The organism is Microcystis aeruginosa NIES-843 (assembly GCF_000010625.1).
Lineage (GTDB): Bacteria > Cyanobacteriota > Cyanobacteriia > Cyanobacteriales > Microcystaceae > Microcystis > Microcystis aeruginosa.
In genome coordinates this window covers 916,991-974,661 of record NC_010296.1, presented here as the reverse complement: position 1 = coordinate 974,661, position 57,671 = coordinate 916,991, and the positions used below count along the sequence as shown (strand labels likewise).

Genomic DNA, 57,671 nt, shown 5'->3' with positions numbered 1-57,671 from the left:
TGGCATTGCTCTTGCCTGTTTTCAATTTTTAGATTATTGGCCATTCCACAATTATAATGGACATGGATATGATTGGAAGGGTTCTGTTAAAGTAACAAACGCTCCCTTTGCTGTCATCAAACGTCCTCCTATTAGTCGTCGTCAACTTCACCTGATGGTTTTTTCTAAAGGTGGTAAACGACGTAAATATGGTGGCTCTACCACAGGACATGGGTTCCGTAAAGGAGATTTAGTTTCTTCTCCCAAAGGAATTGGTTATGTCAGTGGAGATACCGAAAAACAGCTATCTGTAAGCGATACCAATGGTCAACGATTGGGACAGATAGCTGTTAGCAAGATTCAGTTAATCCGTCGTTCTAACGGTTTAATTGTTTCTCACTAACTTATATAAAGCCGCCCTCCGCTATCGCTAAAGGGCGGGGTTTCAGACCCATTTTTTCGATGAACAGCTTTACTTCTTTGTCCCTGAAATTAACGGGATTGGTTTTCATTATTTCCTTCCTTTTGGATGGGTTTATCCTGCCGCTGCCCTATCGATTCAGTCAATCCCAATGGCAGGTAGGGTTCGTCACCACCTTTGTCGATCGAGGAATTGTTCCTCTCCTGGGTATCGTTCTCGTTTTAATCGCTTACTGGATTGACGCTAACAATAGAGATGTCATTCCTAGAAAATCCCGCTTTGAATTGCGTTGGCCGATTTTTATTCTTTCCACACTGTTAGGCTTAGTTTTTCTGTTGATGATTCCTGTTCATATCAATAATATCAACCAGATTAAAAACAACGCTTTGACTCAAATTGAACAGGGTGTTGACCAAGGAGAGGGACAAATTCAGGCTTTCTTAGCCCAGTTAAATACTCTATCGCAAAATCCCCAACTATTAGAACAGCAGATATCTCAGAGAACTCAAGTGATTGAAACTGGTCGTTTCCAAGGACAACCGATCAACACGGAACAGTTACAGACCCTCCGCCAACAAAGAGAACAATTAACTAATTTACGGGATTTATCCAAAAAACCGAAGGAGTTTAAACAGCGATTAGATGAGATCAAAAATCAGCTACAAACTCAGCTGCAAGATCGACGAAAACAGGCAGAAAGCCAAGCTAACTTAGAGGCTTTGAAACAGTGGTTAAGAATTGGTATTCAAAGTATGTTGCTATCGATTTGCTATAGTTTGATCGGTTGGTTAGGCATTCGAGAACTAGGTAGTATGAAAAAACGCACTGCCTAAGCAGGGGATTTATCTTAATGATGAAGTATAAAGTTTTCGTTTTCGGGAGTCAGAATTCTCCGAGTCAGGAGACGAGCGCACACAAGAGCATACTTCATCCTTAGGATTAAATCTGTAACTACTTAAATATTCAGCCACAGGGCATCATTTGCTGATGCCCTTTTATTTATTAAACCTCTTGCATAATTAATTTTTGGTGGTTCAAAAACGTCCTATAAGCTGTTCGTAATTTAAATTGCTTGTTGAGACGAGGCAAGAGGCACTCTTGCAAAGGGCAACACCCCCCAACCCCCACGTCGGGTAGGGCTGTTTCATTCTCCCATCAGAATATCAAAAGTAAAAGCGATCACTGTCTTTGTAAAATGAGGAGTGACCGGCAACTTTTCAAATATATGTTGAGCTTAATAGAAAAACTGAAACAAGTCAAGGACTTTCGGAAAGATAAAGGAAAAAGACACCCTTTATGGATAGTATTAGTAGTAATAATACGGGGAACAATGCTAGGATACTCAGGTTATAGAGAGCTAGGAGAGTTTGCTAAAAATAATCGGCACAGGCTCAGTCAAGAATTTAACATAATTCCAGAAAGAGTCCCATCCTATTCAACAATTAGAAGGGTAATGATGGGAGTTGAATGGCAGATTTTGTTAAAAATGTTTAAGGAATGGGCATTACAAGAATATGGACAAAGAAGTGATATAAATTGGCTAGACATAGATGGAAAAAGTCTCAAAAACACTCTAAAGAATCCTAACAATGAACAAGAAAATTTTATTATGTTTGTCTCATTGTTTAGTCAAGAAAGTGGCTTGGTATTACACTTAAAAAGAATTGAAAACAAAAAAGGGTCTGAAATCGACGAAGGTCAAGCTATAATTGAGGATTGCACTCTTCAAAATAAAGTTTTTACTGGGGATGCTTTACACTGTCAGAAAAAAACAATCAGCTTAATAGCCAAGAGTAAAAATGACTATGTTATCACCGTTAAAGGAAATCAGAAAAATCTTTATAAGCGAATACAAGACCTGAGTAATTCCTCAAAGCCAGAAAGTTGTTTTCTTGAACAAGACAATAGTCATGGACGAAAAATATCCAGAAAAATAGAAGTTTTTAAAGTGAGGAAAAATGAAAGACAAGGGTTTGAAAATCTGCGCCGAATTATTAAAGTAGAAAGAAGGGGTAGTCGCGGGGATAAAACTTATGAAGAAACAGCTTACTATATCAGTAGCCTAACCGAATCCGCCCAAGTATTTGCTAAAATTATTCGAGGACATTGGAAAATAGAAAATCAGTTACATTGGGTAAAAGATGTAATTTTTGAGGAAGATAAAAGCGAGATAAGTGATTTTCAAGCGGCCAGCAATTGGTCAATTCTCACAACTATAGGATTGAATCTTTTCAGAGGTTTGGGTTTTCTCTCAATAACAGAGGGACAGAGGTGGTTAGCTGAACGTTGGGAAAAACTGATAGTTTTATCGACGTAAGAAGCAGAAAAATTAGCTAAATTAACAGGATGTACTCTCAGACAATTTGAAGAGAGATAGGCTTTTAGTGGCTTGGGAACAAGCTTTATCAATTTATTCATAATCAATATTGGCAGAGGATTAAAGATTAGTTATTGTCACTAACTCTTTTGATTAGAAAAAGATAAACTTGAGAATTTTCATTCAAATTTATTGACTCAAAATCCGCTGTACTTAATTTAAATGAATCAACCCTACCACGTCGGGGTAGGGCAAGGGGGGGAGATTCGGCTAATCTAAGAATAAGCGGTTTAAATACGTCTTAGCTTAATACTAAATCCTGTTTAAAAGGTATAGGAGAGCAGGGGAGAAGGGAGCGGGGAGCGGGGAGCGGGGGAGATGGGAGCGGGGAGAATAAATAAAAATAATCTCCTGAATTCTGACTACTGACTCCTGAATGCTGACTGCTGACTCCTAACCCCACCAACAAACTTTTTGCCGCAAACCCTAATTAGAGATTGTTCAGTACAAAGGCTCTAAAATGGCCATTGGACTGAAGACTTGTTTTTTCGGTCTTGTGGCTTTATCATGGGTACTGTGTGGTGTGTGTGATGTGAAGGAGTAAGATGACTGCTAATAGCCAACTTATCTCCGTCAAGGCTCTACAAGCTTTGATGAAGCGAGGGTTCAAACCTTCGGTCTCTGGTAGACGGCATCAAAAATCTTGGTTAATAGCTTTAGACGGCGATACCTCAAAACGATTATTCGATATCGTTTTCTCCCTATCGGTTCTAATTTTCTTTTCGCCGCTTTATTTAATCTTAGCCTTATTGATCGCGATTAGTTCCCCCGGTCCGGTCTTCTATGTGCAGAAGCGCGTCGGTCAAAACTTCCAGCATTTCAACTGTATTAAATTCCGTACTATGGTAATGGATGCGGATAAGGTATTAGAGAGACTGATGGAAGACTCTCCCCAACTGCGGGCGGAATTCGAGGATAATTTCAAGCTTAAGGACGATCCCCGTATAACTTGGATTGGCAAGTTTCTCCGCTTAACCAGTTTAGACGAGTTTCCCCAATTCTGGAACGTCCTGCGAGGAGATATGAGCGTCGTCGGTCCGCGGCCTTTAGTTCCCGAAGAATTGCAGAAATATGGCAATCGCATCGACAAAGTTTTAACTATTCGCCCCGGTTTGACTGGTTTATGGCAAGTTTCGGGACGTAATGACATACCCTATCCCCTGCGGGTGCAGATGGATGTGTATTACGTTAATTCGCGTAACTGGTTAACCGATATCTGGGTAATCTTCAGAACTATCGGTGTTGTGGTTTTTCCCAAAAATAACGGTGCTTACTAAAGCGGTGAATAGTAATTAAAAATTACTCACTGCTGTTTCAATGTAATTAATCGCTAGACTGGAGGAGAGAAGGGCAGAACTTGCTTTTTTCTCCTCTTTTTTTGAGAAATATTATGACAGTAATTAGGGGTTGCTGAATAAATCTAAAAACCTTGTTGGATAAGACTTTTGGACTTTTTTCCCCTCAAAAAGTACCAGATATGGGAGTGATCAGGGGTAAATTCAGGGACTTTTTCCCTGAAAATTAGGTAATTGACCCCCTCAAAATCGGTAAAACCCCACACCCCACACCCCACACCCTACACCCTGCCCCTAGGAAAAACTTTTTCAGCAGACCCTAACCTAATTTGGTATTGACGGACAGCTACCCAAAAGGAAAACTTCCTACAGGTTTGACAAATAGAATTAAATGCTTGATAATCTCGGTTTTTAGGCAAAGGGAGACAGATCTACCCTTATCCCTAGAGACATAAAAGTGCGATGTCAAGAAAGAATGGCAATCATACCAAACCGGGGACTTTGCGATAGATAGAAGCGATCGATCCCCGGAATCCTACAGTGGTGAATTCTACCGCATCCCCGGCTTCATAGATCTGTTCTTTCCAGATTCCCGAATCCTCGCGACGGTGACATTCAATTTTCATCTGGTTTTGATGGATAAGAATGTATTCTTTTAAGGTGGGACAGGTTTGATAATCGCTAAATTTATCACCCCTATCAAAGGATTCCGTAGATTTCGATAATACTTCAATAATCAGAACGGGATAGAGAATAAAATCATCGGTATTGTTAATCTCTCTCTCGTCACAAACCACCGCAATATCGGGATAATAATAACAATTTGCCTCCTCTAACCGGACTTTGATATCGGAAGTGAGAACAAGACAGGGACTATCATCGAGATGATTGCCTAAAACCTTGGCTAAATTGGCCGATAAAACGATATGCGGCTTTTTTGCCCCTACCATCGCATAAATCTGTCCTTTTCGGTACTCGTGCTTGATCGGACTGACTCTTTCCCCTTCTAGATACACTTCTGGAGAGACATAAAAAAAATTAGGATTCGTCACCATGGTCCTCATGCTCCCTATTCTCGAATAACTGAATTATAGCCTTTCGGAATCATTGCTCTTGGACTCAATCTCGCTAGACTGATAGATCAATGATTGTCACTTGTAATACTTATACTACAATTATGTGACAGAATAGAGATAACGACTCTCAAAGGGACGTTATTTAGGAATGAATCCCGAAAACGATTGATATCCATAGGTTTGCCAGAATGTCCAACGCTAAAAGTTACAAAGATACCGTTAATTTGCCCCAAACTGACTTTGATATGCGAGCAAATGCCAGTAAACGTGAGCCAGAAATCCAGAAATTCTGGCAAGATGAGCAAATATATGAGAAATTAGCGCAAAATAACCCCAAAGAATTATTTATTCTCCACGATGGACCACCCTACGCTAACGGGTCTCTGCATATCGGTCATGCTTTAAATAAAATTCTCAAAGACATTATCAATAAATATAAACTGCTGCAAGGCTACAAAGTGCGCTATGTGCCAGGTTGGGATTGTCACGGGTTGCCGATCGAACTGAAGGTTTTACAAAGTCTCAAAAGCTCGGAAAAAGAGGGTCTAACCCCTGTGAAATTACGTCAGAAAGCCCACGATTTTGCCCTTCAAACGCAAAAAGAACAGTGTGAAGGTTTCAAAAGGTATGGAGTCTGGGGAGACTGGGAAAATCCCTATTTAACCCTACAACCGGAATACGAGGCCGCTCAAATTGCCGTATTCGGAAAAATGGCCCTGAAAGGTTATATTTATCGGGGACTAAAACCGGTTCACTGGAGTCCTAGTTCTCAAACCGCTTTAGCTGAGGCAGAATTAGAATATCCCGAAGGTCACACTTCCCGCAGTGTCTATGTTGCTTTTCCGATTACGTCAGTTTCAACCCCGGTTTTAAGGCCATTTTTGCCTAATTTATCCGTCGCTATCTGGACGACTACTCCCTGGACTTTACCCGGGAATTTGGCCGTCGCATTGAACCCAGAATTAAACTATTCAGTGGTGGAAACTAGCGAGTCTAATTATCTAATTGTAGCGACGGATTTAGTCGAAAAATTGGCCGACACTTTTAACAGGACTTTGACGATTAAAGCAACGGTTAAAGGTCTGGAATTAGAACATACTAAATATCGTCATCCTTTGTTTGACAGAGAAAGTGCTATTCTCATCGGTGGGGATTATGTCACCACTGATTCTGGTACCGGATTAGTTCATACGGCCCCTGGCCATGGTCAGGAGGATTATATCGTCGGTCAACGTTACGGTTTACCGATACTTTCTCCCGTGGATGATAAGGGAAATTTCACCGCAGAAGCGGGACAATTTGCGGGTTTAAATGTCTTGAAAGATGCTAATGAAGCAATCATTTTAGCACTGACAGAAAAGGGTGCGTTACTTAAAGAAGAAGCATATCAGCATAAATATCCCTACGATTGGAGAACCAAAAAACCGACAATTTTCCGCGCAACGGAACAATGGTTTGCTTCCGTGGAAGGATTCCGGGAATTAGCTTTAGAAGCAATTGATTCGGTGCGTTGGATTCCTGCAACGGGTAAGAATCGTATCACTTCTATGGTTAGTGAAAGAAGCGATTGGTGTATCTCTCGTCAGCGCAGTTGGGGGGTTCCTATTCCTGTTTTTTATGACGAAGAAACGAATGAACCTCTGTTAACGGAGGAGACGATTAATCACGTTCAAGCTATCTTTGGGGTCAAGGGTTCTAATGCTTGGTGGGAGTTATCCGTAGAGGAATTGTTACCTCCCAGTTATCGCAATAATGGTCGCAGTTATCGCAAGGGAATGGATACTATGGATGTGTGGTTTGATTCTGGTTCTAGTTGGAATGCGGTGGCTAATGCTCGACCAGAATTAAGTTATCCTGCGGATATGTATCTAGAAGGATCGGATCAGCATCGGGGATGGTTTCAATCGAGTTTATTAACCAGTGTCGCTGCTAATGGTATTGCTCCCTATAAAACGGTGTTAACTCACGGTTTTGTTTTGGATGAACAGGGACGAAAAATGAGTAAATCTCTGGGGAATGTCATCGATCCCAATGTGATCATTAATGGTGGTAAAGACCAGAAAAAAGAACCCGCTTATGGGGTAGATGTGATTCGGTTATGGGTGTCCTCGGTGGACTATACCAATGATGTGAATATTGGTCAAAATATTCTCAAACAGTTGGTAGATATCCGTAATAAAATCCGTAATACTGCCAGGTTTTTACTGGGGAGTTTAAATGATTTTGATCCCGTTAAAGATGCGGTAGCTTATGAAGATCTACCGGAGATCGATCGCTATATGTTACATCGTATCTCGGAGGTGTTTACGGAAGTAACGGCAGCTTTTGAAAGTTTCCAATTTTTCCGCTTTTTCCAGACGGTACAGAATTTTTGTGTTGTCGATTTATCTAACTTTTATATCGACATCGCTAAGGATCGTTTATATATTTCTGATCCTAATTCTTTCCGTCGTCGCAGTTGTCAAACAGTCTATGCTATTGCCTTAGAAAATCTCGCTAAAGCGATCGCTCCTGTCCTGTCTCATCTAGCGGAAGATATCTGGCAATTTCTCCCCTACAAAACTCCTTATTTATCAGTATTTGAGTCAGGATGGCTAAACATCGATCCTGCTTGGAATAATCGCGAATTGGCCGATAAATGGGCGAAATTCCGGCAGCTACGCACCGAAGTTAATAAGGTGATGGAAACTGCCAGAAATGATAAAGCGATCGGTGCTTCTTTAGAGGCAAAAGTTTTACTTTATGTTCCCGATGAAAGCTTACAACAGGAGTTAGAATTATTCAACAATTGTGATAGTTTAACGGGGAATAAAGTTGATGAATTGCGTTATCTATTTCTCTCTTCCCAAGTGGAATTAGTTAGTGATATTAGCGCGATTCAAACCGCAGAATATAAAGGAGAATCGGACTTTGTTTCGGTGGGAATTGTCAAAGCAGAGGGCGAAAAATGCGATCGCTGTTGGAATTATTCCACTCAAGTGGGAAAATTTGCCGATGATCCCACTATTTGCGAGCGCTGTAATGCCGCTTTAAAAGGAGAGTTCTAAGCTAAATTAAAAGGGTGCTTTATTGTCTAATAAAGTACCCTTGTTTAATCCTCAGCTAAAAACTTATTCACAGGTATTGACTCTAGCGAATAGATAATTAGGGATGGAAGATTACCAATCAGCTTTTTTACAACGTCATCAAGATACAGAAATACTTTGTAAATCTAATAGGAAAATAGCTGCTATGCACTTTGGAGGTATTACGATCGAATGTTTGCTGAAATCTATGATCTTAGCTTCGGTATCCAGTCAAGAATGGAAAACTAAGTCCAATAACCCCGGACATACCATAACTAATCCGGGTCACAGTTTGACAGCTGCTCTAAAAAGTAATAATCGTCTCTATTCGAGAGTTCAAAATTATCCAGACGTGATAAAATGGATTAATATAGTAGAAAAACCGGTAGAAAATCCTAGTCAAAATTTTATAGATATGCGTTATTCCAGCAGTGAACCGAATGACGATAAATACAAAGAGTGGTTATCAGCTTATACAGGTCTGAAACAATGGCTTCAGAAACAAGCTACTCAACTTTAAGGAGATACTTATGTCAGAAACTTGGTTAAGATCACTGAAACAAAAATTAACAGATATATATGTTCAAAAAGAAGCACAAGAATGGGTTGATCTCAATGTATCTACTGCTGGACTTTTGAATATAACTATCGTCAGTGATAAGTTTGAAAATTTATCAACAACTCAGCGAAGAGAAGCAGTTACAAATGACATAGAACAACAGCATAAATTTTTAGGTTTTATATCTTTATATACTATTCAGGAGGCAGCCTCTCTCGATCTAAAAGCTCCACAACTTCTGGACGCAAAATCAATTCACACTTGGCAAGATTTAGCCTTGTGGTCAGCTAATCCACAAAATCAATCACCGTCTTCTCCCGAACTTTGTCTTCCTAGAACCGTAACTTTTTATTCTTTTAAAGGGGGAGTAGGTAGGACAACTGCTTTAATTCATGTTGCTTGGATTTTAGCGATGCGAGGTCGTAAAGTAGTAGCTGTTGACTTGGATTTAGAAGCACCGGGGTTAAGCACAGCTTTTCCCTTAAATCCCTTACCGGAATACGGAATTGTGGACTATTTTTATGAAAAATCCTATTTACCAGAAGGTGTAGAAGCAAAGATTAATATCACTAAAATATTTGGAGAAGTTAATATTCCCGATGCAACGGGAAGACTATTTATTGTTCCTGCGGGTTATTTGAGTCTTGATTACATTGCTAAAGTTGATGATCTGCGAGCAACAACAATTCTCGATAATGGGGAAACACTCTGGTCAACTTTTAGTCGAGAGATTCAAAATCAGTTAAAACCTGATCTTATCTTAGTAGATTCGTGTACTGGAATCAATGAATGGGGAGCTTTATCTTTACTACAGGCAGCCAACGAAGCAATTATTTTTTTATTTCCTAACGAACAAAATCAAAAAGGAATCGAGCTTCTTTTGCAATCTTTGACTTCTTTCGGCCGACTTTCGCTTAATTTTGTTTTTTCACCTGTTCCCGATTTAAGTGATACAGGAATAACTAAAGTTACTCATGCTTGGCAAATTTTACAAAAGGATATTGACAAAAATATAGATATAGATGAAACTACCGATCATGATTTAGATATAGATTCAGAAGACTATCTAATCATACCTTATATTCCCTCGATCGCTCTAGCAGACCGCTATCCTGTCACTGGATTACTGGATTATTATGCTCGCATTGCTAACTTAATCGATGAAGATACCAATTTTCAGTAGATAGCATCCGAGGGAACCTTGATTCCTTCTTAATTCTCGCTTTGGTCGTGCTTTGATGACATCCCAGCTGCCATTTGCCATTGAGATAAATTTCCCTCTTGACCAAGTTGATAGAGCAAGTTTCTTTGTTCTATGTTAAGATGTTGGTGGCTTCGTTTTTGGGTCTGATTTGTTGTTGTATTGATCAGACAGTACCTGATGATCCTTTGTCTGTCAACTCTTAAGGAGTCGTGCGTTTCATTTTTGAATTGGCAATATTAGGAGGGATAAAAATTATGGTTAATTATCTCAGTCAAGAAGAGAAATTACTAGCAGCCGAAGAAGAAAAGTATCTAGAGGAAGAAGATGATGTGGATTTTCCTCCTGCGGATATTATTGCTTACAATGAGCAGCGATCCTGCTCTGATCTAGTTAGAATGTATAAAAAAAAACAATTGGTTATCGATCCAGATTTTCAAAGAGATGTGGTGTGGAGTGAGGCACAACAAACTCGTTTTATTGATAGTTTAATGAAACAGTTACCGATTCCTAGTATGTGTATTAGTCTTGACTATAAGACAGATAAACGCTATATCATCGATGGATTACAACGAATTAGTACCATCGTCAAATTTTTAACTACTGAAGATTGGAGGCTATCAAAATTACCCGATGTAGATTCGTCTATTTCTGGAAGAACAGTTGAGGAAATAAAAACTCAGCATGAAGAATTATATGAACGCGTAGAAAATATGACTATTCCCATCACCATGATTCGCTATGACTCCAGCAAAAAAGCTCATAATAATTATATTTTTACCATTTTCCATCGCTTAAATACTGGTGGAGTAAAACTTAACAATCAGGAGATCAGAAATTGTATCTATAATGGCAAGTTTAATAGTTTTTTAAAAGAATGCGCTCAATATGAAAACTGGCTTTTGCTGATGGATCGAGAGCAGCAAAAAGCATCTCGATTTGGAGATGAAGAATTAGTGCTTCGTTTCTTTGCTTTTTATGATGAATACCAGAACTACAAGGGGAAATTGACCAGATTTTTAAATGATTATATGTATAAACATAGATTTGCTCACGCAGATTTTATTCAAGATAAAGATGAATTATTTAAGCAAACCGTTGACTTGATTTATGATAAAATCTTCAAAGAGGAACCTCTCAAAACCAGTAAAGTTATTGCTGAGGGAATTCTTTTAGGAGTTGCCAAGAATTTAGATACTTTAGTCAATCTCTCCAATGGTGAATTACAAGACAAGTATTCTAGATTAATAAAATCTGAACCATTTTTAACTGAAAATTTATCTAGTGGTATGTATCGAAAAGATAAGGCTTTAGAGAGAATTAATACATCTATCAAAATTTTTTCATCTACTGGTAATGATTACTAAAGATTATTTACTCAAGACGTTAAACTGGCTTGATCAACTCCATGATGACCCTACAGCTGATAATCAAAAAACTTCTTCTTATTCCAAACTAGCTCTTATAGAATTATGTGGCTGGATCGAGGAAACTATGGATGATATAGTTTTAAGATGTGCTAAACGATGCTTAAAGTCCGAAGCTAACAAAAAATTCATCGATAAGACTATTAGTGGTACTCATAGTTTTGAATATGAACCTTTTAGAAAAATGTTGATGATGGTTATTGGTTTAGCAACATTAGAAAAAATCGAAAAAAAGTTAGAAAAAACTGGTAAAATTAGTGCTTTAAAAGGTTATCTTGGTAATCTAAAAGATAGTCGCAATCGAGCGGCTCATACTCATACTAAAGGTACTTTGAGAACTTATGACGCTCCTTCTAAAACTAAACGTGATTTTGATAAAATATATGGTTTGTTAAAAGAGTTAGATGCAGAATTGCAACGTCATATGAATAATCAGGTCATCCGTACTGATAAAGCTCCAGCCCCTGTGGGTCCCTATAATCAAGCGATCGCCGCTCCTGGTCCTTTTCTCTTTGTTGCGGGACAAATTCCCCTAGATCCCGTCACGGGTGAAATCGTCTCCAGGGAAATTAGCACCCAAACCGAACAAGTTATGGCCAATCTAGAGGGCATTTTAACCGCTGCTGGGGCTAATTGGTCAAATGTGGTGAAAACCACCGTCTTTCTCTCGGATTTAGCCAATTTCGGGGCGATGAATCAAGTTTATGCCCGTTATTTCCCCCCGGAAACTGCCCCGGCCCGGGCCTGTGTGGAGGTGGCCCGTCTTCCCAAAGATGTGCTAGTGGAAATAGAATGTATTGCCGCTTTAGCCTAAAAATTAAGGTGGGCAATGCCCACCCTAACCTAATCTTTCTCTAGACTACTAAAGCTTCTAGAATCGTCTTATTGTAGATAATTCGCCCTACAGTAGTACGCACATACTGAGAAATTATCTCACCATCTTTCTCGCGGGTTTTGCGCTCCCGATAATATTTCCAGATGCTGCCATCGGGGAGAGTTTCCGTTTCCAGGACTTCCTCATCGGGTTTATTGGTTTTCACCTTTTCTCCGACCGGTAAACGCAACCACACAGAAGCGTGCAGATCCACCAATCCCTGATCAAAAGCGCGAATAGCGTCATCCATGCTGGCGAAATAACGGCCCCCACCCTTTTGGGCCTTGGGATTTTCGGCCGTGAGATAATAACAACCCAAAACCATATCCTGAGAAGGGGCAACAATCGGGCGACCGGTCGCCGGTGAGAGAATATTATGACAGGCCAACATCAATAAGCGCGCTTCCGATTGTGCCTCCAGGGAGAGGGGAATATGTACGGCCATTTGGTCCCCGTCAAAGTCAGCATTAAAAGCGGGACAGACGAGGGGATGTAACTGAATCGCCCGGCCCTCCACTAAGATCGGTTCAAACGCTTGAATGCCCAAACGGTGCAGGGTAGGGGCGCGGTTTAACATCACCGGGTGTCCCGTGATCACTTCATCCAAGACGTGCCAAACATTGGCATCCCCCCGTTGGATCATTTTCTTGGCTGCCTTGATATTATTGACGATGCCTAATTTAATTAAACGATGGATAACGAAGGGTTGGAACAATTCGATCGCCATTTCCCTGGGTAAACCGCATTGATAGATCTTCAATTTCGGACCGACAACGATAACCGAACGTCCCGAATAGTCAACCCGTTTACCGAGGAGATTTTGACGGAAACGCCCCTGTTTACCCTCGATAATATCCGATAAAGACTTCAGGGCGCGATTATTGGCCCCCACCACCGTGCGACCGCGACGACCGTTATCAATTAAAGCATCGACGGCCTCCTGTAACATCCGTTTTTCGTTGCGGACGATAATTTCCGGGGCGAGAATTTCTTGCAGACGGGATAAACGGTTATTGCGGTTAATCACCCGACGGTAGAGATCGTTCAGGTCAGAGGTGGCAAAACGGCCGCCGTCCAACTGCACCATGGGGCGTAAATCGGGTGGAATCACGGGAATTACGCTTAAAACCATCCATTCTGCCTGAGAACCCGTGGCGATAAAGTTATCGATTACCCGGAGACGTTTAATTAATTTTGCCCGTTTTTGCCCTTTACTTTCGACAATTTCCGTCCGCAGTCTTTCCGCTTCTTCTTCCAGGTTAATTTCCTGTAAGAGTCTTTGGATAGCCTCGGCCCCGATACCCACTTCAATACCGACTAATTCCGAATCCTCCGCGTAGATTTCTTCTTCGATCTCTAACCATTGATCTTCGCTGAGGAGTTGTTTATAACTAAGATTGCCGGCATTACCCGGATCGAGAACCACATAGGCATTAAAATAGACGATCTGCTCCACGTCCCGCAGGGGCATATCGAGCAGGATACTGAGATAACTGGGAATACCTTTAAGATACCAAACGTGGGTGACGGGGGCGGCTAATTTGATAAAACCCATGCGATGACGACGTACCCGCGACTCGGTGACTTCCACCCCGCAACGTTCACAGACAATTCCCCGGTGACGGACGCGCTTGTATTTACCGCACCAACATTCCCAGTCTTTGGAGGGGCCAAAAATTTTCTCGCAGAATAACCCATCCATTTCCGGTTTAAGAGTCCGATAGTTGATCGTTTCTGGTTTGGTTACTTCTCCGACGACTTGACCGTTAGGTAGGGTTCTTTCTCCCCATTGCCGAATTCTCTCGGGGGACGCTAAACCGATTTTGACGTAATCAAATCTTTGATCTGTTGGAGTCTTCATTCTGAATTTTTTACTATGGGTAATGATCTGGGTTGACAACTATTGGGCAGAAACGACAGTTAACTCAGTCACTTTTTCTTCGGGTCAAACTGGCCCGACCGAGTCCGGGACATTACATTATACAATTTTTCTAGTTCGATCGACCATTAAGTGATATTTTCCCAGATGGTGATGCTGCCGTCGGCCGCCGCCGCCGCTAGGTGGCAATAATCGGGGCTGAGAACTAAACTGGAAATTGGCGACGATCGCCCATTGGTGGCGCTGAGAGTTGCGATCGCCTGTTGATAATTGGCTAACCAGATTTTAACCTCTCCGTCGGTTCCCCCCGTCAATAACCATTGACCCTCCCCTCCGAATACCAAGCTTGTCACCTGACCATTATGGGCATTGATCACCCGAATTGGCGCAAAATGACCGCTTTTCTCTCGATCGTATTGCCAGATTTTCACCGTACCATCCACACAACCGGCGGCAATAATCTGACCATCGGCAGCGATCGCAAGACTCTGCACCGAAGAAATGTTACCTGATAAGACGGCGATTTTTTCTCCCGATCCCAATTGCCAGAGGGTGACAGTGCCATCACCTCCAGCTGCGGCGATAAAATCTTGATTAGGAGCCACTGCTAGGGCATAAATTGCCCCCAGACTGTCATAGGAACTAAATTCTTCGGTTTCCTGCTCTAAATTCCACTGTTTTAGGGTTTGATCGTAACTACCACTAACCAAAAAATGCCAACGGGGGGCAAAATCCAGGCCGTGAATCGAACCGAGATGACCGAGGAAAATTTGATTTAATTCCAGATTACTGGCATCGCTGGCTAAAGTCCATAATTTAACGGTTTGATCGAATCCTCCCGTTGCTAGATGATAATCGCCGTTTCCGGTGACTGCTAGGGCTAAAATGCCCTGATCATGAGCTTCCACCGTATTAATCAGGGTTCCTCTCGCAAAATCCCAGATTTTTAGGGTACGATCCCAACTAACGCTAATTAAAAACCGTTGATCCTCGGTAATTGCGATCGCCGTGATCATTTCCCGATGGGCGGTCAGACGGCGATAATAGTGCCAATGGGGTATATCGACGGGGGGGGAAGTGGGAGTTAAATTAAGGGCGGGTAGGGTGATTTGTGGCTCATTTTCCGCTTTTGTGGCGGGAATATCCGCCGATTCTTCGTTAATCGGCAAAATCTCTCTGTGTAAGCGACCGTAGGATTTTTCCAGATGTTCGATGCGTTCCAGCAGCGCGTTACGGTTGATGTATTGAATAATTTGATTGTAGGACTGTTCGAGGGCGAGAATATTCTCCTCTAATTCTGCGATGGCACTGGCGTTATCCCTGGCCACTGCGGGACTCAGGGACTGTATTTGGGCCGATAAAGCTTCTTTTTCTTCTTCCCACTGATCCTGTAAATGACCAGTCATCTCAGTTAAGCGTTGACGTTGCAGGGTTCTTTCTCGGAGACGATTGAGAATATTCAACCCGAAAGTCACTACCAGGAGGAACAAAGGCAAAAACCCCGCACCCATGGCGATAAGGGTAAGCAGGGTTAATCCTAGGGCGATATATTCCGCTAATTCTAGCCAATGGGGGCGATGGTCGGTCATTTTGCAGTTACCGGTAAAGGGATTTTGATCATCTCCTGATTTCAGACTCATGGTAACGCTAATTGCTGCCTTGGGATTGACTAAAATTAATTTTTAAGCAGGAGTTAAGACTTTTTTCTTAGTTTCTATCGGTGCGGTTAAAGCGGATTCTAAATCGGCCTTCCCTAGTCTTGCTTCCAAAATTTTCAGCACTTCCCGTCCAAAATCATCGGGATTTTGTTGCCATGCTTGCAGACAAACTTCGCCAAAAAATGACCCCAAAGGTTCAGGATTCCAGAGCAGTTTTTTGGCTGTCCAGGGCATTAAACTCATGGGATCGTAGTCGGGTTTAATAATTTCTTTTTTGAGGGCGTATTCTTCTAGATGGGTGTGGGGTTGTAGTCCGATAAAAAAGATGGCTGGTTCCACTTTATCGACTCCAAAAATGTTTTCTAATTCCCGATGATAGGCGATGGTTTGACGAATAGTTTCCAGGGTTTCATCAATAACATTAAAGGAATAATTTACCGAAACCAGATCATTAAAACCGGCCGCTTTTAAGTCCCGACAATTTTGCAGAACTGTCCGCAAATTATAGCCCATGCGCATTTTACGGACTAATTCCTGAGAACCACTGGTGATACCAATTTCAAAGTAGTTCATGCCTGTTTTTACCATTAAATCGCACAGTTTCGGAGTGAGATTATCGGCACGAATATAGGCAGCCCAACGTATATCTTTCATCCCAGAAGCGAGAATTTTTTCTAATAGTTCTTCCACGTCGTTGATAAATTTTCTGGTGGGGATAAATTGGGCATCGGTAAACCAGAAATTGCGAATGCCGCGGTCGTATAATTGGCGCATTTCCTTAACTACTTCATCCGCGGGATTAATGCGTACTTGTTTGCCCTCAACGACGGTATAGATGCAGTAGCAGCAGTTATGGGGACAGCCGCGCTTGGTTTGTACCCCGATATAAAAGTCGTTTTCTTGGAAATAGTAGGAAAATTCCGGCCAAATACTGGCGATGTAGTCGTAGTTACAAGCGGATTTTTCTAAAGGGGTGGGGGATTCGTGGATTAAACGCGGCCGGGGTGTGGTTTCTCCGACGACATAACAACGTTCATCGCTAAAGTTCCGGCCGGAGAGGAATTTTTCTAGCAGGGTTTCCCCTTCTCCCACTGATACAATTGTTCCTGTGGGCAGTTTGGTTTTTAGTTGTTCGTAGAAAACACTGACGGCACCACCCCCGACGATAACTCGCGCTTCGGGATGGTATTTTCTGGCCTGCTGCAACCCGCGGCGAATTAGTCCCTGATTGCGCCATAATTCGCCGTAGTAGGCTGTCGTCACCTTTAAACCTCCTAAAGCACCTCGCAGCTTGATTAGGGGGTTTTTAGCGTAGTAAAATTCAAAGGCGTTTTGCAGGGGATTGCCACCGCGACCACCGACGGGAGCATATATTTGAATATCCCGCCAGGAGAATACTAGCAGGGTCGGCCGAAATTCGTCAACACAGCGATCGAGTGCCTGGTTAAAGTCTAAGGGGGGGACTGTACCAAGGTCAAAAATCCTTTGTTCGATGTCGGGGAAGAGTTTATGAACGTGGTCGGAAAGGTAAACGACACCGATGGGGAAAATGGGGTTACAGGGGAGTCTAACGTAGAGGATGCGTTGCGCTTGCGGTTGAGTCATGAGATTTCTGAATGGGACGGGGACGCATTCTGAGTAATCTTAATATAACTTAACTTTGTCCGGCTTGTCTGGCAGTTATCAGTTATCAGTTATCAGTTATCAGATGTGAGTTTTCAGTTCACTGTTTACTGTTTACTGAAAAGCTTCCCACTTCCCACACCCCACACCCCACACCCCACTTCCCACTTCCCCACTTCCCCACACCCCACTTGCGTCTAAGGTTAAACTTTAATTCCTAGTACCTGTGTATGGGTTCCCCGCGCTTGGGTGACACCGATGGTTCTTTCGGAAGCTTCAATCATCGGCCGACGCAAACTAACAACAATAAACTGCGCTTGTTGGGCTTGTTTTTGAATCATTTTGGCCAATTTCTCTACATTGGCCCCATCTAAAAACATATCCACTTCATCAAACGCATAAAAGGGAGAAGGACGATATCTTTGTAGGGAAAAAATAAAGCTTAAAGCGGTTAAAGATTTTTCACCTCCAGACATGGAACTTAATCGCTGTACTGGTTTTCCTTTGGGATGTGCCACCAGATTTAAGCCACCATTAAAGGGGTCATTTTCGTCTTCTAGTTGTAAGTAACCATCACCATCGGACAGGGTGGCAAATATATTCTTAAAGTTTTCGTTAACAGCAGTAAATGCTTCCTGAAAAGCATTAAATCTGAGGGTGGTAAAGTTTTCTATCCGTAAAAGTAGTTCGGTTCTTTCACCTTCTAGAGTTTGCAGTTTTTCTGATAGTTCATCTAATCTCTCTTTAGTTTTTTGGTGTTCTTCTAAAGCTAACATATTGACAGGTTCTAAAGCTGCTAATTTCTTTTGTAACTGCCGAATATCGCTTTGAATTTTCTCGAAATCTCGATCGCTTTCGGGAATTTCTGGCAAGGGATTAGGTAAGTCGCTTTCTAGTTGACTAATTTCTGTCTGTAAAGTGGTTAGTAATGCTTGTCTTTCCTCTTGATTGTTGACTAACTTTTCCGATTGCCAGATAGCCTGTTGTTGCTGGTTTTGTTGTTGTCGCAAAACTGTCTCTAATTGGTCTCTTTTTTGCTTGGTTTCCCCTAGTTGTCGGGATAATTGCTGTAAAGCTTGATTGATTTCTAAAATATGCTGATCAAGTTTTTCTATCTCCAGATTACCGATATTTCTCTGATTAACTGCATCGGTGATTATTTTCTCAATCTCAATAATTCTATCCGCAGACTCTTGACTTTTTTCCTCTAGTCTGATTTGTTGACTTTGCAGGTCTTTTAACTGTTCGCGGACTGTAGCGAGGTGATTTTCTTGGGTTTTTAACTGCAATTCTTGACTGCGAATTATTCCCTGTACCTGTTGCCATTCGCTATGGGTATGATTGGCCTCTAAAGCAGTTAATTTTTCCTGTTCTTGCTGTAAGGATAACTCTAACTCAGGAATTTCTCCGGTTAATATTTCTAACCGTTGACGAGAAATAGTCATTTCCTCTTGCTGGCCCGATAATTGACGGGTTAAATCCTCTTTTTCTGTGGTTAAACGTTCTAAATCCTTGCTTAATTGTTGTAGAGATAATTGATTTTCCCGATGACTTTGACGGGTTTCGGTTAACTGTTGGGTTAACTGACTGATAAGATTATTAACTTGAGTAATTTTTTCTTCGTTGCGGGTAAGAATGCGATCGATTTCTGCTAATCTTTCCCGTAGAGATTCCGCTTCACTAGACTCCTTCGGAGAAATTTTACCAAAACGCAGCCCCGATCGCGTCGGTTGGCTGCCTCCGGTCATAGCGCCAGTCATCTCTAATAACTCGCCATCCAAAGTAACGATGCGATATTGATTGATATAATAACGGGCAGAATCTATATCCTCGAAAACCACGGTACTGCCAAAAATATAGTTAAAAACCTCCCGATACTGGGATTGAAACTTAACTAAATTCACCGCTAAATCCAGATAACCCCGCGCGTGACGCAGGGAGGAAATATCCTGGGGACGGGGAGGACGAATTTTATTCAGGGGTAAAAAAGTGGCGCGACCGATGCGACGCTGTTTTAGCAAGGCAATTCCGGCGGCCGCAACGCTATCATCTTGGACGACTACATGACCTAAACGACCTCCGGCGGCGATTTCCAGAGCAATTTGATAACGTTCCTCTACTTCCCCCAATTGTGCCACTAATCCGCAGATTCCGGGCAAATCTGACTGTAATAATATTTGAGTAGCATAGGTTCCCTGGGCCTCCTGTTGCGCTTGCTTGGTCGCTTCCAGTTTATCTAATTCCCTCTGTTTGTCCCGTTGTTCCTTGAGCAGACGTTTTTGGGTGTCCTGACTGATGACGCGATTTTGTTCGGCAATGGTGAGTTTTTGGGCTAAATTTTGGATATCGGGATCCGATTGATTAATTTTTTGTAATATTTCTTGACTTTCTTCCGTTTTTGTGCTAATAACTTGCTCTAATTCTTGCAGACGTTGACCAGCTTCTACTATATTAGTTTGCAATCGATCGCATCTTTCGGTCAATTGGGCCCGTTGGCTACGGTAGGGGTTTAATTGTTCCTGAAGACGGGTAATATTGCGGGAAAGGTCACTTTGTTCTTTTACCCAAGCTTCTGACGCTTCTGCGAGACTACTTGCTTGCAGACGATGGTTTTCTAGGGTTTCCCTTGCGGTTTGGGTTGTCAGTAGGAGATTGGGTAAAATTTCAGTTTCTAAACGGCTTTTTTGGGCAGTAATCTGATTTAATTCGAGATTATAGCGATTAATTTCCTCTAAAAGTCTTGTTTTCTGTGCCTGAGATTCTTTTTCGAGGTTTTCTAACTCTTTTTGCCGTTGTTGCTGTTGTTGTCGTTTGGCCTGTTGACTCGCTAATCGGGAAGTTAGGGACAGGTGTTCATCTTCCCCAAAAGCTTTGACCTGTTGATTGAGTTTCTCTAATTCTTGACTATTTTGGGCGATTTGTTCGGATAAATTGGCGATAGTCTCAGTTAAAACCTGTTTTTCCTTTTCCCCAGCTTGAATTTGTTCTTTTACTTGCTGGCAGCGCTGCTGGAGATTTTGCCAATGCAGGACAATTTCCCATTGTTGTTTTTCTTGGACTTGGGCCTTGAGTTTTTGGTATTTTTCGGCTTTAATGCGATCGAGTGCTAATTTCTCCAGAGATTTTTGCAATTCTGTGGCAATAATTTGGCAGCGTTCTTCCCTTTCTTTAACCGAATCGATATTCTCCTTAGTTTTCTCAATTTTGCGGTCAAATTCGGCTACTCCTGCCAATTCGTCGATAATTTCCCGTCTTTCCTTAGCATTCATGCTGATAATTCGGGTTACGTCTCCCTGTAACACCACGTTGTACCCTTCGGGATAGATGCGTAAACGGTTTAATTGGTCGTGAAGTTCGCTAACCGTACAGGTTTCCCCATTGATATAGTAGGTAGAAGTATAGCTGCCACCCTTAGCCACTTTTAAGCGTCGGGAAACCGTCCAATCCCTATCGGTTGCGTCAGGAATATCGGCAATATCAAAAGTCACCGAGACACTCGCTTCGGTACTATGACGTTGACTGTTATAGCTGTGATTGACTAAATCCGGTAATCTTTCGGCCCGCATTCCCTTGGAAGTAGCTAATCCCAAGCAAAATAGCAATGCGTCGAGGATATTCGACTTTCCCGAACCATTTGGACCAGAAACCACCGTAAACCCCGGTAAAAAGGGGATGGGAGTCGTTCCCCCGAAGGATTTGAAGTGTGAGAGTTCGACCTTTTTGATGTAAACCATGGCGATAAGCAAAAAGTAGGAAAGCTGTCAGCTGTCAGCTTTAATCTATAAGGGATAACTTCGGTTTATCCTTGAAAATATCCTCAGACTTGACCGGAGATGACAACACCCTTATAGAAAAATATAGCTGATAGCCCCCTTAGATAGCTTGAATCCATTCTTTGACTTGGTACTCTGTCCAGATACCATTTTGCCAGTAGGGGTCCGCTTCGATTAATTCTCGCACTTCTGACTCGCTGGCTGCCTGATAAATTCCGAAAACTTGGCTTAAATCTGCCGTTGGTCCGATAGTAATGAGAATTCCCCGTTCTTTCTGTTGATTTAATCCCTCTAGATGCGCTTGACGATAGGGTGCGCGTTTTTCCAGCACGTTTTCACAATAACTACCCCAGATAACAAATTTCGGCATATTTGACCTGTACTCTCTTGATCTGTTGCTATTTTACGATCGAATCGTCAATCAGGCTAAATCGATATAGAAAAGTGGGGGGGTACACAGAATCTACATTTTACTATAGCGGTGAGTCCCGATTGAAACGCTGAAACGCCTATCTATTATCTATCGATGGATTTACTATACCTCATTAGACTGAAAAACGCTATATATAGATTAGCTAATCCAGATAGGTTTTCTATTGTATTTAAGTAGGTAGGTGGAATTAAATATAAGATGAACATAGGTTGGGTTGAAGCATGAAACCCAACGCCTAACCATTACCATTTGTCCTCCAAGATTAAGTTAGTATAACAAATACAGTCTTCACTCAAAGTTAATCCGTTCTCGTTCGACAACTAAAGGCCTTTTTAAAATTCTCATGTGCATTAAGCCAATGTATTCCCCAATAATGCCGATAAAAAATAGTTGCACCGAAGCGATTAAAAATAGTCCGACCATGATTGGTACGGTTCCCAAAGGAAAATAATCCCAGAACAACAATTTGGCGATTAAATAACCTAACGCCACTAGCAAACTCAAGAGGGACAAAGCAAAGCCTAACATGGTGGCCAGTCTGAGGGGAACTTGGGAGTGACTGGTAATACCCAGCATCGCCTCGCTATAGTATCGATAGAAATTGTAACTACTAATACCCCGTTTTCGCCGTTGTTGTTGATACTCAAAAGAGAAACTTTCAAAACCCAACTCTTCAATGAGTCCCCTAAAATAGGGATAGGGATCGTTAATCTCTCGTAGAACATTAATGACTTTCTGATCGTATAAACCGAAACCTGTAAAGTTTCTAGTAACTTTTATATCCGAAAGATTGTCCATTAAATAATAAAAAATTTGTCTAGCAAAATAGAAAAAAGATCCTTCTTTCATCGGCGTTTTAAACGCCTTAACAACTTTATAGCCTTCTTCCCACTTCTTGACAAATTCTAGGATTAATTCGGGAGGATCTTGCAGATCTGCTACCATAAAAATAACCGCATCTCCGTAACACTGAAGAATACCATAGTAACCAGAACGAACGGGACCGAAATTTCTAGCATTAACGATGACTTTTATCCCGGGGTCTTTTTGAGCAATTTTTTTTAATTCATCTACAGTTTTATCTTGGGAAGCGTTATCGATAAAAAGATGTTCATACTCATAGTTAGGTAACTGATTAAAGACTTCTTTAACTCGCAGGTAAAGGTCTTCAACATTCCCTTCTTCATTATAACAAGGAGTCATAATCGTAATTTTTTTCATTGTGAGCCTTCTCTAAAAACAAATAGTTTCATTAAAACAAAAGAGATGACAGCCATGGGAAGAACCAAGATGGCTCCAGCAATAAGCATTTTGGTTTTCTGTTCGATATTTATATTCATCCCATCGACAAATCTCAGAGCCTCAACGTTCAAGAGAAAAGTCGCCACATAAACTAAGACAAAACGAAAAATCAATTTGTTGTTTTTGCTACCAAAAACCAGTCTTCCCGTGGTTTGAAAGTTAAATAAGACTCCGATAATAGTAGCCAGCAAGACAGCGTACTTGTAATTTAGTCCTATCAGTATAAGACTACCGTATAAAAAATAACCAAATAAGGTATTCAGTACGCCAACTAACAAAAATCTGGCAAATTTGCTTTTTTGGAACAGATACATTTTTCTACAATCGTGACATAAAATTTCTAACTTTTTCCTTGACTGAGGTAACATCTAGCCGATGTTCTTGCATCAAATATTGATAAGTTCCGCAAAATTGAGAAAATCTATCTTCAATACCAATGCGACAAATCCAACTGGGATGATAGGTGCTGGCAATTTCAGAAATAGCAGCACCCAAACCCCCATAGATAGAATGTTCTTCTATCACCACAATAGCTTGATATTGCTGACAAATTTCTCTCACTTGTTGGACATCAAGAGGCTTAATAAAAGGAACACTCCACACCCCACTATTATCCCATTCTTGAGCCACTTCTAGAGCCGTTTTAACCATCGAACCTGTTGCCAAAAATCCAAGGTTGCCGGTGCCTGGTTTAACGGGGTAAAGTTTACCCGGCTCAAGGTTAGGTAAAGTCTCATGAATTACCCCTAAATCTGCCTTACCCATGCGTAAATAAACTGGTCTATCACTGTTAAAAGCCCAATTCAGGCATTGAGTCATTTCGGAGGCATCTGCCGGGGAGAGAATCGAGATATTAGGTAAAGCCCTTAAAGCGGCAATATCTTCGGTAGACTGATGACTAGAACCCAGACTACTATAGACCACTCCAGCACCATCTCCAATCAATAAAACCTTTAATTGTTCATAACAAATATCTAACTTAATTTGTTCTAGAACTCTTATCGGCAGAAAAGAACTTAAACCATAAACTACTGGAAAAAACCCCGATTTAGCGAGTCCTGCCGCCACACCTACCATATTTTGTTCTGCTACCCCCGCATTGATATATTGTTTAGGGCAAGCCTGACGAAAATCATCGAATAAAGCATAACCATGGTCCCCGGTTAATAACAGAACTCGCTCATCCCCTAAAGCAAATTTGACTAAAGCATCTGAAAAAGCGTTTCTCATAAACTTAATTTATCCTTGTAAACTTGAGGTTCTAATTCGGCTTTAGCTTGTGCATAAATTTCTCGATTTAAGCGGCTATAATGCCAAACATTATTATCTTCCATGAAAGAAACACCTTTCCCTTTAACCGTGTGAGCGATAACAGCTTTAGGACAAGAAGAAGACAGTTCTAATAATTCTTGAAAGACCTGATATAATGCCTTTTCATCATGACCATCTACTTCTCGACAGTCAAAACCAAAAGCCCGGAACTTATCAGCAATTTGACCTAAATTCATCACTTCTTGAGTAGTACCCATCGCTTGATAACCATTAGCATCTACAATGACTAACAAGTTAGATAGTTGAAAATGAGAGGCAAAAAGTAGGGCTTCCCAAATCGACCCCTCATTAATTTCTCCATCCCCCACAAGGGCAAAACAACGCTGTCCGGTTCCTTTAATTTTACTAGCTAACGCTATGCCAACACCCACAGATAAACCATGCCCTAAAGACCCTGAACTTACTTCTAAACCAGGCACATGAGCATCAGATAACCCTTTAAGAATTGTACCATCCCCAAAGTAATTATCAATATCCTTATCCGTTAGCCAGCCTAACTCATACATACAAGCATATTGAGCCATTACTCCATGACCTTTACTGAGAATTAAATAATCTCTGCCGGGGGACTCCGGTTGACCATTCCCTAGATTTAGGTAAGAACGATAGAGAACTGCGAGAATCTCGATAATAGAAAAGGCACAGCCAATATGCACGGTCGAACCAGCAAAGGCCATCCTCAGAACAGTTTGACGGAGTTGATTCGCCGCAAATTTCATGAGTTAAACTCCTCAATGATTATCAGTTTGTGTTAGTCTTTGTTGATACCATGCAAGGGTTTTTTTAATCCCTGTAGATAAATCAACGGTTGCCTTGAGTCCTAATTCTTTTAATGCTCTGTCAGTAGCGGGTACATATCTGGCAATCCGTTGACCTACAACTGGTTCTTGAGCAACAGTGATAGAATTAGGGTGTCCAGCAATTTCCGCCACTGCTAAGGCGGTATCTTTGATGTTGATTTCCACATTTGAACCCACATTATAAGGACGACAAGACTCACCCTTAAATAATATAGTCCATAACCAAATCATCAAATCCGAAGCATATAAATAGGAACGATAGGGGGTTCCATCTCCTTTAATATGAATCGTTTTTCCCTCTAAACTGTCCTTGATAAAGTTGCCAATGGCAAAAGATCCATCTAAAGGTAAATAGGGACCGACAAAGGCAAAACACCTGGCGATTTTTACCTCTATATTATACTCCTGAGCATACAAGACACTCAAGAGTTCTGCGAGTCGTTTTCCCTCTCCATAAACGGAGTTAGGAGAACTCACATCCGGCGCCCCTTGATAACTTTCCGGAATATGACTTATATCTGAGGGTTGTTGACCATAAATTGCTCCTGAGCTAGTTAGTAATAATTTTTTTGTGCCACAATTTTTAGCAAAATCTAGCACTCGCCGAGTCCCTTGTACTGTAGTATCTAGGACAAAAAGACGATCCTCTTGATGTACTAGAGAACTTGCATCCGTTGCCGCATGAATAATATAAGAAAACTCCCCTTTAGGAAACTGAAATGACCTAACATCACCGCTAGGGAATTGAATAGCGGGATGATTGGCTAAATGAGGAGCTTTTTGCCTGAAACTATCAGGATTTCTGGTTAAAACCACTGCCGATGCTTTTAAGTCTAGCTGATCATTAGCCCAAATAAAACTTTCTAATAACCAACAGCCAAAAAAGCCTGTACCTCCGGTAATAAATATCCGTTGTCCCCGCAATTCCTCCCACAGGGTTTTAGTATGGGCAAGAATGTGATTTAAGTCATTTGTTAGGTTAGGTTGCATCTTCAGCCCCGAATCATTACCAAGATTCCTTCCATGATTTTATCAGCATTTGACAAGTCTCCTACAAGGTTTCTGGTTCAACGCCTATTTCTCTTAATTTTTCAGCTAATTTGTGCCGTAACATTCGCTCCTGTTCGAGTTGATATTCAGTTTGTGCGACTCGTTCACTCCCCCATAATAACAGATTGCCCGACTTATCCCACCAGCGCAACCAATAGGCTGTTACTTCCGCTTTTTTTCCCTGCCAGACTCCCAAAAATAAGTTAATCTCTGCTATCCAATAACGATTGTTTTCATCAGGTTTTTGTTGTTCATATCTTCCTTGATTCAATCGATAAATTTCTAATTCTCCGGTTTTTGGCTGAAATATTCCATAGATAGGTACTTGTAAGATTTGCTCGTAAAAATACCATTTTCCATAGGGATAGTGAGGATTGATGGAATATTCACCCCCTTCGGTTTCCGAGATAAACTCTAGGACGATGGTAGGAATTTCTCCTTCAAGATGGGGAGTATAACTGCGCCGAATTTTTCCGCCAGGAATCGGTTTTACCGAGGGAATATAAACCCAATCAGGTGCTTTGACAACTGTTTGAGTTTTAACGGTAGCACACAAGCCAAAATTAGAGGCAATTAGCATCGATTCCAGAATTAGTCCTGCTAATTCTAACGATTCTCGTAAAGCGGCTGCTAATAGGGGTTGCAAGTTGTTGTCCACAGGTTCGTCAGGTAGAATAAAATCATCTGGCAGTTTTTCCCAGGTAATAGTTGGTAAGGGGTTTGACTGAAGTAGTTGCATGGCTGTCATAAGTAATTTCACTAATTCAAATATCTAAAATGGGCTATAGATTTTCAGGATTAACTCCCAACTCTTTTAACTTTTGCACCAAACGTTGGCGAGCAATTTGTTCTTGCTCAAGTTCTAACTCAGCTTGTTCGGCCCGTTGACGCTCCTGCTCGGCTCGTTGCCTTTCTTGCTCTACTAACTCACTCCCCCATAATAACAGATTGCCCGACTTATCCCACCAACGTAACCAATAGGCTGTTACTTCCGCTTTTTTTCCCTGCCAGACTCCCAAAAATAAGTTAATCTCTGCTATCCAATAACGATTGTTTTCATTAGGTTTTTGTTGTTCATATCTTCCTTGATTCAATCGATAAATTTCTAATTCTCCGGTTTTTGGCTGAAATATTCCATAGATAGGTACTTGTAAGATTTGCTCGTAAAAATACCATTTTCCATAGGGATAGTGAGGATTGATGGAATATTCACCCCCTTCGGTTTCCGAGATAAACTCTAGGACGATGGTAGGAATTTCTCCTTCAAGATGGGGAGTATAACTGCGCCGAATTTTTCCGCCAGGAATCGGTTTTACCGAGGGAATATAAACCCAATCAGGTGCTTTGACAACAGTTTGAGTTTTAACGGTAGCACATAAGCCAAAATTAGAAGCAATTAGCATCGATTCTAGAATTAGTCCTGCTAATTCTAGGGATTCCCGTAAAGCGGCTGCTAATAGGGGTTGCAGGTTATTGTCCACAGGTTCGTCAGGTAGAATAAAATCATCGGGCAGTTTTTCCCAGGTGATTATCGTTGATTTTGTTGGTAAATCAATAGCAGATGGTGTCATTGTCGTCAACAGTCCTTCCTAATATTTAATAAGCTCTCATAAACTGCCCGCAACTAAGTAGGTGCATTAAATTAATTATAAAATAGACCTGTAGGTGGACAATGCCTGCAATTAGTTCATACACTATCATCAACTTCAACTCCTAGCGCTCTTAATTTTGCTGCCAAGCGTTCGGCTCGTTGCTTTTCCTGTTCGGCTCGTTGACGCTCTTGCTCGGCTCGTTGCTTTTCCTGCTCTACTAACTCACTCCCCCATAATAGCAAATTTCCCGACTTATCCCACCAGCGCAACCAATTAGTAGTAAATTCAGCTTTGGTTCCTTGCCAGATACCGATAAACAAGTTAAGTTCTTTTATCCAGTAACGATTATTCTCATCTGGCAACTGCTGCTCATACTTTCCTGCCACTAAACAATAAATTTCTAATTCTCCGGTTTTTGGCTGAAATATTCCATAGACAGGTACTTGTAAGATTTGCTCGTAAAAATACCATTTTCCATAGGGATAGTGAGGATTGATGGAATACTCACCCCCTTCGGTTTCCGAGATAAACTCTAGGACGATGGTAGGAATTTCTCCTTCAAGATGGGGAGTATAACTGCGCCGAATTTTTCCGCTAGGAATCGGTTTTACCGAGGGAATATAAACCCAATCAGGTGCTTTGACAACTGTTTGAGTTTTAACGGTAGCACACAAGCCAAAATTAGAGGCAATTAGCATCGATTCCAGAATTAGTCCTGCTAATTCTAACGATTCTCGTAAAGCGGCTGCTAATAGGGGTTGCAGGTTGTTGTCCACAGGTTCGTCAGGTAGAATAAAATCATCTGGCAGTTTTTCCCAGGTAATAGTTGGTAAGGGGTTTGACTGAAGTAGTTGCATGGCTGTCATAAGTAATTTCACTAATTCAAATATCTAAAATGGGCTATAGATTTTCAGGATTAACTCCCAACTCTTTTAACTTTTGCACCAAACGTTGGCGAGAAATTCGTTCTTGCTCAAGTTCTAACTCAGCTTGTTCGGCTCGTTGACGCTCTTGCTCGGTTCGTTGCCGCTCTTGCTCGGCTCGTTGCTTTTCCTGTTCGGCTCGTTGACGCTCTTGCTCGGCTCGTTGCTTTTCCTGCTCTACTAACTCACTCCCCCATAATAGCAAATTTCCCGACTTATCCCACCAGCGCAACCAATTAGTAGTAAATTCAGCTTTGGTTCCTTGCCAGATACCGATAAACAAGTTAAGTTCTTTTATCCAGTAACGATTATTCTCATCTGGCAACTGCTGCTCATACTTTCCTGCCACTAAACAATAAATTTCTAATTCTCCGGTTTTTGGCTGAAATATTCCATAGACAGGTACTTGTAAGATTTGCTCGTAAAAATACCATTTTCCATAGGGATAGTGAGGATTGATGGAATACTCACCCCCTTCGGTTTCCGAGATAAACTCTAGGACGATGGTAGGAATTTCTCCTTGGAGGTGGGGAGTGTAACTGCGCCGAATTTCTCCACTAGCAATCGGTTTTACTGAGGGAATATAAACCCAATCAGGTGCTTTGACAACAGTTTGAGTTTTAACGGTAGCACACAAGCCAAAATTAGAGGCAATTAGCATCGATTCTAGAATTAGTCCTGCTAATTCTAGAGATTCTCGTAAAGCTGCTGCTAATAGGGGTTGCAAGTTGTTGTCCACAGGTTCGTCAGGTAGAATAAAATCATCGGGCAGTTTTTCCCAGGTGATTATCGTTGATTTTGTCGGTAAATCAATAGCAGATGGTGTCATTGTCGTAAACAGTCCTTCCTAATATTTAATAAGCTCTCATAAACTGCCCGCAACTAAGTAGGTGCATTAAATTAATTATAAAATAGACATCTAGGTGGACAATGCCTGCAATTAGTTCATACACTATCATCAACTTCAACTCCTAGCGCTCTTAATTTTGCTGCCAAGCGTTCGGCTCGTTGCCTTTCTTGCTCTACTAACTCACTCCCCCATAATAGCAAATTTCCCGACTTATCCCACCAGCGCAACCAATTAGTAGTAAATTCAGCTTTGGTTCCCTGCCAGATACCGATAAACAAGTTAAGTTCTTTTATCCAGTAACGATTATTCTCATCTGGCAACTGCTGCTCATACTTTCCTGCAACTAAACAATAAACATCTAATTCTCCAGTTTTTGGCTGAAAAATTCCATAGACAGGTACTTGTAAGATTTGCTCATAAAAATACCATTTTCCATAGGGATAGTGAGGGTTGATGGAATATTCACCCCCTTCGGTTTCCGAGATAAACTCTAGGACGATGGTAGGAATTTCTCCTTCAAGATGGGGAGTATAACTGCGCCGAATTTCTCCACTAGCAATGGGTTTTACTGAGGGAATATAAACCCAATCAGGTGCTTTGACAACAGTTTGAGTTTTAACGGTAGCACACAAGCCAAAATTAGAGGCAATTAGCATCGATTCTAGAATTAGTCCTGCTAATTCTAGGGATTCCCGTAAAGCTGCTGCTAATAGGGGTTGCAAGTTGTTGTCCACAGGTTCGTCAGGTAGAATAAAATCATCTGGCAGTTTTTCCCAGGTGATTGGCGGTGATTTTTTGAACAAATTAATAGCAGATGGTGTCATTGTCGTAAACAGTCCTTCCTATATTTAATAAGCTCTCATAAACTGCCCGCAACTAAGTAGGTGCATTAAATTAATTATAAAATAGACATCTAGGTGGACAATGCCTGCAATTAGTTCATACACTATCATCAACTTCAACTCCTAGCGCTCTTAATTTTGCTGCCAAGCGTTCAGCCCGTTGCTTTTCCTGTTCAGCCCGTTGCTTTTCCTGCTCGGCCAACTCCTCTATGGTGGGGAGCAATTGCCCCTCTGCTGTTGCCCAACGCAGCCAAGTAATCGGCTCTTGTTCATCCCCATAAATTCCCTGCCACCGCACTAACACTAGCCCTAATATTTCGCTGCTGAACCTGCCTTGAGCATCTGGTTTTAAAGATTTATAAACACCCCCTTCTAAGCGATGTCCCGCTAAATCTTCTGGGTCAAAGGGATCATACCAAAAGTATTCTGTCACCCGCAAACGATTCTGATAGATAAGCTTTTTCTCTTCTTTATCTTTTTTGGCTGTACTCTCAGAGAGCAACTCAATCACCACATCAGGAGCTTTTTCTTCTTCCCAGACGACCCAGCTTTTCCGTTCTTTTCGAGGCACGTCCACAACGACAAATACATCAGGCCCGCGATAATCCTCGTTACGCACTTGATTGGGGCTAAAGTAAACAAACATATTGCCTCCGACAAACGCTTCCCGTCCTTGGGTTTTTAACCACTGGGAGAGAGGTCTGACTAATAACTGCATTTGCAGTCCGTGTCGCTGGGTTTCCATGGGAATACCATCATCAGAAGGTAGTTCATCTTGGGTCGGTGGTAGCTTGATCCCCAGTGGGTTAGCTGCAATTAGGAGGGTTTCTTGAGCCATTGGTTGGTTGGGGTGAACAACTGATGCCACTTTCTTATCATAAACTATCATTAATGTCAACACAATTGCGATCGCAATTGTGTTGCCAAGCGCTCGGCTCGTTTTAGGTTATGGGATTTTGTCAAGATTCTCTGACTCTATTACAGTTCTAATCTTTTATGTAAATCTTACAATTTTTCAGGATACGGTCATCTATGTTTTTCCCTGACTCTACAAGTTTGTAATTATTCTCATAGAGTAATTGTAAAAAAGTGCCATGATAATTTGCTTTTATGAGACCTGGATGTCTCATGGGACATAGGGTGACAATTGGATTGAATTTATTGAGAGTATCAAGAAAACGGGGCTGAAAAGAATTGTCCCCAGGGAAAATAGAAGCTATCTCGGGATAAAACAATACTTTTCTGTTTTTGTGAAGATAATAATAGGATTCAACCCGATCAGAAATTAGAATTGATGGACGGTTTAATTGCTTTTCTAATGTAGCCACTCTCTCAGACAAGCTCGCTAAAGCAGACATTTGCGAATAGCTTTTAGGGCTTTGAAAATGGGATATCGTTAAGGGAATAAATTTTACACAAGCGATTAGGGACATAATAATAAAGGGCATGACTAATACACTGACCAGGGAGAGTCTTAATAAATCAAACGAATTGGGCAATAGGATTGGCAAAAACTCCCTAAATGTCATTTTATTCTGCATCAATTCTGGTTCAGATTCAGACATTTTTTTTCGATAAGAACTAAAGGCATAATCAATCAAACAACCATAGGAAAGAAAGAAGGGAAGTGATACACCTAACAAATTCCAAGGATGACTTCTATTGACAAAATAAAAGAGGCTAACTATTCCCCAGATGGCAATTACAAAACGATACTTAGCACTTTTATCCTCGATAGGACTCTGAAAAGATTGTATGATGTTAAAACCGTAAACAACCATAAATATCATCCATATATTATCTGTAAAAGGCAAACCATAAAAGCCAGAGCCAAATTTAAGAGTAGAACCCGTATAATTGGAAAAATTTATAAATTCTCCAGCAATAATTCTAAAGCCAAAAATAATTATGAAAATGATCATGATAAGATTTATACTAAATACCGTTAATTTTTTAATCATGTTTTTTGCGCTAAACCCATCTATTTTAAACTCATTCCAAATGTAGATAAAGAAATACATAATCAAGACAACTACACCAGAATCAAAATTACTTAATAGAGCCATTGCCACTATAAAATCTAGAAGCACATCTTGTAAGTTAATTGTTAAAAATCCAATGGAAAGAGTAGCTTTATCGAGAAATTTTCTTTCAGATATATACAACAAAGTAACCAGCAAAAGACAAGGAAATAAAGTTCTTAAAGGAAAATATTGAAAGTATAAATCTTGGCGTACTACCCTACCATAAAGATAACTCCAAAACAGGCAGCTAATAAATACCAAAATTCTGAGCAACGGATTTTTGTAGATAGCCTTAGTTATTAAATAGTAAAGAAGAATCTGAAGAGCAATCAAACTACATACAACAATTTTGATAGACAATAGATTATTTCCCATTAATCGTGATAGTAGGCCAAGCCAAAGATAATATCCGCCATATAAACTTTTAAACCCATCATCAACAAGGGGAATAAAAGGGGAATCACTATTAATGGCCGCCAATGGAAAGAGAACCACATTAAAATGGAAGTTCGATGGATTAGTATAAACCAGACTCCAAGCAACTGATGTCACCGTTACTAAAACGCCAATAAAAACTATATTCTCAATCAATAATGTTCTCAAAAATTTACGAAGGGAAAATAAGTATAAGAGAAAAAATAAAATAACTGTTAAAATTAATGCGGCTGGAATTAGCACCAAAAAATTCAAGCTTGATAAATAAGTTGTCAGTTTATCGTAATTGTATGACATCTCAGGTTCCACATATAATAATCTGAGACTTTCAGCAGTTCCTTGGGTAAAGAGCTTTTGAATTGCTATCGTGTTGAAAACAAGACCAAGTCCCCACGAAATTAAAAACTCAAGATTACGACTTTGATTTGTCACTTGCCAATTATTGATTATTTTTGATAAAATAGAACTAAAATAGTTCAAAACTTTACCAAAAATAGTAGGTAAGACAATAATAGAAATTAAAACGAATAGATACCACATTGCTTCATACCTTTCATTTCCTTTCAATCTGCCAAATCTTGTGGTAAGAAGATAATCTACATCAATAATAATAAGTAGGAACGCCCCTACTCCTTTGAACCATTGATCAATCGCAGTTTTATTCATTTGATACATTTTATTTTCCTCTTTATTTATTGTCTTTTACAATTTAGATTAAAGAACATCGCTAGGTAACTCTTAATCAAAGTTGACTCGCGCTCTCTCTACCACTAGAGGTCTTTTTAAGCTTCGTCTATTTATCAAACCAATATATTCTCCTAAAATACCTATAAAAAATAATTGTACAGAAGAAAAAAGAAACAATCCGATAATGATTGCCGCTATCCCTATAGGGAAAAGGTTCCAAAACAGAAGCTTCAAAATCAAAGTCCCCAGACCGACCAGAAAACTCACTAGAGATAGAGCAAACCCGATCATTGTCGCCAATCTTAGCGGAAAATTAGAATAGGTAGTGATACCCAGCATTGCCAGATCGTACATTCGATAAAAATTGAAACTACTCTTACCTCGTTTTCGGACTTTCTGATCATACTCGATTTTAGCACTCTTAAAACCGACTTCTGAAATAAGACCCTTTAAGTAGGGATAAGGATCATCGATCAAACGCAATGCTTCTATCACTTTGTGATCATATAAACCGAAGCCCGTAAAATTAGCAGTTAAGTCAATCTCTTCTGATAGAGTCCTAACTAAAAAATAATAAAATCTTCTTATACTATAGACCAAAGAATTCTCTTGACTCGAGCTTTTAATTCCTTTAACAACTTGATAGCCTTCCTCCCATTTTTCTAAAAAATCGACGATTAGTTCGGGAGGATCTTGACAATCGGCGAAGACTAAAATAACCGCATCTCCAGTTCCTTGTAAGAGTCCGTAATAGGTAGAACGAACAAAGCCAAAATTCCTAGCGTTAATGATAATTTTGACTCTAGAGTCGCTTTGAGAGATTTTCTCTAATATACTGACTGTTTTATCTTGAGAGTCATTATCGATAAAAATATGCTCGTATTCATATTTTCCTAATCTTGCAAAAATATCTTTGACCTCAGTATATAAAAACTCAACATTATCTTGTTCATTGTAGCAAGGAGTAACAACACTAATTAATTTTTTAATCATCTTAAATTTCCTCAATTTTATTTATGTTTAAATGGTCTTTATACCATTTAATTGTATTTTTTAATCCCGTCGTTAAATTATATTTTTGTGTCCAATCAGTCTTTTTTCTCAGCAACTCATTATTAGCACAAATAAACATGGGATCATTGGGACGGTAAGGTAAAGCACCCAGATGAATTAAATCAGGTTTACCTAATAAATTACCAAGTTCAAGTGCTATTTGTCCAACGGTTACAGGTTGACCAGAACCAACATTAACTACACCTGAAACGTTGCTCTTAGCAACTGCCCAAATTGCCGAGGCTACATCCTCAATATGAAGAAAATCTCGAATTTGCTCACCTTTAGTTGTTTTCACCACTTCATCCCGCAGCAGTGAAGAAATAATCCCAGGGATTAATCGTCGCTCATCCTCCATTGGTCCATACTGATAAAATAGGCGAATCCAAGCTACCTCCATTTCGGTTATCTGGGCAAATTGCTGCAAAATAGTGGAAAGTGCGACCTTGGTGGCTGCATATAAGGTTATGGGTTTTGTCAAACTGGATTCAGATAAATATCCCAGACTTAAATCATACTCAAAACAAGTCCCTATACCCACAAACCGCTTACAACCCAGTTCGGCTAATTGAGAGAGAAGATTGATGCTCGCCTGAATTGAATCAAGGTTTTCTTGAGAATTTAGGTATTTACCCGGCACTGCATACCAAGCTAAGTGAATGCACAATTCAGGTTTGATTTCCTGCAAATAAGTATTCACGTTTTCAAATGCTACTAAGTCAGATTGCCATAAATACATTGATGGCAGAATATCTTGAATTCGCCATCGGTTGCTGCTTTCTCGCACAAGCACGTGTACCTCACACCCTTCGGCTACTAAAAGCCTTGCTACATGGGAACCAACAAAACCACTCGCACCAGTAATTAATACTTTCATGCTTTCTTTAAATTGTTTTGATTCTCAATAAACCAACGGACTCCGAAATTCTGAAAAAGGAAGAAAACTCTGATCTCGTTCAGATAAGATAGGATGTAGATTTGGCCAAGGTATTACTACGGAATTCCAAAGAATTCCTGTATCTTCTTTGGGAGAATATACTGTTGATACTTTATAGCACATAATTGCCGTTTCGCTGGTAACATAAAAACCATGCGCTAGGCCAGAAGGGATATAGATTATCTTACCATTTTCAGAACTCAGATTAAACAACTCAAACTCGCCATAGGTTGGCGAGCCTTTACGCAAATCTACCACTACATCCATTACCGACCCTTCGAGACAATACACAATTTTTGTGCAATCTTGCGGAGGAACTTGGAAATGTAGTCCTCTCAAAACATTTTTCTTGGACACCGAGTAATATTCTTCAGCAAAGTTAATAATTAACTGGTGACTTTTATAGATGTCCTGATGTAGAGTTTTAACAAAACGACCACGCTTGTCTTCTAAAATAGTGGGGACAATTTCGTAGCACTTAGGAATCCTTGTCTCAGTGATTTTCATCAGTTTTTCAAGATTTTAAGTGGATTGACAGTGGATTAAGGTTGATCCCCCATGCTCGGAAATTTTGTCCCAAAAGTTCGGTAATTTTATTGGCCATGACAAAATTTTCTGATGGTCGCCGCTACATAGGTTAACATCTCCTCGGTTAATCCGGGATAAATGCCCAGCCAAAAAACACTACTCATGATTTTATCGGCATTGCTTAAATCCCCAACAACTCGATAATTTAACCCCTTATAAAGAGGCTGGCGCAGTAAATTTCCCCCAAATAATAGCCTTGTGCCGATGCGCTTTTCCTCCAAATGCTTAACTAAATCATTGCGGCTAAAAGGAGCATTTTCCTTAACAAAAATCGGAAACCCGAACCAACTCGGTTCAGAATCCGGGCTGGCTTCAGGCAGAATTAAAACATCTTGAAGCTCCTGTAACTTTTGATGCAAAAAGTCGAAATTTTCCCGACGCTTTTTGATAAATCCGGGCAATTTATCCAGTTGCGCTACCCCGACGGCGGCTTGCATATCGGTCATCTTTAGGTTATAACCCACATGAGAATAGGTGTACTTATGGTCATAGCCAAAGGGCAAATCTCCTAACTGCCAACCGAAGCGCTTATTACAGGTATTATCTACCCCCGGAGGACACCAACAATCTCTCCCCCAGTCACGGAATGACTCGACAATCTTTTTCAAGCGGGTATCACTGGTTAAAACCGCACCCCCTTCTCCCATGGTCATGTGATGGGCAGGATAAAAGCTAACCGTTGCTAAATGCCCAAAGGTGCCGGTTTTTTGCCCTTTATAGAGACTTCCCACCGCGTCACAGTTATCCTCAACTACCCAGAGGTCATGTTTTTCGGCAAAAGCCATCACCGCTTCTAAATTAAAGGGATTTCCCAGGGTATGAGCGATCATAATCGCTTTAGTCTTCTCTGACAAGGCCGATTCCATTTGATCAATATCAAGGTCATAACCGGGTAATTTAACGTCTAAAAAGACGGGAATTAGCTGATTTTGAAAGATGGGATTAACTGTAGTCGGGAAACCTGCGGCGACGGTAATGACTTCATCCCCCGGTTTAAGTTGTTTTTCCCCTAGTTTAGGGGAAGTTAAGGCACTTAAAGCCACTAAATTGGCCGAAGAGCCGGAATTGACTAATAAACAATGTTTTACCGCCATCCACTGGGCAAAACGTTCCTCAAATTCCGCCGCATATCTGCCCGTCGTTAACCAGAAATCTAGGGAAGAATCCACTAATTTGACTAATTCTTGCTCATCAAATACCTTACCCGATGCTGGGATATAGGTTTGTCCCGCCACAAAAGCCCGGGGTTGAAATTTGTGCTTGTAGTATTCTTGTACGGCTTGAAAGACTTGCGATCGCAGGTCTTGTTCTTGCTCAGATGTACCAGTCGGACGATGGATAGGTTGTGTCATGATTTGTGCAATAATATTCGTTAGAAAAACCGCTCGATAAAACTATTAATTGTTCTGTCCTTAAAATTGTCTAATCTCAATTTAGAACAACGTCTCCAGAAAAGAGTTTTTTTCTGACTTTCCGTTAATTTAATCCATTCATTATAGGTAGGAAACGCAAATTCCTCAAAAAATTTCATAAATCTTTCACAACCTTTTTCTACAGTAAAATCCTTAGCCCTTTCCTGGGCATTACTGACCATGTTAGCATAAAGGTTGGGACTACTCTTTAACTTACTAACTGCTGAGATAGCTTCGTCCAGAGAATTAACCAAAAGAAAGTCTAAGTCGCTTTTCTTTTCTGCCAAGATTGAGGACTCTGGAGTCATGATTGCTGGAACACCAGTTCGCCAACAATTGATTAATTTATTAGCGGGTTTGTTGATGTATGGGTTGCCATCGAAACTTCTAGCAGCAATAACCACATCTATATTACTATAGTCGTTCCACTTTTTAGGCTCAAGAATTGGCCACCACTTGCATCCTAGAGAAGATAAGGCATCACGCCATTTATCTGATTTCAGTTCTTCTGCTAATTGAGATTGATCACCAAGATAAGCCACATTTTCAACCAGACAGCCACGCTCTTTCAATCGAGGGATCAATCCAGGCTGAGGCCAAGGAGAAATAATATAGTAAGGATTCCAAATAGAATTACGGTTTTTCTGGAAATCCACGGCATTATGAACAATATTTATATGAGCAGGTGGATAAAACTGGAAATCAGATTTCATTGCGATTAACATAGCATTTCCTCCTGGATATTTGTAAAAACGGGTAGGTCGGCCAAGATATTTTTTGATCTCTAGCAAGGTTTTATCAAAACTCTTTTTATCTGCGAACACAATTCCTTCCTCAGGAATTGTGTTAATAACTTCACAATCTAAACCCGCCTTTTTAAGATAGATATAACTCGTCGCAATTTCCCCTGAAAAATGATCATGAATACCGAGGAAAGAGTCGGGATCTTGTCTATTAAGTAACCGCATCTCCTTTTCACTTGTTGCGTAGAAGTAAACTTTGGTCATATTTGTAGAATTTATCCTAATGGTGATGTACGAAGTCTCTGGTTTTGGGGAACGCCGGAATGTAGCAATAAATATTATGGAACACAAAAGCTACCTACTTTTTCACTGAAGACATCGGCTTGGTATAGATCGATTTGTGATCGGGTTAAGTTTTGAAACCCTTGATTATTGCTAGGTGCAATTTGATTAGCTTGATAATACCATGTCACCGTTTCCTTGAGGGTTTGCCGAAAATCCCAGACGGGTTGCCATTTTAGGGTATGGAAAGCCTTATCTGTGACTAGATTAAGCAATTTAGCCTCATGAACAGCCTTCGGATCACTTTGATCGAGCCAAGTCCCTGGCCAAAGTTGTAGGATAGACTCAACTAACTCTTTAACCGGACGATTAGAAGTCAGAGACGGACCGAAATTAAACGCCCCATATAACCCCCGGCTGTCTTGCTGCCAATTGGCTGTCATCAACTGCTCATAAATCGACTCAGCTAAACGTAAATAGCCCCCTAAAGGCTCTAAAACGTGCTGCCAAGGACGAGTCGCTAGAGGGTTCCGCACCGGAATCGGTTCGGATTTGATCAAGGCCCGCATCGCATCGGGTACAATCCGGTCTAGGGACCAATCTCCCCCACCAATGACATTTCCGGCCCTAGCGCTGGCAATACCGATGGGGGTTTGAGGGGTTTTAAAGAAGGAATTTCGCCAAGATGCGATCGCCAATTCCGCCCCCGCTTTGCTAGAACTATAGGGATCGTAACCCCCCAAGGGGTCATTTTCCCGATAACCATAGACCCATTCCCGATTCTCATAGCACTTATCGCTAGTAATAAACACGGCGGCACAGGGATGAGTCAGGCTTTTCAGGGCCTCTAAAACGTGAATAGTCCCCATAACATTTGTGTTCCACGTTTCCACCGACTCCAGATAAGAAAGCCGCACTAGGGGTTGTGCCGCTAAATGAAAGACTACATCCGGTTGCCATGAAGCGATTAAACGAGTCACTAACTCAGCCTCTCGAATATCTCCTATATGATGACTCAGGTTTTGAGCTAAGTCTAATTGCTCAAATAAGGCGGGGGTGGTATTGGGAGCTAAACTGAGGCCTTTTACCTCTGCTCCTAGATGGAGTAACCAAAACCCCAGCCAAGACCCCTTAAAGCCAGTATGACCAGTAATAAAGACCTTTTTGCCCGGCCAAAATGCTTTCTTTACCATATTTTCCATCTAGCTTGTCCACTGTCATAAAGGTGATTGAGCATTTCCATTTCTCGGTAAGTATCCATACACTGCCAAAACCCATCAGGCTCATCCCAGGGGGAGAGGGGAGCTATTATTGTTCACAAGTCAAATAGACTTGCTGTACCGGGTTTTCAGTTAATTTCAACGGCTTTCTGCCAGTAATCGCTGAAAAGAATTTTTGAGAAGGCTTAAAGCCATCACCCTAAATCTTTGGGAGTCACTATACATGAACTTGACCGAGGATGTCAATTGGTTAAGCTGTTAGGTATCTAGAATGGTTAGCTGAGACAAAAGGAGCGCAGGGAACTTCTGAGCGGGGAGAGTCGTTCTTGATTTTCGATGCCTCGTGATTCAAGGGAAAATCAATTAAGTATTTATACTTATTGTATATGACTTGAATTTGGTGTAAACATACAGCTATGCCCAAGTGGCAGGGATTTTAATAGACCTCTTGCATAATTTTTTTATGGTATAATATAAGGTTTTGCTTTTTTCTCAATTCTTAGATTGAAGTGGAAAAAAGAATAAAATGTGATCTTAGGTCAGGAAATCATCTATAATTTTGCTATGTTTATTAGCAAAATTATGGATTATCAAAACTTATCAGATGAACAATTCAAACGCCGTTTCGGTGTGTACAAACAAACATATAGAAAGATGGTAGAATCAGTAAAAAGTGTTGAAGCCGACTCTAATTCACCATCTAAAAGGGGACCGAAACCTAAACTATCTATAGAAGAACAAGTTTTAGTAACGTTAGAATATTGGCGAGAATATAGAACATATTTTCACATTGGTACAAGCTGGGAACTATCAGAATCAACTATATGTCGGATTGTAAATAAGACGGAAAAAATGCTTTTACAATCGGGAAACTTCCGTTTAAAAGGAAAAAAAGCTTTACTCAATCAAGCAGAGATACCGGTCATAACGGTAATGGATGTAACGGAAACTCCCATTGAACGCCCCCAAAAGAAACAGAAAGATTTTTTTTCGGGTAAAAGAGGTTATCATACTTTAAAATCCCAATTAGTAGCTGATCAAAATACAGAGGAAATTATCTGTGTCTTCTGTGGGAAAGGTAGAGGTCATGATTTTAGTTTATTTAAAAAAAGTCGAGTTCGTTTTCATCCTTTAACTACCAGCATAGAAGACAGTGGTTATCAGGGAATAGCTGCATACCATAGTAATAGTTATACACCGAAAAAGAAATCGAAAAATAGAAAATTAACAGAGTTAGAAAAAGAGTATAACAAGGCTTTAGCTAAAGAAAGGATTATCATTGAACATATAAATAGGAAACTCAAAATCTTTAAAATCTTATCCTGTAAATATCGGAATCGTCGTCGAAGATATAGTTTAAGAGTTAACTTGTTGGCGGCTATTTATAACTGTGAGTTAGGGATAGGTATAGCAGCTTCTTAAAAGTTGCCTAAAGATTAATCAAGTCAAGGAGAATTTATTCTCAATTATAAAAATTGAGATAGTTTGTGCCGCTTAAATAAAGAGGTTTTGATAACCAAATTAAAGCAGCTCTAAAGAGTTTTGAGTTAAAAGTTAAACTTCAAGTTTTCATTCAGGACGAATGTACTGATTAACTAATTTTTTGGGGAAAATTAGTTAACCCATCATTATAACATATAATTAATTTGCAAGAGTTCTAATATTATTCTGGACTCAAAATTGTTATGTAGCGGTTTTAACTCGCCGGAAGCACAATTTATTCATTTACTCCTGTCCACCCCATGGCTGCTTCAAACTTAGGGCTATATACTGAGGGTGACATGAAGGGTGCTGTGGCCTACCTAGGTGGGTCGTGGGGACCGGTTCACCCCCATCTCCTCTCCCACTCCGGAGATATGATGCTCGTGGTGTTGGCAAATCGTTTAGACTGGCTATATATTAAGCTAAAACTTGAACTCGTACCGAACTTTATCTAATTTGTAAATGAGTAAAAAAACCTTCTGTATTTTGGAACAGGGCAAACTAATTAATGAGCCTTGCACTATAGAAAAACGAGAACTATTTACTACTGAATTTAGTGACTTTTATCGCCTTAATTGGGCAACGGAAGATGAACCCAATGCTTTCATTACTGCAAAAGGAGTGACTTGGAGTGAGGGCAGGAGCTTGCTATATAGGGAAGTTCCTAAAGATTATGAATACTACATTTTTATCGATGATGATGTTACCTTTGTTGCTGATGAAGGAGTAGATATTCCCAAAAAGATAAAAGAATTGCTCGATGAATATCATCCCATTGCTGGAACTTTTTATGATCCTAAACAGTGGGCATTTCTACCGATTAAAGCTTCTTATGAAGAGTTCATCTCCAGAAAATGCTTTCCCATTAGTGGATATGATGCAGAATCTCAAATCCTCTCCCAAAGCTATGCTGATGTTATCTTACCGGCGATTTATCATGGGGCACATCGGACTGATTGGTATCTTCAGTGGGTTTGTTATCAAACCTTTCCCCTGAAGCAAATGTGTTTTACTGACATTCGAGTTAAGAATGCCCGCAGCGGTGGCCATAGTAAAATTCAAAAGCCGCAGCATTATGAGCCAACAGAAGCATTGTTTTTGTTTAATCGACACGCCAAGAAGCCATATCCATTATTGAAAAAAAAGGATGATATTCTTAAAAATAATGTTGAAGTTTTTGAGCGGCTAGTTGATAAAACCCCTATTGAGTTCACTCTGAAAGACCTAGCAAAGGTCTATGATATCAGCAACACTGATTTTAAAATTAGACAACCTACTGCGAGTAGTCGGTACTTGTACAGAAAACCCTGGAATCGTTTTCTGTGGAAACTGGTCAGAAAACTGACAGGGGAATATAAATATTAATTCCACTTGACAGAAAGGCATTTTATTAGTCAGCCAAAAGTCTCAGGAAGTATTTAACGGAGCCAGTCTAAATAATTCTTAAACACAATTCTTCTCCGCTCTCCAGAGTGAGAGAGGGGTTAGGGATGAGGAGCTTTTACAATTCATTTGGTTTTGCTATATATTATACCAATTTTCAATAGTCGTGACTAACATCTAAAAGCGCAATTCCTTTCCGAGAGCGGAATTGCGCTTTGGAATAATCAACTAAGTCTGTCATCACTTTTGAAAAATGATATTAGGCTGTGGTTAAACTTTTATCCAGAAAATTTGCCAGATAATCTCTTATGGACTAAAAATTTTAGCCATTCAGGTATAGAGAAAAGTGAAATGTATAATAGATTGACAAATAAGAGCAAATTGATAATTTCATCAATTGCCCAAGGATGTAAGAATGGACTCGCGTAAAAGGTTACCACTATAGCGACTAAAGCCATACTGGAAGACAAGCTTAACTGATTTTCTTGCTTAATCCAATCCAAGATTTGAGGAAGGGCAAAGATTAGAAAAGTTAATTTATAATCCATAACAAGGCCAATAACCAGATAATTTCCTAAATAAATGCCTGCTGCAAGACGGAAATAATCAATATATTGACTTTTATCTAAAGATTGAACCGAATCCGTTGAGACAAAATCGGAACTAAGCCATTCTTGAAAAATCTTAAATTTCGACAATAAAACTCTGGTCAAGATTAATAGCGTTAATAAACTCATAATTATATAAATTATATATCTGATCGTCTTTTTAATATCAGTTTCGCCGCCAGTAAATAGAGAAAGATTTGATAGAAAAGGTTTGACTTTCAAAAAGAGGGCTTGATGGCCAAAACGAAACCAAACACGCTCAACATCAAATGCTTGTGAGATAGTTTTAATCTCCCCTATACTAGCGAGAAAATAAGTAATAAAAGCAGTGGTAAAAATAGCCGACAAGAACAGAAATAGATTTCTTTTTTCTTTAAGAATTACCGCCAGTCCAAAAATTGGAAATAGTTTAACAACCCCCCAAAAAAATATTAATAAATAGGCGCACAACCTAAAAATTAATGCTCGGCTATTCTTAATTATCATTAGTGCGACACCCAGCCAAGAATAGATAACAATATCTACGTTGCCACGTTCCACTAAAAGCATTACCGGTGGTGAGCATAAAATTAGGGCATAAACTACAGCTTCTTGATAATTTAATCGGCCAATGATGATTAAAGTTATAACATAAAAGATTAAAGCAAAGAAAACTCCCCAAAATATAGTATCACGCTGCTCTAACCCCAGCCAAGTTAATGAAGACCAACTACTAGGATAAGCTATTTGAGTGAAGCAGGAATTATTTGTTAGGGAAACTTCGCCTGTCAATCGATCACAATCAAAAGCCCCTAATACGGCTGCAAGATCGATAAAAGGGCTTTTAACCGCAGGAACCCCTAGTTTCCTCCAAAACTTGTGATAGGGAACAAAAAAATTAGCTAGATACAATAACCCAAAATATCCTAAAAGTGCAGCAACTACCAAAAATCTGCCATCAATTTTTGATTGCTTTTTGAGCATTTTCCTAATCTGGAGATGTATTGAATTTACTATGTCCACTTTGTGCCTCCTGCTATTCAAGGATTGACTATCTGTCCATGACCTGAGTTCAGTATAAGACGATCATTGCGCCGCTAAATGAAAGATTACATTCGGTTGCCATGAGGCGATTAAACGAGCCACTAACTCAGCTAAGGCGGGGGTGGTATTGGGGGCTAAACTGAGGCCTTTTACCTCTGCCCCCAGATGGAGTAACCAAAACGCCAGCCAAGACCCCTTAAAGCCAGTATGACCCGTGATAAAGACCTTTTTGCCAGGCTAAAATGCTTCCTCTACCATATTTTCCATCTAGCTTGTCCAGTGTCATAAAGGTGATTGAGCATTTCCATTTCTCGGTAAGTATCCATGCACTGCCAAAACCCTTCATGCTTATAGACGGCGAGTTCTCCCAAAGCAGCCAGGGTTCTTAGGGGCTGTGCTTCAAAAGTCGTCGCATCTCCCTCAATTAAATCCAAAACCTTGCGATTTAAGACAAAATACCCCCCATTAATCCATCCCTCAGTCGTTTGGGGCTTTTCTTGGAATTGACTGACTAGATTATCCTCAATCACTAACTCGCCAAAGCGAGAAGGAGGACGGACCGCCGTCAAGGTGGCTAATTTACCATGAGAGTAATGGAAATCCAACAGATCCCCAATATTCACATCACAAACCCCATCCCCGTAGGTGGCTAAAAAGATATCACTTCCACTTTGATCTATATAAGAGGTGAGACGTTTAAGACGGCCTCCCGTCATGGTTTCCTGTCCCGTATCAACTAACCAAATACGCCAGTCCTCCTCATCATGTCCACTATCGAGTTTGGTCACTTTTTTATTGCCTAACTCTAAGAGGACATCACTTTGATTCCAATCATAGTTAAAGAAATAGTCCCGGATTATTTCCCCTTTGTACCCTAGACAGAGCATAAAGTCAGTTAACCCATATTGGGCATAAGTTTTCATGATATGCCAAATAATCGGTCGATTTCCGATGGCAATCATCGGCTTAGGTCGAAATTCGGTTTCTTCCCGCAGTCGGGTTCCTTTGCCACCACACAAGATGGCGACGGGAATGTTAGACTTATAGTCCTTAACTGTTAAACTGACCGATTGTATTACCATTAGATTCTATAGTGAAGGGCTTTGAGAGTGACATCATCTTATCGAGGCAGTTTAACACGGGATTCCTGATTGTGTCCAAGATCTGTCTAAAAAAATTTTTGTTAAGCGAGTGTACCCAGTTTATTGCTAAACAGGCCCTTAAATCTTATAGCAGTTATCTTCATGGTGAGGTACGAAGTTTTCGTTTTGGGGAGTCGGCCAGTAATGCTAAATCAGGTTATACTTCATCTTTAACGCTATAATCCTGACCGAGTAGGACTAGAAATTCGTGCTACCATGCGAAGATAAATATTCGGGGATACGGTCACGAAGCTACCAGACAATTTTAGGATAAAAATACCGACACTTATGGGGAAATCAATCAATAAAGTCCGAGTAACGGCACTGATTTTAGGGATTCTAGCGATCGCCTTTGCCTTTTTCACGAGGATTGTCAGTATCTTTGAATACGTTACCTTCGATATCGGACCCGATCCCGATCAGATTACCATTGGTTCTATTTGGATGGATATGTGGAAGGGAAACTTTCCTCAATTGGGACCACCAGGGGGGGGTGGAAAATATGGATTCACAATTCCCCCCCTCTATTTTTATTTAGGGTTTCCTCTGACAATTTTCGGTACTGCTCCCGAATTTCAAGTCCTTACCAATGGACTATTTTCTTTCCTATCGATTCCCCTTTTAATCTACTTTGTTTATCAACTTTTAGAAAATGTAGAACAAGATAAACGTCTTCTCCTGTCCAGTTTGGCAGGATTTTGGTATAGCACGATTTATGCGGACTATTTTATTAATAATTTTTCCTGGGCCCCTAGCCCAATACCCTTTTTCCTGCTCGTTTTTGCTTTACTCTATCGGTTCCAGATGGAAACGAGTAAGCCGCTGCTCTATCAGGCTATAGCTTGGATATTCTTCGGGATTACCGTCGCTATATTGGTGAGTTTACACACCACCACGATGTTAATTATCCCAGTGACTTCTGTTATCGCCTCTCTATGGTTTGTTTATCAAAATCGCAAGAATACTCGTAAATGTCTTTTGCCTTTTCTATCGATTATCTCGGCAAATCTCGCCTTATTTATGTATTGGCACAGTGAGATCGTTCGGAATTTCGCTAATACGAGGGGAATCGTGAGAGCACTCACGGCGAAGGGGGCGAGCGGTGAACCATCGAGCAATCTGTTCACTCGTCTATTTAAAGCGATTTGGGAAACGGTTTATCTGGGTAATCAAGTATTTTTTTTGAATGACAATATATCGATTTTCAATGTTGTAGTTTCGGTGATTTTTTTCGGCATTTCTCTATACATAGTCATCAAAAAATATCGAGGCAATAAAACACTGATCGGCTTTTTGGCGATTACTTGGATAATTTTTCTCTATGCTTCCTCTAATTATCCTGATGAGCATTTTTATTCCCATCGTAAAATCTTACTCTGGTTTGCTCCTATCCTGTTGGCGATCGCTAGTCTGGCCTATCTAAACTTTACTAAGACTTTCCACAGGATCCTCGCTCTATTTCTAGCAATTATCATCGGCTATTCTATCGCAACTAATCTCTATTTCAATCAACGTTATCTTGCCAGTAAATACGGTTCCGAAAGGCTCCTATCCGTGGCCGATACAGTGGCAATTATCAATCAGATTCCGGTCGGTTCAACCCTTTGCGATCCAGCTAAGAAAGGCAAAAGAAAAGAGCGCGGTCAGTACGATTATATCGATACCTTTATGACCAAAAGAGAGCTAACGATAACCAATGCCTGCCCATCGGGTAGTTATTATATACAGCCGAAATTTAAAATGGCTATCCAAATGAACGATTTATTTCCAATTTTTACCCTCGCCAAAACCCCCCCTCTCGATCGCCGGATGACTTCCCTTCTGGAAACCCCAGAAGCCTATCTCTATAAAATCGAGTAGCAATACCTCAACCGCGATAGCGGAATTTGCTCGGGATATTCTTGAGAAAATTTTTGCAAAGGGTGACAAGTAGCGGGGCTGTCTAGGAAAGCCATATCAATAATACGGTTCTTCGGTTTGTCTTATGCAACGGACAGGGTTACAAGGAATGAAACTCTTATATAGAAAGACATTCGGGGATTTATGTCAATTGTTTTCGATCTAGAGCGAACTAATCAATTAAGTCTCTTGCCAGATAAGGATTTAGTCGATTTATGCCCCCCTATTGAACCATACCAAGTAACGAAGAACCGCATTTTGCAGCGTTTTTCATTGTTCCCCAATTCTAACAACAAAAAAGCACCCCCTTGCGGGAGTGCCTTTTCGTTCAGACTAGGAATTAACCATTGATAGCAGGAGCAATCAGAGCTACAGGAGCCTGTTCACCACTAGCCAAGTCTAAGGGGAAGTTGTGAGCATTGCGCTCGTGCATTACTTCCATACCGATACCAGCGCGGTTCAGCACATCGGCCCAAGTACCGATTACACGACCTTGAGAATCGAGAATCGACTGGTTGAAGTTGAAACCGTTGAGGTTAAACGCCATGGTGCTAACACCCATCGCCGTAAACCAGATACCGATTACCGGCCAAGCACCTAAGAAGAAGTGCAGAGAGCGGCTGTTGTTGAAAGAAGCGTATTGGAAGATTAAACGTCCGAAGTAACCGTGAGCGGCAACGATATTGTAGGTTTCTTCTTCTTGACCGAATTTGTAACCGTAGTTCTGAGATTCGATTTCAGTGGTTTCACGCACTAAGGAAGAAGTTACTAGAGAACCGTGCATCGCACTGAACAAGGAACCGCCGAACACACCGGCAACACCTAACATATGGAAGGGGTGCATCAGGATGTTATGTTCTGCTTGGAACACGAACATAAAGTTAAAGGTTCCAGAGATTCCTAAAGGCATACCATCAGAGAAGGAACCTTGTCCGATGGGATAGATTAAGAATACAGCAGTAGCGGCGGATACGGGTGCAGAGTAAGCTACACAGATCCAAGGACGCATTCCTAAACGGAAAGACAGTTCCCACTGACGACCGAGGTAGCAGAAGACACCTAGTAAGAAGTGGAAAATGACTAACTGGTAAGGACCACCGTTGTATAACCACTCATCTAAGGAAGCAGCTTCCCAGATGGGGTAGAAGTGGAGTCCAATCGCGTTGGAGGAGGGAACAACCGCACCGGAGATGATGTTGTTTCCGTAAAGTAGAGAACCGGCTACAGGCTCGCGGATACCGTCGATATCTACAGGAGGAGCGGCGATAAAGGCGATGATGAAGCAGGTGGTGGCGGTGAGCAGGGTGGGGATCATGATGACACCGAACCAACCGATGTATAAGCGGTTGTTGGTGCTGGTGATCCACTGACAGAACTGCTCCCACAGGGAAGCGCTCTCGCGCTGTTGTAGAGTGGTGGTCATTGGTTTATGATTCCTATTAAGTTATCGAGGTACGATTGATGATGTCTCTATCTTAGAGAGTTTGTAACGGTTTGTAAAGGGGTTTGAAACTATTGTTACTTATACCATTGATAAGCTGAGGTTATGAAATGGGTCGGGTGCGGTCGGGTCTTTTCTGATCTAAGATTGAAGACATGACTCGACAACCTCACGACCAATTTGCCAAACAATACCTAGAAGAATTGCTGTCTCCCCTGGGAAAGGTGGAAGTCAGCAAAGAGGTGGCGGATGAAACCCGTCAGGTGGATATTTTCTTCTCTCCTCACCCTAATATGCGGGGAAATGCTCAATCTTTGGGTCTTTTAGGGCAAATGGTGACAACAAGCACTTTGCTTGAGCCTTTTCGCAATGCTCCCAATCGAACGGAAATTCGCAACTGTATCTTAAAACTGTTTTCGATTTTCGCTGAACTTCAACGGAAAGGGAAACGGGAAAAAACTGAGTTAAACGAGGATGACTTACCTAGATTATGGATTTTGGCTACTTCTATTAGTTTCCAGACCCTAGAGAGTTTTGATGCTAAATTAGAACTAGAAAACTGGACAGAAGGGATTTACTTTTTATCTCCCTCTCACCGAACGGCAATTATAGCGATTAATCAGTTACCTATTACCCCAGACACTTTACTGTTAAGATTGTTGGGACGAGGGAAAACCCAAAGCCAAGCGGTGAGAGAGTTGCTTGAGTTGCCATCTGGCGATTCCTTCCGTCAAAATGTCATGGAATTATTGATCAGTTGGCGTGTGAGTGTTGAAATTAACAATCTTTTAGAATCAGAAGATAGGGAGGTATTTATGGCTTTATCTCAATCTTATTTAGAGTGGAAAGAGGCGACCAAACGAGAAGGACTTCAACAAGGACTTCAACAAGGACTTCAACAAGGACTTCAACAAGGACAACGACAAATTATTGAAAATTTAATGCAAGTGAGGTTTGGAGAATTGGATGAGTCTTTAATAAAAGTCATTGATGAGTTGCTCAAGTTATCACCGATGGAGTCTAGTCGTTTATTATTAGAGTCTTCACGGGAAGATTTAATCAGACGATTCCTCTCTGAATAAGTTAATTATATCTGGCTTGGTTCAAAAAACGACTGAATTGATAATAGGGGCAATATGGAAGAATTGTTAGAATTAAAGGATTTACTTTTAGTAGGAAATGTTCCCGATGCCTTGCTCCTGGTAGAGGAAATGACAGAAATGAGCAAAGATGATAAGCTCAATAAGATTTTTAGCTTTAGTATTATTGTCTTATTACATCTGATTAAACAGCAAGCAGAAAAACGCAGTACACGCTCATGGGAAACCTCTATTTCTAATTCTGTTAGACAGATTCAACGCATTAATAAACGACGTAAAACTGGAGGAAATTATCTAACAATAGAAGAATTAAAAGAAACCTTAGATGATGCTTATTCTTCCGCTTTAAGACAAGGGGCATTAGAAGCTTTTGAGGGTATATATCAACCCGAAGAAATTGAGGCTATAATCGATAAAAATAAAATTATTAATCAAGCAATGAGGTTGATTTTAGGATAGGAGAACTGAACAGAATAATCAGATAGCTAATTAAACCAGTTCAAAATTTTGTTCCAAATAGATGATACGGATGTTGTAAGTTTCTTCCAAATATTATCAAATTTATCCCAAATGTTTTCATCTGGGATAGGTACTGGTGCTTCTTTTGGAGGTTCTTGAGTGAGTTTATCCCAATCTGTTGGAGGTGGTGTTTTACCCGTGTCAAATTTATCCCAAGCACTTGATGAATTGGGTTCAAGTTTTTTCCAGGGATCTGAAGATGTTGTATTTTTTGGACTGGTTTGAGATGGCTTTTGAACTCCGTTAGGGGAGAAAGTCCATCCTTGACTTGAGGGAGGAGGGTATGGGGATGGAGTAGAATTATTAGATGTAAAACCCCAATTACCCGCATTTCTCACAAAAAGTACGATCACCAACCCCCGAAGCCTTACAAAATCTGGGTTTTGACTGGGTGATCGCCTTGTAGCAAAAACGACAGTGTGTTGTTAGGATTCAACTTAAGCTCATCATCAATTAGACCTTGAAAAAAGAACAAATTTAAAATGCGTATTTTTAGGTTAATTAGTTGATAAAGTCTCAATTTTAAGTAGAGAATGAAGTCAAAAGCTTGCTATAATTTAATCATTAAAACTATTTAAAGTATGTCAAGTTTATGACTCCTAGTTCAGACCAGTCTCGACTCAATCAATTAAATTTTGGAAACCTCAATGGAAGACAAGTAATCGCTAATTTTGAGGGAGGAAAAATCACCTCAGATGCAGGAATTATTTTGATGGCAGAGTTAGACCAAAAGCTAAAAATAACGGCTCGGTTTGCCGAATGTTTTCGAGATTATCGAAATTCATCCTATCTAGATTATTCAGTTCATGAACTACTCGCACAAAGAGTTTATGGGATAGTTTTGGGATATGAGGATGTCAATGATCATGATAAATTACGTCATGCTCCAGCTTTAGCAATAGCATTGAAAAAACTAAATTTTATTGACTCAGCCCAAGCAAATTTAGCGGGAAAAAGTACAATTAATCGACTAGAATATTGTCTGGAAACAGTCATCAATCAAGAGAACAGTCGTTACCATAAAATCGAGCCTAACCCCAAAGAAATTGAAAAAGCTTTTGTGGACATCTTTCTAGAATCCTACAAAAAGCCACCGAAACCAATTATTTTAGACATGGATGTCACCGATGACCAAGTGCATGGAAATCAAGAGGGAGCGTTTTTCAATACTTATTATAAAGGAGTGTGTTATGCTCCTTTGTATATTTTCTGTGAGCATCATTTATTAGTAGCTAAACTCCGGTCTTCTCATGTAGATACTGCTGGGGGAGCATTAGAAGAATTGCAGCGAATAATCAGTATAATTCGAGAAAAATGGTCAGATACGCAGATATTAGTACGAGGAGATAGTGCCTATTCCCGTGAAGATATCATGAAATTTTGCGAAAGTCAAGCAGGAGTTGATTATGTTTTAGCAATGGCAACGAATAGTCAATTAAAATTACGAGCGACCGATGTAATTGAGAAAGCTAAGGCAGATTACGAGCAAAGACTTCAGCCAGTTACTGAATTAATGGAGACGTTATTTTCTCCCGATGAAGAGTTAGGAGAATTGGCGAAATTGGTACCAGAATCGACTTGGTATCGTTCCCTATGTTATCAAACCCAAAAATCCTGGAGCCGTTCAAGAAGAGTGGTGACAAAAGTTTGTCCTGGTAGTGAGGGCGTAAAAATTCGCCACGTTGTGACTTCTTTACCTGCATCAAAGATTCCCCCATCTAAACTTTACACTGAAAAATATTGCCCCAGAGGTGAGAGGTCAAATCGAATTAAAGAGCAACAATTAGACTTATTTGCTGACCGGAATTCGACACAGACATTTGAGAGTAATCAATTAAGACTTTGGTTGTCATCAATGGCTTATGTTTTAATGCAAGCTTTTCGTCAAAATTGTTTGGCTAAAACTTCTTTTGCCAAAGCGACAGTGGGAACAATTCGCCTTAATTTCCTTAAATTAGGAGCTAGAATTACTGTTAGTGTCAGAAGAATTTTAATCGCAATTGCCAGTTCTTGTCCCTATCAAGATATTTTAGCGATAGCTTACTCTAGAATTCAAGCGATAGCGGGAACTGGATAAGTTGAAGAGTTTTCAAAGATCATTAAATAGTCTTAAAAATGGCTGCTTATAAATTCAGCTAACTTTGTCGTGAACATTTTCCCTAATTGACGGAATTTTTCCAGTAATTCAGGAATTTTTTGATTAGTTTAGTCAGATTATTCCTTGATAACTAAGCGGGTTTCTCTTATTTTTGAAAAACACCAACTTTTAACCTCCAAATTAGGTTCTTAATTCAGTTTGTGAGAAATGCGGGTTAACCCTAAGTAAGTGGTTTCAATTAAATTGAAGATAGATTTTGTCCTTGATCCCCCCTGCCCCCCTTGATAAGGGGGGTTTTGATCCCCCCTGCCCCCCTTGATAAGGGGGGTTTTGATCCCCCCTGCCCCCCTTGATAAGCTATCCATTAGTCACATCTTTCTTAACATAAAATTTGACAAAAAGAGAAAAGTGTGCCAGATGGCTCAAGGGGGTTCTATAGGGGGACTAATTTGATGAGATAGTTTCCAAGTCTGGCTGATATCATGTAACCTTCGCAGTCCCAACCAAATAGTTTTAACACCAGGTTCACCGTCACCTTTTCTACCTAAAAACCCCCCAAGAGAAGCAATCATTCTGACCGCTTCTCGAAAGGAGGGCGGCTTTTCAGGTGGCGGACTCTTTTTATGAATAGTGGCACACAAAGATTGCCATTCATGTTCTTCCAAAAAACTTTCACAACTCTCCTCTCCGTGTAAGCGTGCTTGATAGGTTAACCAAAGTAATCTCCAAGCTACAATTGAATAGGTAGCTAAGGCCATCTCAATTCTCCTACCCGTTTCTAATTGCAGTTTTTCTAATCCACAACCACTTTTTAAAACAAAATGATAGCGTTCTATTAACCAGCGATAACTATACCAGCGCACACAGGTTATCGCTGATTCAAAGCTACTAATGTCTAGGCTAGTTAAGAGCAGCCAACTGATAGGATTAACTCCGCTATGCGGATTTTCTTCTTCAGCTAAAATTACCTGTAATTTGACCGGTTGACGAGGGGTCGCCTTGGAGTGATGGCTAGGTACTTGTATTTCAAAACTGGCAAATCTAACTGTTAGTTTAGCTAGTCTAGCCTCGTGATTAGGATTGCGTTTTACTTGCACATCTAAGGTCCCACAGGCTTTTATTTCTCTGATGGATTGATGTAAATATTTAGGCTCTGAATGCCCTGACCTTTGCTTGTCTTCGAGATAGTTAACTTTTCGGTTATGAGTTCCTCGAATTAATAAATGAGAGTTAGGACTTCTTGATTGGGCAAATAAATCAAATATGTCTGCCTCACAATCTCCGATTGTTACTACTTGAATATCTTCGGGTATCTGTTGTTGTGTTTCTGACAAAGAATCTAACCATCTTTGACTTTCTTTTTCTTGGGTTTCTCTTTTTTTGCGTTGCTTGGCAATCCCTAAATTCTTTTCTTCTCTTGCCCAGACATATTGATTAATCAGTCCTAAAGGTATTCCGACTGGGGACACTCCTAAGGTGGTATGAACTTTGAGACCAAAGGATTTTTTATAATCTAGATAACCCATGCCTTTTTTGGCTTTTTGCGTCGTAAAGTCTAAACTTGTTGTGTCTTGCACTGCCAAAACTATTGGATGTTCTTTGATTCTTTCTACTGTACTTTTGGCCTGGGCGGCAATTATATCTGAGGGGTGAAAATAGGGGGAATTCCAAAAGTCGTAGGTGGCACTCGCTGCGGCTAGATTTCCTGAAGCTTGTGGCACACTTGTACTAGGTTGACTGGCCAAGTTTTCCACGATACTGATTAACCTTTTCTTTCTTCTGGTGTCCCCTAGGTCTGCATACTGTAATTCTTGGGCTGCCCATTTCTCCATTTTTTTGCTTACCTCCACCTTAATTCCTTCTTTCAAAACTATACCTATCAATCGTTTCCCCTTTTTTTAAGTTTCTTCTCTTTTTGTTAAGAAAGATCCGACTAATGGATAGCTTGATAAGGGGGGTGCCGATAGGCGGGGGGATCCTCCTTGATCATGGGGGTGTCTGACAATTTTTAATACCCACCTACTTAGAATTTCGTCTTTGCTTCCTTAATAGTATAACTTTACTACAAAAAATCGGAGCAACCATTTAGGAACGGTGATGATTATTAGAGCTAAAATCAGCAACTTCGGAAAAGCGAAATATGGACAGTCCAGAATCTAGGCAGCCGACCTGTAATAAGGCGAAGGCAGACTCGGATAAACTCGCCGGATGTGGCGGAAGACTTCTTCCGTTTTTTCTTCCACTTCTTCTTCCGTGTAGAGATCGACGGGTAAACCAGTATCATCGCTGTATAAAAAGTTGTGAATAGTAGTTTTAACCTCCGCCCGACTGGATTCTTTATCTAGCCAACGATCGATCTTTAGTTTCTCTTGTTTTAGGGTTTTCAAAAGCTGCGTGGCGATCTGTTTAATTTTTTCAATGTCTTGCGGTGATAAGTAGTCATGCAAAATTAATTACCCAAATAAAAAATTAAGAAGTATAATACATAAAAAAACGAAGCAGCAGGAAAATACAATGAGATTGATTAGAGACCTAAACCCCGAGAGCCAGAAAATGCTAGAGAGAATTTATCGAGCTAGTAAACATCATCAAGTAAGAGAGCGAGCGAAATGTATACTCTTAAGTTTTCAGGGAACCACGATAGAAGAATTGAGCGGAATATTTGGAGTTACGAGAAAGACCATCTATAATTGGTTGACGGCCTGGGAAGATAGAAAACTAATTGGTTTTTATAATCGTCGAGGAAGAGGGAGAAAACCTAAATTGACAGAAGCCCAAGGTCAACAAGTTATTGACTGGGTAAAAGAAGAACCGAAAAGCTTAAAAAAAATCCAGATAAAAATTGTAGAAGAAGGGAAATTAACCGTAAGCAAAGACACGATAAAAAGACTCATAAAAAAAATCAACATGAGGTGGAAAAGGGTGAGAAGAGGGGTCGCCAAAACCCCTGATGAGTGGGAGCTTGAGGTCAAACTACCTATTTTAGAAGAACTAAAAAAACAGGAAAAAAGAGGAGAGATTGAGATAGGATATTTGGATGAAATGGGAGGGGATTCAAAGCCTTGTATTCCTGAGGCTTGGCAAGAAGAAAAAACCACGATAAAGTTACCACCAATTGAAGGTAAAAGACTAAATATTTTAGGAATAATGAAACGAGATAATCAATTATTTTATGAGACACAGGTCGGAACGTTTACTAGCGAGATAGTTATTAATTTTCTGGATAAATATTGCCAAAATATACAGAAAAAAACTGTCATAATAATTGACCAAGCTTCCATTCATACCAGCGAGGCATTTATGGAGAAACTTGAGGAATGGGAAAAGAAAAACTTGAAAATATTTTGGTTGCCCACTTATTCACCTCATTTAAATTTAATTGAAATATTATGGAGATTTTTAAAATATGAATGGATTGAATTTAGCGCCTATAAAGACCGAAAGAGCCTCCTCGCTTACGTTAAAAAAGTGCTGGACAATTTTGGAGGCGAGTATGTAATTAATTTTGCCTAGGTACTTAGATTCTCTTTGGTTAAAAGGTCGAACAGGGCGAGGGATTCCTCGTCTAATCCCTCGCTAACCGCCCGTTGGGACTCTTGATCGAGTTCCTGAATAAATTCTAATAATGGGACTTAAACAAATTTCAAGCCCAAACAAAGCCTAAACTGGCTTTGTAAGCGGCAAAGACATCCCGATTCTCGGTCAGCCACTCAAAGAAACGGAAAGACATCGCTGTCCGAAAAGCTTCCAAGGCTTCCACAAAAGTGTTTAAAGGTCGATTCGCCCACTGCCTTTGCAATCCCCCAGTTAACTGATGCCACAGGATAAATGTATAGTGGGACTTAAACAAATTTCAAGCCCAAACAAAGCCTAAACTGGCTTTGTAAGCGGCAAACACATCCCGATTCTCGGTCAGCCACTCAAAGAAACGGAAAGACATCGCTGTCCGAAAAGCTTCCAAGGCTTCCACAAAAGTGTTTAAAGGTCGATTCGCCCACTGCCTTTGCAATCCCCCAGTTAACTTATGCCACAGGATAAATGTATAGGCACAAAACACCAGGATAAAATGACGAAGTAAGCTTCGTTTATCCCTGACTTGGTATTCCCTTAACCCTAACCATCCTTTGGCTTCTCGGTAGAATACTTCCACCCAATTTCTTTCGGTGTAAGTCTTGACTATCCACGACGCTGTTACTGTATCTGCCTCAACTACATTGGTGATGAAATAGTCCACCTCTGTGGCTTTTTCCATTGAACTTGCATTCATGACGATCGCCAAGTTCCTTTCTCCTTCTAGTTGAGATATTTTCGCTCTGAATACCGCTACCCAAACCGTTTTTTCTTTATCTAGATTTAGGGTGATTTTCTCCCAATCCTTTTCTGATAGGCTTTTTGCTAGTTGCTCAAGCTGGATTGTTTCTTCCACACCCCCTTCTTTTTCAATAATTACTTTTCGATTTTTTGCCAATCCTCCTAAGTATTTTAGCTTTCTTTCTTCCAGGGCTTTGAGAAAATTTGTGTTGTTGCCATAACCAGCATCTATTAAGACGATTTTCGGTCGATAGCCTCTGGTTAAGCTCCGGTCAATTAAATCTATCGCTATCTCCGGTTTCTTCTTAAATTCTTTGTCTTCTTTCCCCTCGGCTAAGGAACTAGCCGGTTGATAAATTTCAATGTCTAGGGGTACACTTTTTTTGCCGTCGTAGAGATGGGTAGTGACGGCGACTATTCCGTTGTCTGTCTTGCCAATTTCTCCTAGGTACTGCCTGCCAACTCCGGCGGTCAGATTGCCACTTTTTCGATGTCCTGAGTCATCGACAATCAGGGAAAATCCTCGGGGGATTTGCGTCTGGCGGCATTGGTTCATCACTTGCAACCGACATTCATTCACCTGACGGTCTGACCAAGGAGATTCGGTCAAAAAGTGATGTAATCGGTTATAAACTACTCCGACGGCATTATTGGCCATTTGAGTGAGGTTTTTCCTCTCACTTTCCCCTAATAATCCTCCTAAATAGGGCTGGCTGAATAAATCTAAAAACCTTGTTGGATAAGACTTTTGGACTTTTTTCCCCTCAAAAAGTACCAGATATGGGAGTGATCAGGGGTAAATTCAGGGACTTTTTCCCTGAAAATTAGGTAATTGACCCCCTCAAAATCGGTAAAACCCCACACCCCACACCCCACACCCTACACCCTGCCCCTAGGAAAAACTTTTTCAGCAGACCCTAAATATTGTCTGAAGCCGTTTTTTTGCGCTTCGT

General features: G+C 40.5%; 49 protein-coding genes and 3 pseudogenes (2 of these 52 running past the window's edge). 17 read left to right on the top strand and 35 right to left on the bottom strand.

What is annotated here, in order from left to right:
• From MAE_RS04945 to MAE_RS04930, 4 genes are all read left to right on the top strand, one after another.
• A protein-coding gene (locus tag MAE_RS04945) for an RRXRR domain-containing protein (RefSeq protein ID WP_041804547.1) crosses the window boundary here: on the top strand, nt 1–382 show its 3' portion. Its footprint begins 716 nt before the window's first position; the window shows 382 of its 1,098 coding nt (coding positions 717–1,098); the start codon falls outside the window, past its left edge; its stop codon occupies nt 380–382.
• Between the two features lie 59 nt (nt 383–441).
• Complete coding sequence (locus MAE_RS04940) at nt 442–1,233, top strand: HpsJ family protein (RefSeq protein ID WP_012264594.1); 792 nt, start codon at nt 442–444, stop codon at nt 1,231–1,233.
• Nucleotides 1,234–1,625: 392 nt separating this feature from the next.
• Entirely contained in the window at nt 1,626–2,717 is a 1,092-nt protein-coding gene (locus MAE_RS04935) for an ISAs1 family transposase (RefSeq protein ID WP_012264593.1), read from the top strand.
• A gap of 605 nt (nt 2,718–3,322) precedes the next feature.
• Nucleotides 3,323–4,054 carry a sugar transferase gene (locus MAE_RS04930; protein WP_002760967.1) on the top strand — a complete coding sequence of 244 codons (732 nt, stop codon included), beginning with the start codon at nt 3,323–3,325 and terminating at the stop codon, nt 4,052–4,054.
• 500 nt (nt 4,055–4,554) lie between these two features.
• Here the strand turns inward: MAE_RS04930 and MAE_RS04925 are convergent, their stop codons facing one another.
• Nucleotides 4,555–5,127, bottom strand: a complete 573-nt coding sequence (locus tag MAE_RS04925; RefSeq protein ID WP_012264590.1) for a Uma2 family endonuclease — start codon at nt 5,125–5,127, stop codon at nt 4,555–4,557.
• 209 nt (nt 5,128–5,336) lie between these two features.
• Here MAE_RS04925 and ileS point away from each other — a divergent pair, with 209 nt between their 5' ends.
• From ileS to MAE_RS04910, 3 genes are all read left to right on the top strand, one after another.
• Nucleotides 5,337–8,195, top strand: coding sequence for an isoleucine--tRNA ligase (ileS, locus tag MAE_RS04920; protein ID WP_012264589.1), 2,859 nt, complete (start codon nt 5,337–5,339; stop codon nt 8,193–8,195).
• A gap of 103 nt (nt 8,196–8,298) precedes the next feature.
• Complete coding sequence (locus tag MAE_RS04915) at nt 8,299–8,733, top strand: hypothetical protein (RefSeq protein WP_012264588.1); 435 nt, start codon at nt 8,299–8,301, stop codon at nt 8,731–8,733.
• A gap of 10 nt (nt 8,734–8,743) precedes the next feature.
• A complete protein-coding gene (locus MAE_RS04910; protein WP_012264587.1) occupies nt 8,744–9,955 on the top strand; it encodes a ParA family protein in 1,212 nt (403 codons plus the stop codon).
• Here the strand turns inward: MAE_RS04910 and MAE_RS31625 are convergent.
• Nucleotides 9,953–10,140 (bottom strand): annotated as a pseudogene (locus MAE_RS31625) (hypothetical protein); the annotation flags it as partial. The gene MAE_RS04910 and the pseudogene MAE_RS31625 sit on opposite strands and share 3 nt — an antisense overlap.
• 90 nt (nt 10,141–10,230) lie before the next feature.
• Between MAE_RS31625 and MAE_RS04905 the strand changes: the two are divergent.
• Nucleotides 10,231–11,340 (top strand): DUF262 domain-containing protein, encoded by a 1,110-nt coding sequence (locus tag MAE_RS04905; RefSeq protein WP_012264586.1) that lies wholly within the window; start codon nt 10,231–10,233, stop codon nt 11,338–11,340.
• A gap of 484 nt (nt 11,341–11,824) precedes the next feature.
• Nucleotides 11,825–12,214: a RidA family protein gene (locus tag MAE_RS36330; protein WP_041804545.1), complete on the top strand. Its 390-nt coding sequence runs from the start codon at nt 11,825–11,827 to the stop codon at nt 12,212–12,214.
• Between the two features lie 40 nt (nt 12,215–12,254).
• Here MAE_RS36330 and MAE_RS04895 read toward each other — a convergent pair whose 3' ends face one another.
• The 23 genes from MAE_RS04895 to rfbG form a co-directional block, all read right to left on the bottom strand.
• Nucleotides 12,255–14,135: a DNA-directed RNA polymerase subunit gamma gene (locus MAE_RS04895; RefSeq protein ID WP_004163413.1), complete on the bottom strand. Its 1,881-nt coding sequence runs from the start codon at nt 14,133–14,135 to the stop codon at nt 12,255–12,257.
• 146 nt (nt 14,136–14,281) lie between these two features.
• Nucleotides 14,282–15,793 (bottom strand): WD40 repeat domain-containing protein, encoded by a 1,512-nt coding sequence (locus MAE_RS04890; protein WP_041803821.1) that lies wholly within the window; start codon nt 15,791–15,793, stop codon nt 14,282–14,284.
• A gap of 42 nt (nt 15,794–15,835) precedes the next feature.
• Entirely contained in the window at nt 15,836–17,416 is a 1,581-nt protein-coding gene (locus MAE_RS04885; protein ID WP_012264583.1) for a photosystem II high light acclimation radical SAM protein, read from the bottom strand.
• Nucleotides 17,417–17,637: 221 nt separating this feature from the next.
• On the bottom strand, nt 17,638–21,168 hold the full coding sequence (gene smc / locus MAE_RS04880; protein WP_012264582.1) for a chromosome segregation protein SMC: 3,531 nt from the start codon (nt 21,166–21,168) through the stop codon (nt 17,638–17,640).
• A 139-nt stretch (nt 21,169–21,307) separates the two neighbouring features.
• Nucleotides 21,308–21,577: a YciI family protein gene (locus tag MAE_RS04875; RefSeq protein ID WP_002762776.1), complete on the bottom strand. Its 270-nt coding sequence runs from the start codon at nt 21,575–21,577 to the stop codon at nt 21,308–21,310.
• Between the two features lie 351 nt (nt 21,578–21,928).
• Nucleotides 21,929–22,861 carry a glycosyltransferase family 2 protein gene (locus MAE_RS04870; protein ID WP_012264581.1) on the bottom strand — a complete coding sequence of 311 codons (933 nt, stop codon included), beginning with the start codon at nt 22,859–22,861 and terminating at the stop codon, nt 21,929–21,931.
• The gene (locus tag MAE_RS04865) at nt 22,858–23,220 is read right to left on the bottom strand and encodes a GtrA family protein (RefSeq protein WP_231859723.1); all 363 of its coding nucleotides are present in this window, start codon (nt 23,218–23,220) and stop codon (nt 22,858–22,860) included. Before MAE_RS04865 ends, MAE_RS04870 begins: the two co-directional genes overlap by 4 nt.
• A gap of 40 nt (nt 23,221–23,260) precedes the next feature.
• Complete coding sequence (locus MAE_RS04860; protein ID WP_012264579.1) at nt 23,261–24,172, bottom strand: transketolase family protein; 912 nt, start codon at nt 24,170–24,172, stop codon at nt 23,261–23,263.
• Nucleotides 24,169–24,993, bottom strand: a complete 825-nt coding sequence (locus MAE_RS04855) for a transketolase (protein ID WP_012264578.1) — start codon at nt 24,991–24,993, stop codon at nt 24,169–24,171. The genes MAE_RS04860 and MAE_RS04855 overlap by 4 nt, the downstream gene beginning before the upstream one ends.
• A 12-nt stretch (nt 24,994–25,005) precedes the next feature.
• Complete coding sequence (locus tag MAE_RS04850) at nt 25,006–26,064, bottom strand: NAD-dependent epimerase/dehydratase family protein (RefSeq protein ID WP_012264577.1); 1,059 nt, start codon at nt 26,062–26,064, stop codon at nt 25,006–25,008.
• A 61-nt stretch (nt 26,065–26,125) separates the two neighbouring features.
• Nucleotides 26,126–26,872, bottom strand: a complete 747-nt coding sequence (locus tag MAE_RS04845) for a Uma2 family endonuclease (protein WP_050766274.1) — start codon at nt 26,870–26,872, stop codon at nt 26,126–26,128.
• Nucleotides 26,873–26,906: 34 nt separating this feature from the next.
• Complete coding sequence (locus tag MAE_RS04840; protein ID WP_012264575.1) at nt 26,907–27,695, bottom strand: Uma2 family endonuclease; 789 nt, start codon at nt 27,693–27,695, stop codon at nt 26,907–26,909.
• Between the two features lie 116 nt (nt 27,696–27,811).
• Nucleotides 27,812–28,582: a Uma2 family endonuclease gene (locus tag MAE_RS04835; RefSeq protein WP_012264574.1), complete on the bottom strand. Its 771-nt coding sequence runs from the start codon at nt 28,580–28,582 to the stop codon at nt 27,812–27,814.
• Between the two features lie 34 nt (nt 28,583–28,616).
• Nucleotides 28,617–29,468, bottom strand: a complete 852-nt coding sequence (locus MAE_RS04830) for a Uma2 family endonuclease (protein WP_012264573.1) — start codon at nt 29,466–29,468, stop codon at nt 28,617–28,619.
• A gap of 116 nt (nt 29,469–29,584) precedes the next feature.
• The gene (locus MAE_RS04825) at nt 29,585–30,313 is read right to left on the bottom strand and encodes a Uma2 family endonuclease (RefSeq protein ID WP_012264572.1); all 729 of its coding nucleotides are present in this window, start codon (nt 30,311–30,313) and stop codon (nt 29,585–29,587) included.
• Between the two features lie 115 nt (nt 30,314–30,428).
• Nucleotides 30,429–31,169: a Uma2 family endonuclease gene (locus tag MAE_RS04820; protein ID WP_041803819.1), complete on the bottom strand. Its 741-nt coding sequence runs from the start codon at nt 31,167–31,169 to the stop codon at nt 30,429–30,431.
• Between the two features lie 148 nt (nt 31,170–31,317).
• Nucleotides 31,318–33,456 carry a hypothetical protein gene (locus tag MAE_RS34720; RefSeq protein WP_231859722.1) on the bottom strand — a complete coding sequence of 713 codons (2,139 nt, stop codon included), beginning with the start codon at nt 33,454–33,456 and terminating at the stop codon, nt 31,318–31,320.
• A gap of 72 nt (nt 33,457–33,528) precedes the next feature.
• A complete protein-coding gene (locus MAE_RS04810) occupies nt 33,529–34,470 on the bottom strand; it encodes a glycosyltransferase family 2 protein (protein ID WP_012264569.1) in 942 nt (313 codons plus the stop codon).
• Between the two features lies 1 nt (nt 34,471).
• Nucleotides 34,472–35,407 carry an NAD-dependent epimerase/dehydratase family protein gene (locus tag MAE_RS04805; RefSeq protein ID WP_012264568.1) on the bottom strand — a complete coding sequence of 312 codons (936 nt, stop codon included), beginning with the start codon at nt 35,405–35,407 and terminating at the stop codon, nt 34,472–34,474.
• Nucleotides 35,408–35,431: 24 nt separating this feature from the next.
• On the bottom strand, nt 35,432–35,974 hold the full coding sequence (gene rfbC / locus MAE_RS04800; RefSeq protein ID WP_012264567.1) for a dTDP-4-dehydrorhamnose 3,5-epimerase: 543 nt from the start codon (nt 35,972–35,974) through the stop codon (nt 35,432–35,434).
• A gap of 86 nt (nt 35,975–36,060) precedes the next feature.
• A complete protein-coding gene (rfbH, locus tag MAE_RS04795; RefSeq protein WP_012264566.1) occupies nt 36,061–37,407 on the bottom strand; it encodes a lipopolysaccharide biosynthesis protein RfbH in 1,347 nt (448 codons plus the stop codon).
• Between the two features lie 20 nt (nt 37,408–37,427).
• Nucleotides 37,428–38,474: a glycosyltransferase gene (locus tag MAE_RS04790; protein ID WP_012264565.1), complete on the bottom strand. Its 1,047-nt coding sequence runs from the start codon at nt 38,472–38,474 to the stop codon at nt 37,428–37,430.
• Nucleotides 38,475–38,548: 74 nt separating this feature from the next.
• Nucleotides 38,549–39,694 carry a CDP-glucose 4,6-dehydratase gene (gene rfbG / locus MAE_RS04785; RefSeq protein WP_041803817.1) on the bottom strand — a complete coding sequence of 382 codons (1,146 nt, stop codon included), beginning with the start codon at nt 39,692–39,694 and terminating at the stop codon, nt 38,549–38,551.
• Between the two features lie 582 nt (nt 39,695–40,276).
• On the opposite strand from rfbG, the gene MAE_RS04780 reads away from it, so the two are divergent.
• Nucleotides 40,277–41,134 carry an IS5-like element ISMae4 family transposase gene (locus tag MAE_RS04780; protein ID WP_002732125.1) on the top strand — a complete coding sequence of 286 codons (858 nt, stop codon included), beginning with the start codon at nt 40,277–40,279 and terminating at the stop codon, nt 41,132–41,134.
• Nucleotides 41,135–41,656: 522 nt separating this feature from the next.
• On the top strand, nt 41,657–42,559 hold the full coding sequence (locus tag MAE_RS04770; RefSeq protein ID WP_012264561.1) for a hypothetical protein: 903 nt from the start codon (nt 41,657–41,659) through the stop codon (nt 42,557–42,559).
• Nucleotides 42,560–42,855: 296 nt separating this feature from the next.
• On the opposite strand, the gene MAE_RS04765 is transcribed toward MAE_RS04770, so the two are convergent.
• The 3 genes and pseudogenes from MAE_RS04765 to rfbF all read right to left on the bottom strand — a co-directional run bounded on the left by MAE_RS04765 (nt 42,856) and on the right by rfbF (nt 45,290).
• Nucleotides 42,856–44,148: a hypothetical protein gene (locus tag MAE_RS04765; RefSeq protein ID WP_012264560.1), complete on the bottom strand. Its 1,293-nt coding sequence runs from the start codon at nt 44,146–44,148 to the stop codon at nt 42,856–42,858.
• A 105-nt stretch (nt 44,149–44,253) separates the two neighbouring features.
• A pseudogene (locus MAE_RS34715) lies at nt 44,254–44,427 on the bottom strand (CDP-glucose 4,6-dehydratase); the annotation flags it as partial.
• Nucleotides 44,428–44,459: 32 nt separating this feature from the next.
• Nucleotides 44,460–45,290 (bottom strand): glucose-1-phosphate cytidylyltransferase, encoded by an 831-nt coding sequence (rfbF, locus tag MAE_RS04760; RefSeq protein ID WP_012264559.1) that lies wholly within the window; start codon nt 45,288–45,290, stop codon nt 44,460–44,462.
• Between the two features lie 348 nt (nt 45,291–45,638).
• Here rfbF and MAE_RS04755 point away from each other — a divergent pair, with 348 nt between their 5' ends.
• Together MAE_RS04755 and MAE_RS28515 are read left to right on the top strand one after the other, a co-directional pair.
• Nucleotides 45,639–47,210, top strand: a complete 1,572-nt coding sequence (locus MAE_RS04755) for a hypothetical protein (protein WP_012264557.1) — start codon at nt 45,639–45,641, stop codon at nt 47,208–47,210.
• A 183-nt stretch (nt 47,211–47,393) separates the two neighbouring features.
• Entirely contained in the window at nt 47,394–47,600 is a 207-nt protein-coding gene (locus tag MAE_RS28515; RefSeq protein ID WP_125731883.1) for a hypothetical protein, read from the top strand.
• On the opposite strand, the gene psbA is transcribed toward MAE_RS28515, so the two are convergent.
• Nucleotides 47,590–48,672 (bottom strand): photosystem II q(b) protein, encoded by a 1,083-nt coding sequence (gene psbA / locus MAE_RS04750; protein ID WP_012264511.1) that lies wholly within the window; start codon nt 48,670–48,672, stop codon nt 47,590–47,592. The two genes, MAE_RS28515 and psbA, sit on opposite strands and share 11 nt — an antisense overlap.
• A 173-nt stretch (nt 48,673–48,845) precedes the next feature.
• Here psbA and MAE_RS04745 point away from each other — a divergent pair, with 173 nt between their 5' ends.
• Both MAE_RS04745 and MAE_RS04740 read left to right on the top strand, forming a co-directional pair.
• Entirely contained in the window at nt 48,846–49,772 is a 927-nt protein-coding gene (locus MAE_RS04745; protein ID WP_012264556.1) for a hypothetical protein, read from the top strand.
• Between the two features lie 54 nt (nt 49,773–49,826).
• Entirely contained in the window at nt 49,827–50,249 is a 423-nt protein-coding gene (locus MAE_RS04740) for a DUF29 family protein (RefSeq protein WP_012264555.1), read from the top strand.
• A 26-nt stretch (nt 50,250–50,275) separates the two neighbouring features.
• On the opposite strand, the gene MAE_RS04735 is transcribed toward MAE_RS04740, so the two are convergent.
• A complete protein-coding gene (locus tag MAE_RS04735; RefSeq protein ID WP_231859721.1) occupies nt 50,276–50,662 on the bottom strand; it encodes a hypothetical protein in 387 nt (128 codons plus the stop codon).
• 239 nt (nt 50,663–50,901) lie between these two features.
• Here MAE_RS04735 and MAE_RS04730 point away from each other — a divergent pair, with 239 nt between their 5' ends.
• The gene (locus tag MAE_RS04730; protein ID WP_012264553.1) at nt 50,902–52,386 is read left to right on the top strand and encodes an IS1380-like element ISMae9 family transposase; all 1,485 of its coding nucleotides are present in this window, start codon (nt 50,902–50,904) and stop codon (nt 52,384–52,386) included.
• Nucleotides 52,387–52,829: 443 nt separating this feature from the next.
• Here the strand turns inward: MAE_RS04730 and MAE_RS04725 are convergent, their stop codons facing one another.
• Together MAE_RS04725 and MAE_RS04720 are read right to left on the bottom strand one after the other, a co-directional pair.
• Complete coding sequence (locus MAE_RS04725; RefSeq protein WP_012263965.1) at nt 52,830–54,239, bottom strand: IS4 family transposase; 1,410 nt, start codon at nt 54,237–54,239, stop codon at nt 52,830–52,832.
• Between the two features lie 324 nt (nt 54,240–54,563).
• Nucleotides 54,564–54,854, bottom strand: a complete 291-nt coding sequence (locus MAE_RS04720; RefSeq protein ID WP_041803813.1) for a hypothetical protein — start codon at nt 54,852–54,854, stop codon at nt 54,564–54,566.
• Nucleotides 54,855–54,921: 67 nt separating this feature from the next.
• On the opposite strand from MAE_RS04720, the gene MAE_RS04715 reads away from it, so the two are divergent.
• Nucleotides 54,922–55,920: an IS630-like element ISMae24 family transposase gene (locus MAE_RS04715; protein WP_012264550.1), complete on the top strand. Its 999-nt coding sequence runs from the start codon at nt 54,922–54,924 to the stop codon at nt 55,918–55,920.
• A 130-nt stretch (nt 55,921–56,050) separates the two neighbouring features.
• Here the strand turns inward: MAE_RS04715 and MAE_RS04710 are convergent.
• The 3 genes and pseudogenes from MAE_RS04710 to MAE_RS33150 all read right to left on the bottom strand — a co-directional run.
• Nucleotides 56,051–56,242: pseudogene (locus MAE_RS04710) on the bottom strand (IS701 family transposase); the annotation flags it as partial.
• Nucleotides 56,243–56,260: 18 nt separating this feature from the next.
• Nucleotides 56,261–57,496: an IS701 family transposase gene (locus MAE_RS04705; RefSeq protein ID WP_080506937.1), complete on the bottom strand. Its 1,236-nt coding sequence runs from the start codon at nt 57,494–57,496 to the stop codon at nt 56,261–56,263.
• Nucleotides 57,497–57,597: 101 nt separating this feature from the next.
• Nucleotides 57,598–57,671: the final stretch of a hypothetical protein gene (locus MAE_RS33150; protein WP_012263821.1), read on the bottom strand. The gene runs 76 nt beyond the window's last position; only the last 74 of its 150 coding nucleotides appear in the window; its start codon lies off the right edge, out of view; it ends in the stop codon at nt 57,598–57,600.

Bases quoted from the DNA above. Each gene is read 5' to 3' on its own strand.
- MAE_RS04940 (WP_012264594.1), top strand. From the start codon at position 442: ATGAACAGCTTTACTTCTTTGTCCCTGAAATTAACGGGATTGGTTTTC.
- MAE_RS04935 (WP_012264593.1), top strand. From the start codon at position 1,626: ATGTTGAGCTTAATAGAAAAACTGAAACAAGTCAAGGACTTTCGGAAA.
- MAE_RS04930 (WP_002760967.1), top strand. From the start codon at position 3,323: ATGACTGCTAATAGCCAACTTATCTCCGTCAAGGCTCTACAAGCTTTG.
- MAE_RS04925 (WP_012264590.1), bottom strand. From the start codon at position 5,127: ATGGTGACGAATCCTAATTTTTTTTATGTCTCTCCAGAAGTGTATCTA.
- ileS (WP_012264589.1), top strand. From the start codon at position 5,337: ATGTCCAACGCTAAAAGTTACAAAGATACCGTTAATTTGCCCCAAACT.
- MAE_RS04915 (WP_012264588.1), top strand. From the start codon at position 8,299: ATGGAAGATTACCAATCAGCTTTTTTACAACGTCATCAAGATACAGAA.
- MAE_RS04910 (WP_012264587.1), top strand. From the start codon at position 8,744: ATGTCAGAAACTTGGTTAAGATCACTGAAACAAAAATTAACAGATATA.
- MAE_RS04905 (WP_012264586.1), top strand. From the start codon at position 10,231: ATGGTTAATTATCTCAGTCAAGAAGAGAAATTACTAGCAGCCGAAGAA.
- MAE_RS36330 (WP_041804545.1), top strand. From the start codon at position 11,825: ATGAATAATCAGGTCATCCGTACTGATAAAGCTCCAGCCCCTGTGGGT.
- MAE_RS04895 (WP_004163413.1), bottom strand. From the start codon at position 14,135: ATGAAGACTCCAACAGATCAAAGATTTGATTACGTCAAAATCGGTTTA.
- MAE_RS04890 (WP_041803821.1), bottom strand. From the start codon at position 15,793: ATGAGTCTGAAATCAGGAGATGATCAAAATCCCTTTACCGGTAACTGC.
- MAE_RS04885 (WP_012264583.1), bottom strand. From the start codon at position 17,416: ATGACTCAACCGCAAGCGCAACGCATCCTCTACGTTAGACTCCCCTGT.
- smc (WP_012264582.1), bottom strand. From the start codon at position 21,168: ATGGTTTACATCAAAAAGGTCGAACTCTCACACTTCAAATCCTTCGGG.
- MAE_RS04875 (WP_002762776.1), bottom strand. From the start codon at position 21,577: ATGCCGAAATTTGTTATCTGGGGTAGTTATTGTGAAAACGTGCTGGAA.
- MAE_RS04870 (WP_012264581.1), bottom strand. From the start codon at position 22,861: ATGAAAAAAATTACGATTATGACTCCTTGTTATAATGAAGAAGGGAAT.
- MAE_RS04860 (WP_012264579.1), bottom strand. From the start codon at position 24,172: ATGAGAAACGCTTTTTCAGATGCTTTAGTCAAATTTGCTTTAGGGGAT.
- MAE_RS04855 (WP_012264578.1), bottom strand. From the start codon at position 24,993: ATGAAATTTGCGGCGAATCAACTCCGTCAAACTGTTCTGAGGATGGCC.
- MAE_RS04850 (WP_012264577.1), bottom strand. From the start codon at position 26,064: ATGCAACCTAACCTAACAAATGACTTAAATCACATTCTTGCCCATACT.
- MAE_RS04845 (WP_050766274.1), bottom strand. From the start codon at position 26,872: ATGACAGCCATGCAACTACTTCAGTCAAACCCCTTACCAACTATTACC.
- MAE_RS04840 (WP_012264575.1), bottom strand. From the start codon at position 27,695: ATGACACCATCTGCTATTGATTTACCAACAAAATCAACGATAATCACC.
- MAE_RS04835 (WP_012264574.1), bottom strand. From the start codon at position 28,582: ATGACAGCCATGCAACTACTTCAGTCAAACCCCTTACCAACTATTACC.
- MAE_RS04830 (WP_012264573.1), bottom strand. From the start codon at position 29,468: ATGACACCATCTGCTATTGATTTACCGACAAAATCAACGATAATCACC.
- MAE_RS04825 (WP_012264572.1), bottom strand. From the start codon at position 30,313: ATGACACCATCTGCTATTAATTTGTTCAAAAAATCACCGCCAATCACC.
- MAE_RS04820 (WP_041803819.1), bottom strand. From the start codon at position 31,169: ATGGCTCAAGAAACCCTCCTAATTGCAGCTAACCCACTGGGGATCAAG.
- MAE_RS34720 (WP_231859722.1), bottom strand. From the start codon at position 33,456: ATGAATAAAACTGCGATTGATCAATGGTTCAAAGGAGTAGGGGCGTTC.
- MAE_RS04810 (WP_012264569.1), bottom strand. From the start codon at position 34,470: ATGATTAAAAAATTAATTAGTGTTGTTACTCCTTGCTACAATGAACAA.
- MAE_RS04805 (WP_012264568.1), bottom strand. From the start codon at position 35,407: ATGAAAGTATTAATTACTGGTGCGAGTGGTTTTGTTGGTTCCCATGTA.
- rfbC (WP_012264567.1), bottom strand. From the start codon at position 35,974: ATGAAAATCACTGAGACAAGGATTCCTAAGTGCTACGAAATTGTCCCC.
- rfbH (WP_012264566.1), bottom strand. From the start codon at position 37,407: ATGACACAACCTATCCATCGTCCGACTGGTACATCTGAGCAAGAACAA.
- MAE_RS04790 (WP_012264565.1), bottom strand. From the start codon at position 38,474: ATGACCAAAGTTTACTTCTACGCAACAAGTGAAAAGGAGATGCGGTTA.
- rfbG (WP_041803817.1), bottom strand. From the start codon at position 39,694: ATGGAAAATATGGTAAAGAAAGCATTTTGGCCGGGCAAAAAGGTCTTT.
- MAE_RS04780 (WP_002732125.1), top strand. From the start codon at position 40,277: ATGTTTATTAGCAAAATTATGGATTATCAAAACTTATCAGATGAACAA.
- MAE_RS04770 (WP_012264561.1), top strand. From the start codon at position 41,657: ATGAGTAAAAAAACCTTCTGTATTTTGGAACAGGGCAAACTAATTAAT.
- MAE_RS04765 (WP_012264560.1), bottom strand. From the start codon at position 44,148: ATGCTCAAAAAGCAATCAAAAATTGATGGCAGATTTTTGGTAGTTGCT.
- rfbF (WP_012264559.1), bottom strand. From the start codon at position 45,290: ATGGTAATACAATCGGTCAGTTTAACAGTTAAGGACTATAAGTCTAAC.
- MAE_RS04755 (WP_012264557.1), top strand. From the start codon at position 45,639: ATGGGGAAATCAATCAATAAAGTCCGAGTAACGGCACTGATTTTAGGG.
- MAE_RS28515 (WP_125731883.1), top strand. From the start codon at position 47,394: ATGTCAATTGTTTTCGATCTAGAGCGAACTAATCAATTAAGTCTCTTG.
- psbA (WP_012264511.1), bottom strand. From the start codon at position 48,672: ATGACCACCACTCTACAACAGCGCGAGAGCGCTTCCCTGTGGGAGCAG.
- MAE_RS04745 (WP_012264556.1), top strand. From the start codon at position 48,846: ATGACTCGACAACCTCACGACCAATTTGCCAAACAATACCTAGAAGAA.
- MAE_RS04740 (WP_012264555.1), top strand. From the start codon at position 49,827: ATGGAAGAATTGTTAGAATTAAAGGATTTACTTTTAGTAGGAAATGTT.
- MAE_RS04730 (WP_012264553.1), top strand. From the start codon at position 50,902: ATGACTCCTAGTTCAGACCAGTCTCGACTCAATCAATTAAATTTTGGA.
- MAE_RS04725 (WP_012263965.1), bottom strand. From the start codon at position 54,239: ATGGAGAAATGGGCAGCCCAAGAATTACAGTATGCAGACCTAGGGGAC.
- MAE_RS04715 (WP_012264550.1), top strand. From the start codon at position 54,922: ATGAGATTGATTAGAGACCTAAACCCCGAGAGCCAGAAAATGCTAGAG.